The 53679-nt window shown below is 68.4% G+C and carries 56 protein-coding genes (2 of these 56 running past the window's edge); 15 read left to right on the plus strand and 41 right to left on the minus strand.

What is annotated here, in order from left to right:
* The 4 genes from sucD to AC1ROD_RS01375 form a co-directional block, all read right to left on the minus strand.
* Positions 1-241 carry the beginning of a succinate--CoA ligase subunit alpha gene (gene sucD / locus AC1ROD_RS01360; protein ID WP_492034655.1) on the minus strand. It extends 662 nt beyond the left edge of the window, so only the first 241 of its 903 coding nucleotides appear in the window; its start codon is at positions 239-241; its stop codon lies beyond the left edge, outside the window.
* A 56-nt stretch (positions 242-297) separates the two neighbouring features.
* Positions 298-1488: an ADP-forming succinate--CoA ligase subunit beta gene (gene sucC, locus AC1ROD_RS01365; RefSeq protein ID WP_492946470.1), complete on the minus strand. Its 1191-nt coding sequence runs from the start codon at positions 1486-1488 to the stop codon at positions 298-300.
* 149 nt (positions 1489-1637) lie between these two features.
* Entirely contained in the window at positions 1638-3149 is a 1512-nt protein-coding gene (locus AC1ROD_RS01370; RefSeq protein ID WP_492946471.1) for a spinster family MFS transporter, read from the minus strand.
* A 124-nt stretch (positions 3150-3273) separates the two neighbouring features.
* Positions 3274-5481 (minus strand): TonB-dependent receptor, encoded by a 2208-nt coding sequence (locus tag AC1ROD_RS01375; protein WP_492946472.1) that lies wholly within the window; start codon positions 5479-5481, stop codon positions 3274-3276.
* Between the two features lie 180 nt (positions 5482-5661).
* Here AC1ROD_RS01375 and AC1ROD_RS01380 point away from each other — a divergent pair, with 180 nt between their 5' ends.
* Positions 5662-6372, plus strand: coding sequence for a TetR/AcrR family transcriptional regulator (locus tag AC1ROD_RS01380; RefSeq protein ID WP_492946473.1), 711 nt, complete (start codon positions 5662-5664; stop codon positions 6370-6372).
* Between the two features lie 53 nt (positions 6373-6425).
* Here the strand turns inward: AC1ROD_RS01380 and AC1ROD_RS01385 are convergent, their stop codons facing one another.
* Both AC1ROD_RS01385 and AC1ROD_RS01390 read right to left on the minus strand, forming a co-directional pair.
* A complete protein-coding gene (locus tag AC1ROD_RS01385) occupies positions 6426-6947 on the minus strand; it encodes a DUF2306 domain-containing protein (protein ID WP_492946474.1) in 522 nt (173 codons plus the stop codon).
* A gap of 112 nt (positions 6948-7059) precedes the next feature.
* The gene (locus AC1ROD_RS01390; RefSeq protein WP_492946475.1) at positions 7060-7725 is read right to left on the minus strand and encodes a DUF2141 domain-containing protein; all 666 of its coding nucleotides are present in this window, start codon (positions 7723-7725) and stop codon (positions 7060-7062) included.
* 69 nt (positions 7726-7794) lie between these two features.
* Between AC1ROD_RS01390 and AC1ROD_RS01395 the strand changes: the two genes are divergently transcribed.
* On the plus strand, positions 7795-8601 hold the full coding sequence (locus AC1ROD_RS01395; RefSeq protein ID WP_492946476.1) for a LytTR family DNA-binding domain-containing protein: 807 nt from the start codon (positions 7795-7797) through the stop codon (positions 8599-8601).
* A gap of 3 nt (positions 8602-8604) precedes the next feature.
* On the opposite strand, the gene AC1ROD_RS01400 is transcribed toward AC1ROD_RS01395, so the two are convergent.
* From AC1ROD_RS01400 to AC1ROD_RS01410, 3 genes are all read right to left on the minus strand, one after another.
* Positions 8605-10071, minus strand: coding sequence for a carotenoid oxygenase family protein (locus AC1ROD_RS01400; protein ID WP_492946477.1), 1467 nt, complete (start codon positions 10069-10071; stop codon positions 8605-8607).
* Positions 10072-10213: 142 nt separating this feature from the next.
* Entirely contained in the window at positions 10214-10630 is a 417-nt protein-coding gene (locus AC1ROD_RS01405) for a DUF2141 domain-containing protein (protein WP_492946478.1), read from the minus strand.
* Positions 10631-10955: 325 nt separating this feature from the next.
* Positions 10956-11378 (minus strand): metallopeptidase family protein, encoded by a 423-nt coding sequence (locus tag AC1ROD_RS01410; RefSeq protein WP_492946479.1) that lies wholly within the window; start codon positions 11376-11378, stop codon positions 10956-10958.
* A 175-nt stretch (positions 11379-11553) separates the two neighbouring features.
* Between AC1ROD_RS01410 and AC1ROD_RS01415 the strand changes: the two genes are divergently transcribed.
* Positions 11554-13887 carry a sensor histidine kinase gene (locus tag AC1ROD_RS01415; RefSeq protein WP_492946480.1) on the plus strand — a complete coding sequence of 778 codons (2334 nt, stop codon included), beginning with the start codon at positions 11554-11556 and terminating at the stop codon, positions 13885-13887.
* Positions 13888-13927: 40 nt separating this feature from the next.
* Positions 13928-14785, plus strand: coding sequence for an HAD family hydrolase (locus tag AC1ROD_RS01420; RefSeq protein ID WP_492946481.1), 858 nt, complete (start codon positions 13928-13930; stop codon positions 14783-14785).
* Between the two features lie 3 nt (positions 14786-14788).
* Here the strand turns inward: AC1ROD_RS01420 and AC1ROD_RS01425 are convergent, their stop codons facing one another.
* The 4 genes from AC1ROD_RS01425 to AC1ROD_RS01440 all read right to left on the minus strand — a co-directional run bounded on the left by AC1ROD_RS01425 (position 14789) and on the right by AC1ROD_RS01440 (position 17834).
* On the minus strand, positions 14789-15691 hold the full coding sequence (locus tag AC1ROD_RS01425; RefSeq protein ID WP_492946482.1) for a dienelactone hydrolase family protein: 903 nt from the start codon (positions 15689-15691) through the stop codon (positions 14789-14791).
* A 70-nt stretch (positions 15692-15761) separates the two neighbouring features.
* The gene (locus AC1ROD_RS01430; protein WP_492946483.1) at positions 15762-16379 is read right to left on the minus strand and encodes an alpha-ketoglutarate-dependent dioxygenase AlkB family protein; all 618 of its coding nucleotides are present in this window, start codon (positions 16377-16379) and stop codon (positions 15762-15764) included.
* Positions 16380-16460: 81 nt separating this feature from the next.
* A complete protein-coding gene (locus tag AC1ROD_RS01435) occupies positions 16461-17339 on the minus strand; it encodes a hypothetical protein (RefSeq protein ID WP_492946484.1) in 879 nt (292 codons plus the stop codon).
* An 81-nt stretch (positions 17340-17420) separates the two neighbouring features.
* The gene (locus AC1ROD_RS01440) at positions 17421-17834 is read right to left on the minus strand and encodes a hypothetical protein (protein ID WP_492946485.1); all 414 of its coding nucleotides are present in this window, start codon (positions 17832-17834) and stop codon (positions 17421-17423) included.
* A gap of 380 nt (positions 17835-18214) precedes the next feature.
* Between AC1ROD_RS01440 and dnaK the strand changes: the two genes are divergently transcribed.
* The 3 genes from dnaK to dapB all read left to right on the plus strand — a co-directional run bounded on the left by dnaK (position 18215) and on the right by dapB (position 22283).
* Positions 18215-20122 carry a molecular chaperone DnaK gene (dnaK, locus tag AC1ROD_RS01445; protein WP_492946486.1) on the plus strand — a complete coding sequence of 636 codons (1908 nt, stop codon included), beginning with the start codon at positions 18215-18217 and terminating at the stop codon, positions 20120-20122.
* A gap of 183 nt (positions 20123-20305) precedes the next feature.
* The gene (dnaJ, locus tag AC1ROD_RS01450; protein ID WP_492946487.1) at positions 20306-21508 is read left to right on the plus strand and encodes a molecular chaperone DnaJ; all 1203 of its coding nucleotides are present in this window, start codon (positions 20306-20308) and stop codon (positions 21506-21508) included.
* A 25-nt stretch (positions 21509-21533) separates the two neighbouring features.
* Positions 21534-22283: a 4-hydroxy-tetrahydrodipicolinate reductase gene (gene dapB, locus AC1ROD_RS01455; protein ID WP_492034687.1), complete on the plus strand. Its 750-nt coding sequence runs from the start codon at positions 21534-21536 to the stop codon at positions 22281-22283.
* A 168-nt stretch (positions 22284-22451) separates the two neighbouring features.
* Here dapB and AC1ROD_RS01460 read toward each other — a convergent pair whose 3' ends face one another.
* On the minus strand, positions 22452-22820 hold the full coding sequence (locus tag AC1ROD_RS01460) for a hypothetical protein (protein WP_492946488.1): 369 nt from the start codon (positions 22818-22820) through the stop codon (positions 22452-22454).
* Positions 22821-22987: 167 nt separating this feature from the next.
* On the opposite strand from AC1ROD_RS01460, the gene AC1ROD_RS01465 reads away from it, so the two are divergent.
* A complete protein-coding gene (locus tag AC1ROD_RS01465) occupies positions 22988-23914 on the plus strand; it encodes a DMT family transporter (RefSeq protein WP_492946489.1) in 927 nt (308 codons plus the stop codon).
* Positions 23915-23938: 24 nt separating this feature from the next.
* On the opposite strand, the gene AC1ROD_RS01470 is transcribed toward AC1ROD_RS01465, so the two are convergent.
* From AC1ROD_RS01470 to coaBC, 3 genes are read right to left on the minus strand one after another with little or no spacing between them, the layout of a single operon-like run.
* Entirely contained in the window at positions 23939-24181 is a 243-nt protein-coding gene (locus AC1ROD_RS01470) for a hypothetical protein (RefSeq protein ID WP_492946490.1), read from the minus strand.
* Positions 24182-24193: 12 nt separating this feature from the next.
* Positions 24194-24643: a dUTP diphosphatase gene (gene dut, locus AC1ROD_RS01475; protein ID WP_492946491.1), complete on the minus strand. Its 450-nt coding sequence runs from the start codon at positions 24641-24643 to the stop codon at positions 24194-24196.
* Positions 24644-25879 (minus strand): bifunctional phosphopantothenoylcysteine decarboxylase/phosphopantothenate--cysteine ligase CoaBC, encoded by a 1236-nt coding sequence (coaBC, locus tag AC1ROD_RS01480; protein ID WP_492946492.1) that lies wholly within the window; start codon positions 25877-25879, stop codon positions 24644-24646.
* Positions 25880-26018: 139 nt separating this feature from the next.
* Here coaBC and AC1ROD_RS01485 point away from each other — a divergent pair, with 139 nt between their 5' ends.
* Entirely contained in the window at positions 26019-26573 is a 555-nt protein-coding gene (locus AC1ROD_RS01485; protein ID WP_492946493.1) for an S-type pyocin family protein, read from the plus strand.
* A gap of 64 nt (positions 26574-26637) precedes the next feature.
* Here the strand turns inward: AC1ROD_RS01485 and AC1ROD_RS01490 are convergent, their stop codons facing one another.
* The 13 genes from AC1ROD_RS01490 to thpR all read right to left on the minus strand — a co-directional run bounded on the left by AC1ROD_RS01490 (position 26638) and on the right by thpR (position 36589).
* Complete coding sequence (locus AC1ROD_RS01490; protein ID WP_207869348.1) at positions 26638-27051, minus strand: helix-turn-helix domain-containing protein; 414 nt, start codon at positions 27049-27051, stop codon at positions 26638-26640.
* 196 nt (positions 27052-27247) lie between these two features.
* A complete protein-coding gene (locus AC1ROD_RS01495) occupies positions 27248-27781 on the minus strand; it encodes a helix-turn-helix domain-containing protein (protein ID WP_492946494.1) in 534 nt (177 codons plus the stop codon).
* On the minus strand, positions 27778-29424 hold the full coding sequence (gene lnt / locus AC1ROD_RS01500) for an apolipoprotein N-acyltransferase (RefSeq protein ID WP_492946495.1): 1647 nt from the start codon (positions 29422-29424) through the stop codon (positions 27778-27780). Before lnt ends, AC1ROD_RS01495 begins: the two co-directional genes overlap by 4 nt.
* 24 nt (positions 29425-29448) lie before the next feature.
* Positions 29449-29910 carry an rRNA maturation RNase YbeY gene (ybeY, locus tag AC1ROD_RS01505; protein WP_492946496.1) on the minus strand — a complete coding sequence of 154 codons (462 nt, stop codon included), beginning with the start codon at positions 29908-29910 and terminating at the stop codon, positions 29449-29451.
* Between the two features lie 2 nt (positions 29911-29912).
* Positions 29913-30902 carry a PhoH family protein gene (locus tag AC1ROD_RS01510; protein ID WP_492946497.1) on the minus strand — a complete coding sequence of 330 codons (990 nt, stop codon included), beginning with the start codon at positions 30900-30902 and terminating at the stop codon, positions 29913-29915.
* A gap of 1 nt (position 30903) precedes the next feature.
* Positions 30904-32331 carry a tRNA (N6-isopentenyl adenosine(37)-C2)-methylthiotransferase MiaB gene (gene miaB / locus AC1ROD_RS01515; protein ID WP_492947718.1) on the minus strand — a complete coding sequence of 476 codons (1428 nt, stop codon included), beginning with the start codon at positions 32329-32331 and terminating at the stop codon, positions 30904-30906.
* Positions 32332-32455: 124 nt separating this feature from the next.
* Positions 32456-32923, minus strand: a complete 468-nt coding sequence (locus tag AC1ROD_RS01520) for a Fur family transcriptional regulator (protein ID WP_207869338.1) — start codon at positions 32921-32923, stop codon at positions 32456-32458.
* 23 nt (positions 32924-32946) lie between these two features.
* Entirely contained in the window at positions 32947-33429 is a 483-nt protein-coding gene (gene rimI / locus AC1ROD_RS01525; RefSeq protein ID WP_492946498.1) for a ribosomal protein S18-alanine N-acetyltransferase, read from the minus strand.
* Complete coding sequence (tsaB, locus tag AC1ROD_RS01530; protein WP_492946499.1) at positions 33426-34169, minus strand: tRNA (adenosine(37)-N6)-threonylcarbamoyltransferase complex dimerization subunit type 1 TsaB; 744 nt, start codon at positions 34167-34169, stop codon at positions 33426-33428. The genes rimI and tsaB overlap by 4 nt, the downstream gene beginning before the upstream one ends.
* Before the next feature lie 52 nt (positions 34170-34221).
* Entirely contained in the window at positions 34222-34641 is a 420-nt protein-coding gene (locus AC1ROD_RS01535) for a helix-turn-helix domain-containing protein (RefSeq protein ID WP_492946500.1), read from the minus strand.
* An 84-nt stretch (positions 34642-34725) separates the two neighbouring features.
* Positions 34726-35337 carry a helix-turn-helix domain-containing protein gene (locus tag AC1ROD_RS01540; protein WP_492946501.1) on the minus strand — a complete coding sequence of 204 codons (612 nt, stop codon included), beginning with the start codon at positions 35335-35337 and terminating at the stop codon, positions 34726-34728.
* A 114-nt stretch (positions 35338-35451) separates the two neighbouring features.
* Positions 35452-36021: a NifU family protein gene (locus tag AC1ROD_RS01545; RefSeq protein WP_492946502.1), complete on the minus strand. Its 570-nt coding sequence runs from the start codon at positions 36019-36021 to the stop codon at positions 35452-35454.
* A gap of 31 nt (positions 36022-36052) precedes the next feature.
* On the minus strand, positions 36053-36589 hold the full coding sequence (gene thpR, locus AC1ROD_RS01550; RefSeq protein ID WP_492946503.1) for an RNA 2',3'-cyclic phosphodiesterase: 537 nt from the start codon (positions 36587-36589) through the stop codon (positions 36053-36055).
* A 128-nt stretch (positions 36590-36717) separates the two neighbouring features.
* On the opposite strand from thpR, the gene AC1ROD_RS01555 reads away from it, so the two are divergent.
* A complete protein-coding gene (locus AC1ROD_RS01555) occupies positions 36718-37464 on the plus strand; it encodes a Bax inhibitor-1/YccA family protein (protein ID WP_492946504.1) in 747 nt (248 codons plus the stop codon).
* Positions 37465-37558: 94 nt separating this feature from the next.
* Here the strand turns inward: AC1ROD_RS01555 and AC1ROD_RS01560 are convergent, their stop codons facing one another.
* From AC1ROD_RS01560 to AC1ROD_RS01580, 5 genes are all read right to left on the minus strand, one after another.
* Entirely contained in the window at positions 37559-37906 is a 348-nt protein-coding gene (locus AC1ROD_RS01560; protein WP_492946505.1) for a DUF2794 domain-containing protein, read from the minus strand.
* A gap of 336 nt (positions 37907-38242) precedes the next feature.
* The gene (locus AC1ROD_RS01565) at positions 38243-39724 is read right to left on the minus strand and encodes a trypsin-like peptidase domain-containing protein (protein WP_492946506.1); all 1482 of its coding nucleotides are present in this window, start codon (positions 39722-39724) and stop codon (positions 38243-38245) included.
* A gap of 51 nt (positions 39725-39775) precedes the next feature.
* Positions 39776-41221, minus strand: coding sequence for a sensor histidine kinase (locus AC1ROD_RS01570; protein ID WP_492946507.1), 1446 nt, complete (start codon positions 41219-41221; stop codon positions 39776-39778).
* Positions 41218-42018 carry a response regulator transcription factor gene (locus AC1ROD_RS01575; protein ID WP_492947719.1) on the minus strand — a complete coding sequence of 267 codons (801 nt, stop codon included), beginning with the start codon at positions 42016-42018 and terminating at the stop codon, positions 41218-41220. The genes AC1ROD_RS01570 and AC1ROD_RS01575 overlap by 4 nt, the downstream gene beginning before the upstream one ends.
* A gap of 225 nt (positions 42019-42243) precedes the next feature.
* Positions 42244-43434 (minus strand): acyl-CoA dehydrogenase, encoded by a 1191-nt coding sequence (locus tag AC1ROD_RS01580; protein WP_492946508.1) that lies wholly within the window; start codon positions 43432-43434, stop codon positions 42244-42246.
* Positions 43435-43578: 144 nt separating this feature from the next.
* On the opposite strand from AC1ROD_RS01580, the gene AC1ROD_RS01585 reads away from it, so the two are divergent.
* The 3 genes from AC1ROD_RS01585 (at position 43579) to AC1ROD_RS01595 (ending at position 46058) form a co-directional block, all read left to right on the plus strand.
* Positions 43579-43845 (plus strand): DUF6356 family protein, encoded by a 267-nt coding sequence (locus AC1ROD_RS01585; protein WP_492946509.1) that lies wholly within the window; start codon positions 43579-43581, stop codon positions 43843-43845.
* Between the two features lie 108 nt (positions 43846-43953).
* Positions 43954-44772 (plus strand): putative outer membrane beta-barrel protein, encoded by an 819-nt coding sequence (locus AC1ROD_RS01590; RefSeq protein ID WP_492946510.1) that lies wholly within the window; start codon positions 43954-43956, stop codon positions 44770-44772.
* Positions 44773-44828: 56 nt separating this feature from the next.
* Positions 44829-46058 (plus strand): CaiB/BaiF CoA transferase family protein, encoded by a 1230-nt coding sequence (locus AC1ROD_RS01595; RefSeq protein ID WP_492946511.1) that lies wholly within the window; start codon positions 44829-44831, stop codon positions 46056-46058.
* On the opposite strand, the gene AC1ROD_RS01600 is transcribed toward AC1ROD_RS01595, so the two are convergent.
* The 6 genes from AC1ROD_RS01600 to nepR form a co-directional block, all read right to left on the minus strand.
* Positions 46051-47505 (minus strand): NAD-dependent succinate-semialdehyde dehydrogenase, encoded by a 1455-nt coding sequence (locus AC1ROD_RS01600; protein WP_492946512.1) that lies wholly within the window; start codon positions 47503-47505, stop codon positions 46051-46053. The two genes, AC1ROD_RS01595 and AC1ROD_RS01600, sit on opposite strands and share 8 nt — an antisense overlap.
* A 72-nt stretch (positions 47506-47577) precedes the next feature.
* On the minus strand, positions 47578-49239 hold the full coding sequence (locus AC1ROD_RS01605; protein ID WP_492946513.1) for an MFS transporter: 1662 nt from the start codon (positions 49237-49239) through the stop codon (positions 47578-47580).
* Between the two features lie 190 nt (positions 49240-49429).
* Positions 49430-49570: an entericidin A/B family lipoprotein gene (locus tag AC1ROD_RS01610; protein ID WP_492946514.1), complete on the minus strand. Its 141-nt coding sequence runs from the start codon at positions 49568-49570 to the stop codon at positions 49430-49432.
* A gap of 50 nt (positions 49571-49620) precedes the next feature.
* The gene (phyK, locus tag AC1ROD_RS01615) at positions 49621-51420 is read right to left on the minus strand and encodes a sensor histidine kinase PhyK (protein ID WP_492946515.1); all 1800 of its coding nucleotides are present in this window, start codon (positions 51418-51420) and stop codon (positions 49621-49623) included.
* A 7-nt stretch (positions 51421-51427) separates the two neighbouring features.
* Positions 51428-52048, minus strand: coding sequence for a sigma-70 family RNA polymerase sigma factor (locus AC1ROD_RS01620; RefSeq protein ID WP_492946516.1), 621 nt, complete (start codon positions 52046-52048; stop codon positions 51428-51430).
* Entirely contained in the window at positions 52045-52248 is a 204-nt protein-coding gene (nepR, locus tag AC1ROD_RS01625) for an anti-sigma T factor NepR (protein WP_207869305.1), read from the minus strand. Before nepR ends, AC1ROD_RS01620 begins: the two co-directional genes overlap by 4 nt.
* A 246-nt stretch (positions 52249-52494) precedes the next feature.
* Between nepR and phyR the strand changes: the two genes are divergently transcribed.
* Complete coding sequence (gene phyR / locus AC1ROD_RS01630) at positions 52495-53289, plus strand: anti-anti sigma factor/receiver protein PhyR (RefSeq protein ID WP_492034716.1); 795 nt, start codon at positions 52495-52497, stop codon at positions 53287-53289.
* Between the two features lie 342 nt (positions 53290-53631).
* On the plus strand, positions 53632-53679 hold the 5' end (the start) of the coding sequence (locus AC1ROD_RS01635) for an NADP-dependent oxidoreductase (RefSeq protein WP_492946517.1). The gene runs 981 nt beyond the window's last position; only the first 48 of its 1029 coding nucleotides appear in the window; it begins with the start codon at positions 53632-53634; its stop codon lies off the right edge, out of view.

A 53679-nucleotide genomic window follows, 5' to 3' on the forward strand; every position in this document is an offset into this window, starting at 1 on the left:
GCGGGACATAGATGACCGAGGCGTCGGCGCCGGTCGCTTCCTTGGCTTCGGCGACCGAGGCGTAGATCGGCAGGGTCTCGCCGTGCGAGCCCGTCCAGTTGGTGCCGCCCTTCGACGGGTGGACGCCGGCGACCATCTGGGTGCCGTGATAGGCCAGGGCCTGTTCGGTGTGGAAGCCGCCGGTCTTGCCGGTCAGGCCCTGGACGATGATTTTCGTGTTCTTGTCGACGAGGATGGACATGGGTCTATCGATCTCTGGATGTGTCTGTCAGGGGCGGTAGGGGCTGAGCACGAGGCTCAGCCGACCGCCGCGACGATCTTCTGGGCGGCGTCGTCGAGGTCGTCGGCGGCCTGGATGGTCAGGCCGGATTCGTTCAGAATCTTCTTGCCCAGCTCGGCGTTGGTGCCTTCGAGGCGGACGACCAGCGGCACCTTCAGGCCCACTTCCTTGACCGCCGCGACCACGCCCTCGGCGATGACATCGCACTTCATGATGCCGCCGAAGATGTTGACCAGGATGCCCTGCACGTTCGGGTCAGCGGTGATGATCTTGAAGGCCGCGGCGACCTTCTCCTTGCCGGCGCCGCCGCCGACGTCACAGAAGTTGGCCGGCTCCTTGCCGTACAGCTTGATGATGTCCATCGTCGCCATGGCGAGGCCGGCGCCGTTGACCATGCAGCCGATGTTGCCGTCGAGCGAGACATAGGCGAGGTCCCACTTGGAGGCCTCGATCTCCTTGGCGTCTTCTTCCGTTTCGTCGCGCAGGGCGCGCATGTCGTCGTGGCGGAACAGGGCGTTGCCGTCGAACGAGACCTTGGCGTCCAAGACGCGCAGGTGGCCGTTCTCCATGACGATCAGCGGGTTCACCTCCAGCATGTCCATGTCCTTCTCGACGAAGGCCTTGTACAGGGCGGGGAACAGCGACTTGCCGTCTTCGGCGGCGTCGCCGGTCAGGCCGTAGGCGGCGTTGATCTTCGCCACGTCGGCTTCGGTCACGCCCGTGTCGGGGTCGATGACGATGTTCTGGATCTTCTCGGGGGTGTCGTGGGCGACAGCCTCGATGTCCATGCCGCCTTCGGTCGAGACGACGAAGGCGATGCGGCCGTACTGACGGTCGACCAGCAGCGAGCAATAGAGCTCGCGGGCGATGTCGGCGCCGTCTTCGATGTAGAGACGGTTGACCTGCTTGCCGGCTTCACCGGTCTGGGCGGTCACCAGGGTGTTGCCCAGCATTTCCTTGGCGTTCTTGACCACGTCCTCGATCGAGAAGGCGAGGCGGACGCCGCCCTTGGCGTCGGCGGGCAGTTCCTTGAACTTGCCCTTGCCGCGGCCGCCGGCGTGGATCTGCGATTTCACGACATAGAGCGGACCGGGCAGCTGCTTGGCGGCGGCTTCGGCCTCGTCAGCCGAGGTGATGGGAACGCCCGCGGCGACCGGAGCGCCGAAGCCCTTCAGGACCTGCTTGGCCTGATACTCGTGAATGTTCATGGATCCGACGTCCTGTGGCGGTGGCCTGGGGAAGAAAGTTGGCCGCGCTTATAGGCGTCGCTTGTTCGCAGGTGCAACCGTCTGTGATCACCCGTTACGCTATCGATCGGTTCAGGCCCGGTATGGAAGGGCCTTATCAGGGACTGTCCCTAGTCGACCCAGTCCTTCTTCAGCGTCCGCGAGGCGCCGAACAGCAGGATCGAGGCCAGGACGTAGAAGCCGACGCCGGTGTAGATGGCCCAGCGCAGGCTTTCCTCGCCGAAGGTCGGGGCCAGAAGGTCGCTCATCCAGCCGAAGTAGAAGAAGCCGACGGCCAGACCCAGCAGGTTGTTGATCAGCAGGAACAGGGCGGAGGCGGTCGAACGCATCGGGGCCGGGACCAGATGCTGGACCGCCGCCGTGACCGGGCCCAGCCAGGCCAGGTTCAGGCCGGTGGGGATCAGGAAGATCAGGAAGGCGATGGTCAGGGACAGGCCCTGTGACCCGCCACCGGGGATGATCTGCTGGATCAGCCAGGCCGAGTTCATGGCGAGGATGAAGCAGGGGCCGGAGATCAGGAAGGCCACGGCCGGGGTCAGGGGATAGGCGCCCTTGCCCCGCTTCGCCAGCTTGTCGGCGATCATCCCGCCCAGCCAGATGCCCGCCAGACCGCCGATCAGGGCGATGCCGGAATAGTACCAGGAGGTCTGTTTCAGGGTCAGGTCGAAGCTGCGCATGAAGAAGAGCGGCAGCCAGCCCGCGACACCGTAGCCGCAGACCGAGGAGGAGGCGGCGCCGAGTGCCAGCAGCCAGAAGCTGGGCTTCCTGACCACGACCGAGGCCGTGGCTTTGGCGATCATCAGCGAAATGCCGATGACGAGGGCGAGGCCGCCGCCGAAGGCCCAGACCAGGGGGTTGCCGAGGGCGACGCCCGCGAACTTGCCGAGGGCGGCGAGGATCATGCAGCCGGCGCCGAGACCCAGCATGATCAGGGCGGCGACGCGGCCGGGGCCGGTCGGGCCGGCGACGGCCGGAGCCGGCGCGGCGGTGGGGGCTGCGGCGACATCGCTGCCGCCGCGTTTCGGGTCGCGAATGGTCAGGCGAAGCAGGGGCGCCAGAAGCAGGCCGATCAGGCCCACGGCGATGAAGGCGGTGCGCCAGCCATAGGTCGCGGCCAGCAGGCCGCCGACCAGGGTCCCGGCCGCGGTGCCCAGAGGAATGCCGAAGGCGAAGGCGGCGAGGGCCCGGGCCCGATGCTGGGGCGGGAAATAGTCGGCGATCATGGAATAGGCAGGGGCCACGCCGCCCGCCTCGCCGACCCCGACGCCCATCCGGCACAGGAACAGCTGGCCGAACGAGCCCGCCATGCCGCACAGGGCGGTGAAGCCGGACCAGACGGCCAGGGCCCCGGTCATGATCCAGACGCGCGAGAAGCGGTCGGCCAGCCAGGCGAGGGGAATGGCGAGCGTCGAATAGACCGAGGCGAAGGCGATGCCGCCGAGCAGGCCGAACTGGCTGTCCGACATCTTGAACTCGGCCTTCAGAGGGGCCGCGAGAATCCCGATGATCTGGCGGTCCAGAAAATTGAGCATGTAGACGAGGACCAGAACCGCCAGGACGTAATAGCGGTATCCGCCCCGTTGTGCGGGGGCCTGCGGGGCGGTCGTGTCGGTCGTCGCCATGTCGCTTCCTCGGATTTTCTGGTTTTCGGTATGGTAACGGTCAGGCTGTGGACCGCAACGAAAAAGGGCGGCGGCCCTGCGTCGCAGGAGAACCGCCGCCCTTCTCTCGGGGGTTAGCGACCGACTATCGGCGCCAGGTCAGGCGGGCCGTGACGGTGCGCGGCGGGCCGTAGAAGGCGTCGATGGAGTTGTTGTAGGTGGCGCCGGCGAAGTTGTAGCCGCCGACCTTGTAGCGTTCGTCGGTCAGGTTCTTGCCGAACAGGCCCAGCTCCCAGGCGCCCGAGGGCGAGATCCAGGTCGCCGACAGATCGATCAGCGTATAGGCCTTCTGGTCGAGCACCGGATCCGGGGCGTCGAACAGGTGGTAGTCCGACCGGTAGGAGGCCGAGGGGGTGATGCGCAGTTCGCCGCCCGCCACCTGATCCGACCAGGTCAGGCCGAGATAGCCCGACCATTCCGGCGAGTTCTGCGGCTGGCGGGTGCTGGAGACGTCGACCGGCGTGCCGGTGGCCAGCGAGATGAATTTCTCGAACTCGTTCTTCAGATAGCCGACCGAGAAGTTGGCGGTGAAGTGGTCGTTGAAGAAGGCGGCGCCTTCCAGCTCGGCGCCGTAGATATGCGAGGCGCCGACGTTGTCGACCACCGAGGCGATGCCGACGGCCGGGGCCGTGGCGACCTGCTGGGTGGTGATCTGCTGGTCCTTGTAGTCGGCGTAGAAGATGGCCGAGGAGAAGCTCAGGAACCGGTCGAAGGCCGACCCCTTCAGGCCCAGCTCATAGTTGGTGACCGTTTCCGGCTCATAGCCGTTGACCGTCTGGGGCACGAGGGCCGCGTCGCCGCGCATGTCCCAGCCGCCGGACTTGAAGCCCTGGCTGACCGAGGCGTAGCCGGTCACGTCGTCCGAGAAGTCGTAGGAGACGCTGACGCGCGGGGTGAATTTTTCGAACGTCTTGGAGGCCGTGTAGTTGGTGCGGGTCGCGGCGATGGGGCGATCCACGCCGCCGGTGAACGGCGAGCGGGTGGCGCCGAGGTAGAACAGGCGAAGAACCTGGCCATCCTTGTCGTCGCGCGTGTAGCGGCCGCCGGCCGACAGGTGCAGGCGGTCGGTCAGGTCGTAGCTGAAGTCGGCGAAGGCCGAATAGGACTTGGTGTCGACCGAACCGGCGGCCGCGATCGACAGGCCGAGGTTTCCGGCGATGGTGTCGAAGGCGCCCGAGGCGGTGGCGTCCATGAAGAACAGGCCGGCGACGCCCGAGAGCCGCTCGCCCGTATAGAGCATCTGGAACTCCTGGGTGAAGGAGTGGTCCGAATAGAGGGCCGGGATGTCCAGGGTCGGCAGCGGCGTTTCATCGAAGTCGATGACGGTCTTGGTGTCGCCCGTCAGATAGGCGGTGATCGACTTCAGGGTAATCTTGTCGTTGAGCGTATATTCGCCGGTCAGGGAGACGCCGTCGGTCATCACCGACTGGTCGCCGGTCAGACCCGCCTGTGTGTCATAGACATCGGCCGGCGGCAGATAGCCGCCGACGGTCGAGGGCACTTCGCGGTGGCCGTGGCGCGGGGCCGAGTCGTCGTCGACGCGGTTGTAGGCCAGACGGAAGAACAGGTCGTCCGTCGGGGTCCATTCCGCGCTGAGGCGGTAGGCGGTGACGTCCTTGTTATAGTGCTCCTGACCGGTGGTCAGGTTGGTGCCGTAGCCGTCGCGGGTATAGCGGGCCACCGCGCCGCCGATGGCGAAGCTGTCGCCGAGCGGCACCGTCAGCGAGCCGAGGGCGTTGATCTCGCGATAGGAGCCCAGGTCGGCGCGCAGCATGGCCTCGGGCTCGTCGCCCAGGCGTTTGGTGACGTATTTGATCGCGCCGCCGATGGTGTTGCGGCCGTAGAGGGTGCCCTGCGGCCCGCGCAGGACCTCGATGCGCTGAATGTCGAAGATGTCCAGCACCGCGCCCTGGGGACGGGCGACATAGACGTCGTCGATATAGAGGCCGACGCCGGGCTCGAAGCCCCAGAGCGGATCCTGCTGGCCGACGCCGCGGATGAAGCTGATCAGGGTGGAGTTGGAGCCGCGGGCGATCTGGACCGTGGCGTTGGGTGTCTGCTGCTGCAGGACGGTGATGTCGGTGGCGCCCGTCTGTTCCAGGCGGGCGGCGCTCAGGGCCGTGACCGCGATCGGCACGTCCTTCAGCTGTTCATCGCGGCGACGGGCCGTGACCACGACGTCCTCGACCGAGGCCGTGTCGTCCTGCGGCGCCGCCGTCTGGGCGAAAGCTCCGGTCGAAATCGCACTCCACGCAGCGCCGGCCAGCAGCGCGCTCTTCACGAGTCTGTTCATTGGGGTCGTCCCGTTCCTGTTGTTTCCAGCCCATCGACGCCTTTATTCAGCGTTCAATGATTTTCTTGAACCTGACCCCGTTTCCGCGTTCTGTCAAACGGCCCAGCTTGAGCGAGGGTGACGTGGCGTCAGGCTGTGGCGCCGTTGCACCGGCGCCGGTCACAGGTCTAGCCTAGCGAAATGACCCAGCCTGCCCCTTCGCCGGCCCGTCGCGGCCGCCCGCCCAAGGCCGCCGGCGCCCCCGCCACCGACACCCGCGCCACCATTCTCGACGCGGCCGAGGACCTGTTCTCGAAACACGGCTTCTATGGCGTGACCATCCGCGAGGTGGCGCGCGAGGCCGGGGTCGATACGGCCCTGGTCCACTATTATTTCGGGGCCAAGCGCGAACTGTTCGACGCGGTCTTCATCCGCCGGGCCGAGGTCTGGAACAACGACCGCGTCGACGCCATCAACCGCTATGTCGAGACGGCAGGGGCCGCGGCGACTCTGGAAGGGCTGCTGGAAGCCTTCCTCAGGCCGCCGTTCGAATGGTCGCTGAAGGGCGGGCCGGGCTGGAAACACTATGCCGCCCTGGTGGCCCAGACCAACGCCAACCCGACCTTCGGCGGCGAGACCATGGCCCGCTATTTCGACCCGGCCATCCATCGGCTGATCGAGCTGATCCGGGGGCTGATCCCCGGGTCGAAGGACGTCGACCTCTACTGGGCCTATCACAATCTGTCGGGAGCCCTGACCCTGACGCTCGGCGAGACCGGGCGTCTGGACCGGCTGTCGGACGGCCTGTGCCGGTCGGGCGATCTGGAGAGCGCCTGCGACTATATGGTCCGGTTTGCGGCGGCGGGGATACGCGCGGTCTGCGGGCCGACGGTTGTGCCCCAGCAGGGTTGATTGCTGGAGCCTGATCTCGTCGGAAAACCGCTGACACTTTTCCGGATCAGGCTCTAGCCGAAGAACACCGCCCACATCAGCCGGCCGGGCAGAAAGGTGAAGCCGCCGGCGATCACCAGCCCGCCTATGAAAAGCGCGCCCATGGTGCGGCCGTGGGCGCGGATGCGGCCCGAGCGGACGTGCCAGATCCCCATCGGCAGGGCGATCAGGGTCCAGCCCGAGAGCAGGTGGATCAGGCTCAGGGCGCCGGGGTTCATGACCCGGATGAAGAAGGAGCTGATCGCCACCGTGGCCATGGCGATCACCCAGCTCCAGCCGATGACCCGGTGCGCCGCCGTCCCCTTGACCCCGATCATCTGGGCGGTCCCGAGCGCCAGGGCCGTCAGGGCAGCGACGATGTGAAGCTTGAGCACCCAGCCCTGGCGCAGGAGCAGGTCCCAGTCAGGAGCGTGACCGAACCGCCGCGAGATCAGGACCGCGCCCGCTCCGGCGGCGAGGGTCACCGCGGCCAGCAACAGCAGGCGGCGGGGCGTCCAGGTGGGGGCCGGAGGGGTTGCTGGGGCCGTGGCGGTCATGGGGAGGTCCTCGGTTGAGGTCCCCAACATGGCGGGATTTCAGGGTCGCCCAAACCGCCGCTTCGCCGATGACCGCCGCCGCTTCGTGAACGGACAGGCGGTGGAGTTCAGATCAGAAGACGCCGCGCAGGACGATGCGCTGGGTGGCGCCCGCCGGGGTCAGGTCGAAGGCGGCGGCTTCGAACGGCGGCATGCCGAACCGGGCGCGGGCCGCGTTCGAGAAGCCGAAGGGCTCGCGCGGAATGCCGATGCGGTTCTTGCTCAGCTTGCCGTCGCCATCCGTGTCCTGGAAGGCGGCGATGACGTAGCGGCCGGGCGGCATGTTGGAGACGAAGGCGCGAGTCACGTCGCCCGTGCGCTGCAGCGTCAGGGTCCGCACCGGGTTCTGGCTGCGACGATAGGAGTCCTCGTCACGATAGATGGCCACGGCGATCCGGCCGTTGGTCTGGGCGGTCTCGATCTCGACCAGCAGGGTGGCCTGGGTCGTGCTGCGCGTCGGGCGGCCTTGTGTCGGGGGGACGATAGGACGCGAAGGGGCCACGACCGGCGGCGGCGCGACCGTCGTGGTTGATGCCTCCGGAACCTCCGCCGTGGCGGCGGAAGAACCCGCGGCCGGGCTTGCGGATGAGGCCGACGGGGTCGTGGTCCCGGGCGCGACGGGAACGACATTGGCGGTGCGCGGCGGCGGCGCCATGGGCACCATGCCGGCCTGCTGGGCCACCACGGCATGCGCCGGGGCCATGACAAACAGGGTCGCGATGGCGAGGATGATCTTCATTCCAGGTGCGTTTCGTGGTCTCACAGCGTTATCGCCCCCGACCATGACGGCGAACAGCCGTCGAATGCAATGAGTCCCATCCTGAATTCCCCCAATCCGTCAAACGCATCGGTCGACAGAAGGCCCCCCTCCAAGCCTCTGACGCTAGGTCTGGTTCGCGGCATTGTCGTGGCGGCGGCGGCGGGCGGGGTCTTCGCCTTCATGGGCGCGTTCGGCACGGGCGAGGCGCCGTTCGGCCTGCGTCTGGCCTATTGGGTCCCGGTCATGCTGGCCGGCGCCTTCTGGGGCCATCTGTGTTCGCGGCTGATCGAGCGCTGGGTCGATCTGGACGAACGCCCCTGGCTGACGGTCGCGGCCCTGACCGCCGCCATCACCGGACCGGTCTCGGTTCTGGTCTGGGCCGTGACGGGGCTGATCTTCGAGGGCCATGTCTATGCCCTGTCAGCCCTGCCCTACATGCTGGTCCCGGTCGGGGTGGTGACGGCGACCCTGTCGGCCATCAATGTCTTCCTGTCGAAAGCTCAGCCGGTTCAGACCCATGCCGCCGAGGTCGGGGCGCCGGCCGCCCGCTTTCCTGACCGCCTGCCGCTCAAGCTGAGGGGCGCCGCCATCCGCGCGGTTCAGGCCGAAGACCATTATCTGCGCATCCACACCGATCGGGGTTCGGACCTGATCCTGATGCGGCTGTCCGATGCGCTGGAGGAGCTGGAAGGGCTGGAAGGCGCCCAGACCCACCGCAGCTGGTGGGTGGCGAAGGACGCCGTCCGCGACGTGGCCCGCGGCGACGGTCGCGCCACCCTGTCGCTTGAGGGCGGCCTGACCGCCCCCGTCAGCCGGCGCTACGCCGGGGCGTTGAGAGATGCGGGCTGGTATTAGGGTCTAACCTTTCCACGCTCCGTGGAAGCCTGCCGGCAGGGCGACGTCGGCCGTCCAGCTGGCGACGGGGCCGTCCGCCACATGGGCGGCCTCGAAGACGTGCAGCTCGGTCACGCCCTGACGCAGGTTGATGGCCGGGCCGACCAGCCAGGCGTCGCGCTCGGTTCGGGCGCCGGGCTTGGGCACGAAGACCGTCTCCTCGACGATATGGCTGATGCCGAACTCGAAGCTGTCGGACTTGCCCGAGGCCCAGTCCTGCACCGCCAGACCGGTCGGCAGGGGGCGGTCCGGGGTCTCGCCCGCCGTATGGGCGGTCAAGGTGCGTTTGAGGCCGGCGAAGCGCGGATTGGCCTTGGGGAACTCCCCGATCACGCCGCTGGAGACCATGTCGGCGTGGCCGTCGGCGTGGAGGGTGACCAGTTTGAGCACGGCGGGCTCGCCGGGGACGCGACCGCGCTGCTGGACCAGAACCCGGGCGCCCTCGACCGCGAACTGGACATCCTTGCCCGCCGCGACGTCGAACCGGATCGTGCCGTCCCGGTCCGCCCAGGCGTCGCCGAGATGGAAGAAGGAGAAGGTCGGCAGTTCGAAGATCCGGCTCTGCGTCAGGTCGGCCTTGTCCAGCACCAGGACCTGGGTTCCCAGCTCCGGCTTCCAGGCGAACTGGCTGGCGAAGGGCATGGCCCGGTGGTCGAACACCCAGGGCTGGAGCACGATCACCAGATGCCGGTCGGTGGCGGTGAAGTCGTGGAAATAGCTGTTGCGCGGCAGGCGCACGACCGAGGCGTCGATCAGGCCCCCGTCGGCCCTCAGATGCCAGACGATCATCTGGTCGCCGCTGGTCCCGACGTTCCAGACCGTGCCGTCGGGCGCATAGCGGGGGTGGGCCTGGAAGGGCATGCCCTTGAGGTCGTCGCGCAGGGTGACGAAGCTTCCGGTGGCGAGGCTGGCCGGGTCCATGGCCAGCGGGGAGCCACCCTCCCACAGAGCCCAGACCTTGTCGCCCGCGACCATGACCGAGGTGTTGGCGACATTGGCCGCGTCGTTGGAATCCACCCGGGCGCGGCGGTCGCCGGCCGTTCCGAAGCCGGGGGTGACGATGGCGTCGAGTTCCGTCTCATAGCGGCGCTTGGGTGTGTCGGCGAAGCGGGCCTGCAGCGTGGCCCGGCCGTCGCGGATGTCGAATGACCGCATCAGGCCGTCGCCGTCGAACCAGTGGGTCGCCGAGCCCCCCGGACGACGGAACTTGGCCGGCCCGTTCCTGAACAGCGTCCCCTCCAGCCCCGCCGGCGCCCGGCCGTGGGTCAGCCGCAGGGTCTGGGGCGCGACGTCGCCTTCGAGGTCGCGGGTGGCCAGAGCCCAGTCGGCGGTCGCGTCGAGCGCGGCGGCGGCGCGCACCATCTCGGGCGTGGCGACGGCGGCGGACAGGGCGGCGGCGCCCATCAGGAAGTTGCGGCGGGTGGGGGTCATGATCGCACTCGGCAGAAGGAGATTTGGAGAGGCGGGGGTTTGGGGGCTCAAGCAGCGCAAGGCGCGTTAGCCCCCAAGGAAGAAGCCGGGGGTCCGGGGGCTCAAGCAGCGCGAAGCGCGTTAGCCCCCAGAAGGAATGCGATCAGCGCAAGCTGATCGTCTGGGCCGTATCGCCCGTGACGGTGAAGTGGGCCTGGGCCCAGGTCGCCGGGCCCATATTGCCGCGGGCATTGTTGGAGAAGGCGTAGGGCTCGGTCGGCATGCCGAAGGGGTTGGTGTTCATCCGGCCGTCGCCGTTGACGTCGTGGAACGACTTCACCGCATAGTCGCCGGCGGGGACGGTGAAGGTCGCCGTGTGCTGGCCGGCGGCGACATCGATCATGGCCTGGGCGACCGGGGCGCCCTGACCGCCGTAGGCGGCCTCGCTCCCGAACAGGACGACCATGATCTCGCCCGTCGTGGCGGCGGTGTCGAAAGTCAGGGTGACGGTGGGCTCGTCCGCCGCGAAGGCGGGAGCGGCGACGAGGAGGGCGGCGAGGGTAAGGGCGGCGATCTTCATGGCGGCGATCCTGAGAGGAGAACCCGACGGCCGGGCTCCGATGTCCCGACCGTGCCGCCGCCCCTCTCGCCTCGCCACCGACTCTACGGCTGCGACCGTCCTCCGTTCGCGAACGACCACGCGCGTGCGTTCACGAAGCGCGGATGAACATGTCCTCACCATGCGCAGCGTGGGGAGGGGGACCGCCCGCCGCTTGGCGGGTGGTGGAGTGGGTTCTTCGCCAGCTACAGATCCGCTGTCCTGAAGGCAGGAAAGAGCCCCCTCCGTCACGCCGCCGAAGAGGCGCCGCGCCACCTCCCATCGCAAGCGCGATGGGAGGAGACTGTCAGTCCGCCTCTTCCTCGATGGCGTGGATCTGGTCGTCGTCGAGGCCGAAGTGGTGACCGATCTCGTGGATCAGGACGTGGGTGATGATCTCGGCCAGGCCCACGTCGCCGCGCTCGCACCATTCGTCGAGGATGGGGCGGCGATAGAGGAAGATGCGCGAGGGCTCGATCGCCGGTCCCATGGAGTCGCGCCGGCCGATGTCGACGCCGTGATACAGGCCGCTGAGCTCGAACGGGTCCTCGATGCCGAAGCTCGCCAGGGTCTCGTCGTCGGCGAAGTCGTCGATGCGGAACACCACCTCGCCCGCCGCCGCGCGGAATTCCTGCGGCAGGTCGGCGAAGGCCTGTTCGGCCAGCCGCGCGAAGTCGTCGAGCGAGGGGGCGAGCTGGTCGGTCCAGAGGGAGATCGGGGCGTCGGTCATGGAGTGCGGCCGGGAGTTTGTGATCGGTGAGGACGACGGATGTGGCGATGATCGGCGTCGATGGCCACGCGTCCGGATGGCGCAACCTGCGTCTGTCCGGCTCCGTATCACCAACGCCCATGCAAATCGCACGTCTTAAGCTATGGTGAATCATCGAATCGGCGGGTGAGGATTGATGGCGGAAGCCGAAATCGCCTTTGTGGCGGCGGCAGGCGCGGCGGGTCTGGCGTTGGCGGTCAGCGCCTGGGCCTGGCGGCTGCGCGGTCGGCTGGCCGCGCGCGAAGCCGAGGTCGAGGCCTGGGAGGCGGAACGGTCCGCCGCCCTGTCCGAACGCGACGGCGCCCTGACCGCGTTCGAGGACCTGCGTATCGGCCTGACCTCCGACGGCGGGGTGAACAGTCTGTTGGGGCCGACCGAAGCCGTGGTCGCGGCGCGCGCCGCCCTGTGTCCCGAGGATGAGGGCGCCGACGACGCCGTGGTTCTGGCCACCGCCGTCCACGCCGCCTGGCCCGGCCAGATCCGCGCCCTGGTCGAACAGGGCGACGCCTGCGACCTGCGCATCGACACCACGACCGGCAGCTGGGCCGTCGAGGGGCGGCTGTCGGGCGGGATCGCCTGGCTGAGACTCTATCCGATCCGGGCCATGGTCTCGGGCGTCGAGGCCAGCCTCGGCCTGCTGACCGACGCCTCGCCCGCCCCGACCTGGGTGATCGACGCCGAGGGCCGGCTGTTGTGGGCCAACCGCGCCTGGCTGGGCGAGGTGGATGCGGCCTCGCTGGAAGAGGCGCGCGACCGGGGGCTGGTCTTCGACCGCGGCGCCGAGGGGTTGCTGACCGAGGCCGGACGCATCGGGGTCCGGCAGGAGGGCTTCCGCTGGACGGCGGGCGGCGGGCGTCGTCGCGCCTGGCGGATCGTCGCCGAGCCTCTGGCCCGGACCGGAGCCCTGGCGGGCGCCGTTCTTGCCTTCGCCATCGACATGACCGAGGCCGAGGAGACGCGCGACACCCTGCGCCGTCACGTCGAGGCCCATGATGAGACCCTGAACCACCTGGCCGACGCCGTGGCCATCTTCGGCCCGTCCAAGCGGCTGGCCTTCCACAACGTCGCCTTCCAGCAGCTGTTCAACATCGACCCGGCCTGGCTGGACGAGCGGCCGACCCATGCCGAGCTGCTGGACCGGCTGCGCCAGAAGCGCCAGCTGCCCGAGGTCGTCGACTATGCGGGCTGGAAGGCCGGGGAGCTGGACTTCTACGGCGCGTCCGAGGCGGCGCCGGACGACAGCTGGTCCCTGCCCGACGGGCGGACGCTGCGTGTCGTGCGCCAGCCGCACCCGCTGGGCGGCATCCTGCTGCTGTTCTCGGACATCACCGACGAGCTGCAGCTGCGCAGTCGCTACAACGCCCAGATCCAGGTCCAGACCGCGACCCTGGACAAGCTGAACGACGCCGTCGCCGTGTTCGGTTCGGACGGGCGGCTGAGGTTGCACAATGAGGCGTTCGAGACCTTCTGGGACCTGTCGGCCGAACGTCTCGCCGAGGCCCTGGACTTCGACGCCGTCGCCGAACTGGCCAAACACACCCTGCCCGATCCGGCCCTTTGGCTGGGATTGAAGGCGCGGGTCGCAGATCCTGATCCCGAAAGCCGCGTGCCGATCTCGGGCGAGGGCCGCACTGCCGACGGCCGCATCGCCGCCTGGCAAACCCGCCCCCTGCCGGACGGCGCCACCCTGGTCGCCTTCTCCGACGTCACCGCCCGGCGCGAGCTGGAACAGGCCCTGGCCGCCAAGGCCGCGGCGCTCGAGGAAAGCCAGGCCCTGAAGCGGGAGTTCGTCGGCTCGGTCAGCTATGAGCTACGTACGCCCCTGACGACCATCGTCGGTTATTCCGAGCTTCTGGAGACGCTCGGCAATCTGAACGAGCGCAACCGCCAGCACGCCGGCGCGATCCGCGTCGCCGCCAGCCAGCTGGCCCGTTCGATCGACGACGTTCTGGACATGGCCCAGATCGACGCCGGGGAGATGGAGCTGGCGCTGGGCGACGTGCGCATCGACGACATGTTCGCCGCCGCCGCCGAACGCTATCGTCCGCGCATCGAGGGCCGCGGCGCCCGGCTGATCGTCCATCCGGTGGAAACAACCAGCGCCATTCGCGGCGACGCCCGCCGCATCGCCCAGGCCCTGGATCATCTGCTGGAGAACGCCACCCGCTCGGTCGCCGAGGACGGGGTGGTGACCCTGCGCGCCGAGGGCAATCCGTCGGAGGTCCGCATCCGCGTCGAGGACACCGGCCGGGGTATTCCCTATCACCTGCAGGCCCATGTCTTCGACCGCTTCGTGCGTCGCGATCGGGGCGGGCCTGGCGTCGGACTGGCCCTGGTCAAGGCGCTGGTGGAACTGCACGGGGGCTGGGCCGAGGTCGAAAGCGAGCCTGGCAAGGGCGCGGCCTTCATCCTGCACCTGCCCGTCGACGCCCAGAGCGACGCGGCGGCGCCGGAGCTGCAGCTGGGCTGACCGGATTTCAAAGCCCGAAGGAACGGGATAGAGGAGCCGGATGACCGAGCTTCTCAAGACCGCCATCATCTACGACTTCGACGGCACCCTCGCGCGGGGGAATATGCAGGAAGTGACCTTCATCCCGTCGCTGGGCATGGGGATCGGCGACTTCTGGGGCGAGGCGGACCGGCTGACCAAGTCGAACGACGCCGACAACATCCTGATGTACATGCAGCTGATGCTGCAGCGGGCGCGCGAGCACGGCGCCCCGATCACCCGCAAGCTGCTGGCCGGCCACGGCGAGGACGTGAAGCTGTTCGACGGGCTGAAGTCGGACCTGACCGGCAAGGGCTGGTTCGAGCGGATCAATGAGATCGGAGCGCGATACGGCCTCGATATCGAGCACTACATCATCTCGGCGGGGCTGGAGGAGATGATCGACGGCTGTCCGATCCGCGACGCCTTCCACCACGTCTTCGCGTCGAAATTCGCCTATGACGACACGGGCACGGCGATCTGGCCGGCGGTCGGCGTCAACTACACGACCAAGACCCAGTATCTGTTCCGCATCAACAAGGGCGTGCTGAACCACTGGGACCACGAGCGGATCAACAAATTCGTCGCCGACGACGACCGGCCCGTGCCGTTCGAGCGGATGATCTTCCTCGGCGATGGGGACACCGACGTCCCCACCATGAAGATGATGCATACCAAGGGCGGCTTCTCGATCGCCGTCTATGACCCGCAGAACACCGCCCGCGACCAGAAGAAGGTCTACAGCCTGATCTCCGAGGACCGGGTCAATTTCGTCGCCGCGGCCGACTATCGCGAGGGCCAGCCGCTGGACCTGATCGTCAAGGGGCTGATCGGCCGGATCGCCATCACCGCCGGGGTTATGCCGGCCAGCGAGGCCTGAAGCCTACTTCAGCTTCGCCTCGAAGACCTTGAGCAGCTTGCCCCAGCCGTCGGCGGCGGCGTCGGCCTTGTAGCTGGCGCGGTAGTCGGCGTGGAAGCCGTGCTGGGCGCCCGGATAGACGACGATCTCGCTGGTGGTGTTCCCGGCGCTGCGCAGGGCCGCGCGCATGGCCTCGACGGCGGTCTGGGGGATGCCCTGATCCAGCTCGCCGTAGAGGCCGAGCACCGGGCATTTCAGATCGTCGGCCAGATCGACGGGCCAGGGCGTGCCCGCCGAGGCCTGTTCGGGGGTGGCGGTCGCCGAGGGGGCCAGCTGGCCGTACCAGGCGACGCCCTGGTCGAGAACGGGGAAGCGGGCGCAGGCCTGCCAGACGACCTTGCCGCCCCAGCAGTAGCCGGTGATCCCGACCTTGTCGCCATTGGCCCAGAGCTGGCCGCTGGCCCAGTCCAGCGTCGCCGAGACGTCGCCCATGACCTGTTCGTATTTGGCCGCGCCGACGATCTGGCGGATGCGGGTCATGTCGGACAGGGGCGCCGGGTCCTCGACGCGGACGAAGAAGGCCGGGGCGATGGCCGCATAGCCCTGCTTGGCCAGCCGACGGCAGATGTCCTGGATATAGGCGTGGACGCCGAAGATCTCCGACACCACGATCACCACGGGGAAGGGACCGTCACCCTCGGGCCGGGCCACATAGGCGGGGAGGGCGAAGCCGTCGGGGGCCGGATAGGTCACGTCGGCGGTGGTCAGATCGTGGGAATCCGTGACGACGGGCTCGGCCGACTGGGCCAGGGCCGCGACCGCATACTGGCTGAAGAAGAGGCCGCCGACGGTCGCCGCGCCGAGCGTCCGGCGCGAGAATTTCAGGTCTTCGGCGGTCTGGCCTTCGGGACGGATCAGGACGGTCATGCGGCGCTCCGGAACAGGTCGATTGAATGCGGTCCGGACCTTGATCCCGGTTCGGGCGACCGTCGAGTCCCTAAAGCGCCCGGCGCAGTGTCAGATTGAGGCGCCCCCCGCCGGGGATCAGCCGTGACGACCCCTCCAGCACCCGGTCGATCCCGTGCCGCGCCAGCCTTGCAGGCCCGGTCAGGGCGCAGACGTCGCCGGAGGTCAGGCGGAAGGTCCGCGTGGGGCCGCCCCCGGCCGGGCCGATGCGGAAGCTCGCCGTGTCGCCGAGCGAGACCGACAGGACGGGCGCGGCATGGTCCTGTTCGTCGCGATCCTGATGCAGGCCCATCTTCGCCCTCTCGCGGTAGAGGTTGACCAGACAGGCATCCGGCGGCGTCGGCCAGCCGGTCAACTGGTCCCAGAGGTCGAGCAGTATGGGCGGGATCGGCGGCCATGCGGCGCCCGTCTCGGGGTGGGTCGGCTGATAGCGATAGCCGTTCCGGTCCGAGACCCAGCCCAGCGGGCCGAGGTTGGTCATCCGCACCGAGAAAGGCCGACCGCCGGGCGTGACGGGCCGGTAGAGGGGCGCGGCCTCCATGGCGGCGAAGACCTGATCAACGAGCGCGGCCTGTTCCGCGTCGGTCAGGGCGGCGGGCCACAGGCGGAAGCCGGGCAGGCCGGTGGGGATTTCGGAGGGCGGGGTCACGGTGACAGTCTATCCGGCGCGAGCCCCCTCAGTCTCCTCGCAAGAGCTCGGAGCCACCTCCCCCGATGGGGGAGGATCGGGTCAGGCGTAGAGGGCCACGAACATCCCGGCGGCGGGGGAGGAGTTGCGGATGTCGCGGTCCATCTTTTCCAGCGCCTTGTCGATGTCCTTGAGGCCCTCCTCGGTCTCCTTGAAGGCCTTCTTGGTCTCATCATCGGGGCCCTTGAGGGCGGTCTGGATCCTGGCCTTGGTCAGGAGGTCGCGGATGACCTTGCCGACACCGCGCACCAGTTTGACGAAGTCCATATCGCCGGCGGCCTCCGAGCCGCTGACCTCGTCGCGCATCTTCTCGTAGATGTTGCGGGGGTCGACGATGGCGGCTGTGGCGGCGGGAGTGGCCCTTGCATCGGACGGGACAGCCGCGTCCGCGGCCGCTTCGGCGTCCTGTGTTTCGGCAGGGGCGGCAGCGGCTTCCCCTTCAGCTCCCTCAGCGGCGGAGGCCTTTTCCGACGGCTCTTCGGCGGGATCGGAAGCGGCGGCGGGCGTGGGGGCGGTCCCGGAAGCGCCGCCGAGGTCGCGGGCGGCGCCGCCCGCGTCGGCATAGGCCTTGATGGCTGATTTCAGGTCTTTGGTGATGGCGGCCAGCTGTTTGGCCATGACCTGGGGATTGTCGGAGGCGAACTGTTTCAGGGTCCGGATGCGTTCGATCAGGGCCATGACCTGGGCCTTCGCCTGGGCCTTGAGCGATGAACGTCGCTCCTTCTGCATATCCTCGAGCGCGGTCGCGGCGGTGCGGGCGGCCTCGGTCTTTTCGGAGGCCTTGTCGGCGGCCTTTGACGATGCAGCGGAGTCCGCCTTCAGGAGCGCAGCGAGGGTCGTGGCGGGCTTTTCGGCCGCCGCCTTCAGGTCTGTTTTGAAACCCATGGCCGGTCGGGCGAGGGTCAGTGTGGCGAGCGTCATCGGATCCGAGCTTTCTGCTGGAAGCCCGGATCCTGACACAGAGAGACTAAGCGGGGCTTTACGCGCCGCGTCGGTATTCAGTTACCGCGTGTAATAGTAGTCCGCGATCTGGCAGACGTTGATGCCGCGGCGTTCGAGGACCTGGCCGTTGGTGAACTCGGCGCGGAAATCGTAGATGCAGGCGCCCGAGCCGTCGTCGATGTTGACGGTCCAGTTGCGGCCCGAATCCAGGGTGTCGCGGCCCAGGATGTCTTCTTCCCAACTGTCGGTGCGGGCGTCCGACGCATAGAAGCGCAGCATGGTCCAGCCGGTCTGGTTGTGGATGGTGACGCGGCGGTTATAGCCGTCGCGCGACTGGGCGACCTTGAGCACCGCCAGCGGTTTGGCGACGAGGGTCGCCTGACCCGGCTCTGCGGCGATGGCCGCCGTCGAACCGGCGCCGATCAGGGCGAGGCCGATCAGGGCGTTGCGGGCGATGGAAGCGAAACTGGTCATGGCGTGATCCTTTCCCCGGACGGCAGGCCGTGGCGGCGTCCGTCGATGAGGAAACCTATCGCTGTTCCGCCAGAAGGGCTCCTGACGGGGTCTGACGACGGCTGACGGAGCCTGACTCGGGGCCTGATTTCCGGGTCTGAAAGGGCAAAGAGTCCTCGGGTTGAATCCCGACGTTGCACATCAAGGCCTTGCGGGGCATGAGGGCTTTCCCATATCCGCACCAGCCGGAGAGGCCCCGAAATCACCGGGGGCTTTCCAACGGAAAACCATCCACCGTCCCTTTCGCGAGGGACATCACGACCAACCGGGGACGGTCACGCGCGGCGCTTAGCTTGAAAAGGCCGCCGCACCGCCCGCCAGACGGAGAGACAATAGAGCCCATGGGCAAGATTATCGGTATCGACCTCGGCACGACCAACTCGTGCGTCGCGGTCATGGAAGGCAAGAACCCCAAGGTCGTCGAGAACGCCGAGGGCAACCGCACGACCCCGTCGGTCGTCGCCATCCAGGACGCGGGCGAGACCCTGGTCGGCCAGCCGGCCAAGCGCCAGGCGGTCACCAACCCGACCAACACCTTCTTCGCCATCAAGCGCCTGATCGGCCGCAACTTTGATGACCCCGTCGTGGCGAAGGACAAGGGGATGGTCCCCTATGAGATCGTCAAAGGTCCGAACGGCGACGCCTGGGTGCGCGCCAACGGCAAGGACTATTCGCCCCAGCAGATCTCGGCCTTCACCCTGATCAAGATGAAGGAGGCCGCCGAGGCCTTCCTCGGCGAGAAGGTGACGCAAGCCGTCATCACTGTGCCCGCCTACTTCAACGACAGCCAGCGTCAGGCGACCAAGGACGCCGGCAAGATCGCCGGCCTGGAAGTGCTGCGCATCATCAACGAGCCGACCGCGGCGGCCCTGGCCTATGGCCTGGACAAGAACGACGGCCAGAAGATCGCCGTCTACGACCTGGGCGGCGGCACCTTCGACGTCTCGGTTCTGGAAATCGGCGACGGCGTCTTCGAGGTGAAGGCGACCAACGGCGACACCTTCCTGGGCGGCGAGGACTTCGACCTGCGTCTGGTCGACTATCTGGCCGACGAGTTCAAGAAGGAGCAGGGCGTCGACCTGCGCTCGGACAAGCTGGCCCTGCAGCGCCTGAAGGAAGAGGCTGAAAAGGCCAAGAAGGAGCTGTCGTCCACGACCTCCTACGAGGTCAATCTGCCGTTCATCACCATGAACGCCTCGGGCCCGCTGCACCTGAACATCAAGCTGTCGCGCGCCAAGCTGGAAGCCCTGGTCGAAGACCTGATCGCCCGCACCATCGAGCCCTGCAAGAAGGCCCTGGCCGACGCCGGCCTGAAGGCTTCGGACATCGATGAAGTTGTCCTGGTCGGCGGTATGACCCGCATGCCCGCCGTGCAGGAAGCGGTGAAGAAATTCTTCGGCAAGGAACCCCACAAGGGCGTGAACCCTGACGAAGTCGTGGCCCTGGGCGCCGCCGTTCAGGCCGGCGTTCTGCAAGGCGACGTCAAGGACGTGCTGCTGCTGGACGTGACCCCGCTGACCCTGGGCATCGAAACCCTGGGCGGCGTCTTCACCCCGCTGATCGAACGCAACACGACGATCCCGACCAAGAAGAGCCAGGTCTTCTCGACCGCCGACGACAACCAGTCGGCCGTGACGATCCGGGTCTTCCAGGGCGAACGCCCGATGGCGGCGGACAACAAGGTCCTGGGTCAGTTCGACCTGATGGGCATTCCGCCGGCGCCGCGCGGCCTGCCGCAGATCGAGGTCGCCTTCGACATCGACGCCAACGGCATCGTCCACGTCACCGCCAAGGACAAGGCGACCAACAAGGAACAGTCGATCCGCATCCAGGCGAACGGCGGCCTGTCGGACGCCGACATCGACAAGATGGTCAAGGAAGCCGAGGCCAACGCCACGGCCGACAAGGCCAAGAAGGATCTGGTCGAGGCGAACAACGCCGCCGAAAGCCTGATCCACTCGACCGAGAAGGCCCTGGCCGAGCACGGCGACAAGGTCGGCGCCGACGAGAAGGGCGCGATCGAAACCGCCCTGGCCGATCTGAAGGCGGCCAAGGAAGCCGGTACGGACCCGGAAGACATCCGCGCGAAGACCAACACTCTGGTCCAGGCCTCGATGAAGCTGGGTGAGGCCATGTACGCCCAGTCGGCCGGTTCGGGCGACGACGCCACGGCCACCGCCGACGACGGCGTGGTCGATGCCGAGTTCGAGGAAGTCGACGGCGACGACGACGAGAAGAAGAGCGCGTAAACAACACGCTCTGTAAATGTGAGGGCCCCGCTTGTCAGACGGCAGCGGGGCCTTCTTTTATGAAGGTTGCATCACACGGCCCGCTTACCATGTGTCTGACAGGCACTGACTGGGTCACGGACCGCGCCGATCGCCCGCAGAGGCGACGCCGGACCGACAAGGGATAGAGGACGAGTTCGCCCGATGGCGCGTGACTATTACGAGATTCTGGAGGTCGAGCGGACTATCGACGCCGCCGGTCTGAAATCCAGCTATCGCAAACTGGCCATGATCCACCATCCGGACCGCAACGGCGGCTCCGAAGAATCCATGGCGAAGTTCAAGGAAATCTCCGAGGCCTATACCGTCCTGTCGGACGAGCAGAAGCGCGCCGCCTATGACCGCTACGGCCATGCGGGCGTGAACGGCGGCGGGGGCGGCGGCTTCGGCGGGGGCCAGCAGGGCTTCCACGACGTCAACGACATCTTCTCCCAGGTCTTCGGCGACGCGTTCGGGGACGTCTTCGGCGGACGCGGCGGCGGTCGGCAGAACAACGGCCCGCGTCGCGGCTCGGACCTGCGCTACGACCTCGAGATCACCCTGGAGCAGGCCTACAAGGGCGCCGAGGTCGAGATCTCGGTCCCCTCGACCCTGACCTGCGAAACCTGCGAGGGCACGGGCGCCAAAAAGGGCTCCAAGCCGACCACCTGTTCGACCTGCGCCGGTCAGGGCCGGGTGCGTCAGGCCAACGGCTTCTTCCAGGTGGAGCGCACCTGCCCGAGCTGCGGCGGCGCCGGCCAGAAGATTTCGCAGGCCGATGTCTGCACGACCTGTCACGGCCACGGTCAGGTCCGCAAGACCCGCACCCTGAACCTGAAGGTTCCGGCGGGGGTGGACGACGGCTCGCGCATTCGCCTCACGGGCGAGGGCGACGCCGGCCAGCGGGGCGGTCCGCGCGGCGACCTCTATGTCTTCCTGTCGGTGCAGCCGCACGAGCTGTTCGAGCGCGACAACCTCGACCTCCTGTGCACCGTGCCGGTGCCGATGACGGTCGCGGCCCTGGGCGGCGAGATCGAGGCGCCCTGCCTGGTCTCCGAAGCCTGCGACGGCCAGTGCAAGGCCCCGGTGGTCGTTCCCGCCGGCGCCCAGACCGGCAAGACCGTCCGCATCAAGGGCAAGGGCATGCCCCACCTGAACGGCCGCCAGCGCGGCGATCTGGTGGTCGAGCTGTTCGTCGAGACCCCGACCGACCTGACCCCGCGCCAGAAGGAGCTGATGCAGGAACTGGCCCAGTCGTTCGGCGAGAGCCAGAACCCGCGCAACACCTCCTTCGCCGGCAAGGCCAAGCGCTTCTGGGCCGATATTCTCGGTTCCGAGCCGGATCCCTCGAAAGAGACTGCGGCGTAAGCCGGTTCGTGCTTAGAGTGCGTCGATGAGCGGAATCTTTCATGCCGGTATCTCCGGCGCACGCGGCCGGATGGGCCGTGCGGTCGATCAGGTCCTGGACGAGCGCGACGATGTCATGGTCGCGGTGCGGTTCGACTGGGGCGAGACCCCCGACCTGAGCCTGTGTGACGTAGTCATCGACTTCTCGACGGCCGAGGCCTCGACGGCGCTCGCCGAACTGGCGGCCGAACGCGGCGGCCCGGCCCTGGTCATCGGCTCGACCGGCTTTTCGCCCGAACAGGACGCCCGCATCGTCAAGGCGGCAGAAAAGGTCGCCATCGTGCGCAGCGGCAACTATTCGCTGGGCGTCAACATCCTGATCGGTCTGGTCGAGCACGCCGCCCTGCGGCTGGACGCGCGCGACTGGGACATCGAGGTGATCGAGGCCCATCACCGGCTCAAGGTCGACGCCCCCTCGGGCACGGCCCTGATGCTGGGCGAGGCGGCGGCCAACGGGCGCGGCCACGACCTCGAGGAGGTCCGTCAGAAGCCCTATGACGGCATCACCGGCGAGCGTGAGCCGGGCAAGATCGGTTTCGCCTCCATCCGCGGCGGCGGCATCGTCGGCGAACACACTGTGCTGTTCGCCTCCAAGGACGAGACCCTGACGCTGAGCCACTCGGCCATCGATCGCAGCCTGTTCGCCAAGGGCGCGGTGGCTGCGGCCGCCTGGGTCCGCACGCGCCGCCCCGGCCTCTACGACATGCAGGACGTGCTTGGCTTCAGACAGGCGTAGCCTGTCTGATCCTTGTTTGGGTCGCTGAGCGACGCGCTACGTTCGCGACTCGGTCGCTCACTGCTTGAGCGCGGCTTCCCTCACCTTTGACGGCAATGGGCTGCCGATTGCGCTCAAGTAGCGAGACTCCGCGAGCCGAGCGTAGCGCGCCGCGTTAGCGGCCCAATATCAATGAGCGTGCGCGCGATGCGACCGGAAGGCTGATCCCGTAAGAATGGTCTTCAGGAAGAAGAAGATCGCGATCACGATCGCATAGCCGAGGAACAGCGCGAGCGCCGTCATCCAGAAGCCCATGGTCATGATGTCGGGCAGGGCGATCTGGCCACCGTCCAGGGCCGGACGCAGCATGACCACCAGACGGTCGACGATGACGGCGCCGAGCGCCGTGCCCCACAGGCTGCGCCAGGCCGGCATCACCAGGGCCGCGATCAGGGCGATGATCAGCCCCACCACCTGATTGACGCCGTCAAACCCGCCCTGGGCCAGGGCGAACAGGCCGCTCAGAAGCGAACCGATCTGATCGAGGAAGTTTTCCATCACGCACCGCTCCTGTTTGGGGGCCTGCCGGAAACGCAGCTTGGCCGCATGAAGCAGGGTTAACGCCAGTCTTGCGGATTCGCTCCCGCCATGAGGGCGCGATTTCAACCGGACAGCGGCGCACGGCTCCGCTAGAGAGCCCGGATGAACGGCAAGGCCTTGAAAGCATGAGCGGGACCGCTGCGGCGCACACCGACCGGATTGCGTTCGGCATCGCCCTGAGGATCGCCTCGGCGGGCTTCTTCTCGATCATGTCGGCGGTGCTCAAGCTGGCGACGACCCATGGGGTCAATGCGCCCGAGATGCTGTTCTATCGCGCCCTGTTCGGCCTGCCGGTGGTGCTGGTCTGGGTCCTGACCATGCACGGCGGGGTGAAGGTGCTGGGGACGGAGCGGCCCTGGGCGCATCTCTTCCGCAGCGCGCTGGGCATCGCCTCGATCCTGTGCACCTTCCAGGCCCTGACCCTGCTGACCCTGCCCGACGCGGCGACGCTCGGCTTCACCGCCCCGATCTTCGCCACCATTCTGGCTGCCCTGGTCCTGAAGGAGGTCATCGGGCGGCATCGCTGGGTGGCGGTGCTGGTGGGCTTCATCGGCGTCGCCGTGGTTCTGAGGCCCGGAACGGGCCACGCGCCGCCGCCGATCGGGGTGGTCTTCGGCCTGCTGGCCGCGCTCGGCACGGCCGGGGTGACCGTGACCCTGCGCCAGCTCAAGGACACCGAACATGTGGCGGCGATCGTCTTCTGGTTCTTCTCGGCCTCGGTGGTCGTGGGCGGGCTGATGCTGCCGTTCTTCGGCCGCTGGCACGACCTGACCACCTATGGGCTGCTGGCCGCGGGCGGCTTCGCCGGGGCCCTGGCCCAGCTGGCCTCGGCCGCCTCGCTCAAGGCCGCGCCGGTCGCGACGGTGGCGCCGTTCGACTATCTGCAGATCGTGGGGGCGGTGATCTTCGGCTGGTGGCTGATGAACAGCCCGCCCAGCCTGAACACCCTGGTCGGCGGCGTCCTGATCGCCGCCAGCGGTCTCTACACCGTCTGGCGCGAGCACAGGCGCAGCAAGGACCGGATGATCCAGACGACGTCCGCGCCGGTCTAGGGGCGCCGGTTCAGGGGCGCCGCCCTAAGGCCTGAGGTCTTCGCCAGCGGTATAGGCCGGCAGCAGTCGGACCGCCGTCTCGAACGCGGTCCTGATCTCGGTTTCGCTGAACCCCTGATCCCAAAGCTCCGTGGCGAGCGCCGTTATGGCCTCGTCGAGCACGGTCTGCTCCGGCCAGGGATTGGATTTGTGGAGGCCCTTCAGCTCGCCGCCCAAAGCATGGACGAGGTCGAAAAGGCGGCTCTGCCAGAGATCGGCGGCGTCCATCGAATACCCCGTCTAGCGCCCCGTCGAGCCGAAGCCGCCTGCGCCGCGCGCGGTTTCGTCCAGGCTGTCGACCTCGGCGATCAGGGCCTGGGCATGGGCCGCAATGACCATTTGCGCGATGCGTTCGCCGCGCTGGATCACGAAGGGCTCGGCGCCGTGGTTGATCAGGATCACCCCCACCTCGCCACGATAGTCGCTGTCGATGGTTCCGGGGGAGTTCAGGCAGGTGATCCCGTGCTTGAGCGCCAGACCCGAGCGCGGGCGCACCTGGGCCTCCCAGCCGGGCTCCAGGGCGATCTTGAGGCCCGTGGGCACCAGCGCCCGGGCGCCGGGGACCAGCGTCAGGGGCGCATCGGCGGGCACGGCGGCGCGCAAATCCATCCCGGCCGAACCGGTCGTCTCATAGGCCGGCAGCGCCAGCCCTTCGGAATGGGGCAGGCGCTGGATCCGCAGGGTGGTCATTCAGGCATTTCCGTCGATTTGGAAGTGGTCGGCGATCCGGGCGGCGAGGGCTCGGGCGATGGCGGTCTTGGGCTGGCGCGGCCAGCCTTCGGTCCCCTCGCGGGTGACCAGAAGCACGGCGTTGCCGTCCGAGCCGAAGACGTCGTCGGAGACGTCGTTGCCGACGATCCAGTCGCAGCCCTTCCTCGACAGCTTGGCGCGGGCGTTGGCCTCCAGATCCGCGGTCTCGGCGGCGAAGCCGATGACCAGGGCGGGGCGGTTGGGACCGGGGGCGGCGACGCCCGCCAGGATGTCGGGGTTCTCGATCAGGGCCAGGGTCGGCGGGCCGCCCGGACCCTTCTTGATCTTGCCGCCGGCAATGGTGTCGATGCGCCAGTCGGCGACGGCGGCCGAGAGGACGGCGATGTCGGCGGGGAGCGCCGCTTCCGTCGCGGCCTTCATCTCCAGCGCGCTCTCGACATCGACGCGGGTCACGCCGACCGGAACCGGCAGGCCCGTCGGGCCGGACACAAGCGTCACCTCGGCGCCGAGGCCAGCCAGGGCCGAGGCGATGGCGTAGCCCTGTTTGCCGCTGGAGCGGTTGGTCAGGCCGCGCACGGGGTCGATGGCCTCGAAGGTCGGACCGGCCGTCACGACGGCCCTGCGGCCCATCAGAGGCCTGCCGTCCGGACCGGTCAGCAGATCGAGGATTTTGTCTAGGATGGCGGCGGACTCGGCCATCCGGCCCGGCCCGTATTCGCCACAGGCCATCTCCCCGTCGTCGGGACCGACCACAGCCATGCCGTGGAAGCCTTCGAAGCCCTTCAGCCGGGCGACATTGGCCTGAACCGCCGGGTGCAGCCACATGCGCACATTCATGGCCGGGGCCAGAAGGGTCTTCTTGTCCGTGGCGATCAATGTGGTCGAGGCCAGGTCGTCGGCCAGACCGTTGGCGGCCTTGGCGATCAGGCCGGCCGTGGCGGGGGCGACGACGACCAGATCGGCCCAGCGCGACAGCTCGATATGGCCCATGGCCGTCTCGTCCTCGGGCGCGAACAGGGTCTGGCGCACGGGATGGCCGGTCAGGGCCGCGAGGGACAGGGGGGTGACGAACTCGGCGCCCGAGGCGGTCAGGATGGTCTGGACCTCGCCCCCGGCCTTTCTGATCAGCCGGACCAGCTCCAGCGCCTTGTAGGCGGCGATTCCGCCGCCGACGATCAGCAGGATCTTGCGGGACTGGAGAGCGCCTGTGGTCATGGGCCTTCTCTAGCCGGACCGCCCTTCGCCGTCGAGGCGGGGTCGGGGAGGGGGTACAACCGCAAAAAAGAACATTGCGGGAACATGCAACCTATGCATAACTGCGTTCAGCGATGCAAGGGAGGGTTGGATGGACAGAATGATCATCAGGACCGGGGCGGCGCTGGTCGTCGGCGCGGGTCTTCTGCTGGCGGGCGGGTGCGACAACGGGCCGTCAGCGGTTCAGACGCGGGATCGGGCCGGAGAGGCGGGGGCGGTTCTTACCGCGGCGGCGCTCGGCGGCCCGGCCCAGGCCGAGACGGTGGGCGCAGAACCGGCTGGCGGGGCGGCGGAAAAGGGGGCGGTCACCGCCAACCGGCGCGAGACGGCGGACGCCAAGATCGTCCGGCTCTATGAACGCAACGGCGCCGCCTTCGGGGCGCGGTCGGCCGAGGACTATGCGGCGCGGATGAAGGCCTTCGCCGACAATCCGCCGGCGGGGGCGGACACCGCGAAGCGCCCGAACGGCGACACCCTCTACTATCAGGCCTCAACCAACACCTTCGCCGTGGTCGCTCGGGATGGTACGCCGCGGACCATGTTCAAGCCGGACGACGGTCCCGCCTACTGGGCCCAGCAGAAGGAACGGGCGCCCAACTTCGGCGTGCGCCGGAACGCAGGGACAAGCACAGGCTCCGGCGCGGCGTCGAATTAGCGACGGCGGCGACCGGAGGCGGAGGGACCGGCGGCCCGCAACGGGGCCGGGCCGGTGAGGCGGATCAGGCCTCTTCCTCGGGGCGGTCGGTCATTTCGCGGATCAGGTCGAGCGCGAGCTTCTGCTGCCGGTTCGACAGCTGCGGCGCCAGACGCGAGATCTCGATCGAATAGCGGGTCGAGGGGAAATCATGATCGAAGGCGGCGGCGCCGTCTTCGGCCATGCCCGGCTGTCCCTGGGCCAGGCCCTGGAAGAAATAGCCGATGTCGACCTTGAAGAAGCGGGCGATGTCCCAGAGCTTGGACGCCGAGATGCGGTTGGCGCCCTTCTCGTACTTCTGGATCTGCTGGAAGGTCAGACCCAGGGCCCGTCCCAGATCGCTCTGATTGTACCCCAGGCTAATACGCTTTTCGCATACTCGTCTGCCCACGTGACGGTCGACGGGATGAGGTCCGTCTTCGCCTGCGCCTCTAGCCATTTTTCTCTCGCCGTATCCGCGTACTAACGCGACAGTTTTGATGCGCCGCGTTTCGGCGGCTGTCACCCAATAATATACATACGGCGGCGCTTCACATCCGGTTGCAACCTTTAGGCATCATTTTTCGCGGATTCCGCGCTGCCAGCCGCGAATGGGTATCAGGTACGAAACGTACCATATGCAAAAACGAGAAAGTTCAGAGGCTTTTCGCCTTATGCGAGCGAATCCCCCGTAGGGCGGCGAGGGCCAGATTTCGTTCCAGAGGGCTCAGCGCGGCGGCGACTTCGGCGATGGCGCGCAGGGACTGTTCGTCGGACATCGGATCGCGCGGGTTTCCGGACACGTTTCCGGACGGCGCCTCGAACGCCGTCCCGTCTTCCGCCATGCCCGGGGCGAAGCCGGCCGCGGGCTCTTGCGTCGCAGCGGTCGCACGGGCTCCGCCAGCGCCATCGCTCCCGGCCTTCGCCACGGGGCCGATGGTGAAGGGCAGTCCGGCGTAAACCTCGGAAACGTCCAGCCCGTATCGGCGGCAGAACTGCCAGATGCGCGAGGCGGGAATCCGCTGGCCGTTTTCGTAGCCCTGCCAGCGGCCCTCGGAGGCGCCCATGTCGGCGGCGACCTGGCGGCGGGTCAGGCCCAAGGCCTCGCGCAGTTCGCGGAAGCGGCGGCTGACGGCCGCATCGACATGACGCGTCCGCTCGGTCTCCTGCCGCTCCCCTGTTCCCTTCATGGCGCCGCCTTCGCGTCGCCGGGCGAGCCCAGCCGGCGCCAGGGCAGGCAGATCGCCAGACTGGCCAGGACCGTCAGCCAGAAGAAGAGGTCGCCGACGCGGCCATAGAGGGTGGCGGGCGCCGGACGCGGCAGGAAGGCGTCGATGACCCCGCTCTCGCCCGGGTCCAGCCGTTTGCCGGGAACCAGTCGACCCCAGCCGTCGATCATCGCCGAGACCCCGGTCGGGGTGGCGCGCACCACGGGAAGGCCCGTCTCGATGGCGCGGTAGCTGGCGAGATTCAGATGCTGCAGCGGCCCGGACGTGCGCCCGAACCAGGCGTCGTTGGAGACATTGGCGATCCACGACGGCCGCTTCGCGCCGCCCGGAGTAAAGCCCGGATAGAGGCTCTCGTAGCAGATCAGGGGCTGGACGCGCGGGGCGTTGGGCAGGTCGATGGGCGCCGGCTTCGGACCCGCGCTGAAGTCCGACGGCATATGCACCAGGCTGCGAATGCCCAGCGCCCCCATCAGATCGCCCAGCGGCAGATATTCGCCGAAGGGCACCAGCCGGTATTTGTCATAGATGCCGGTGACCCTGAGGCCCGGTCCGTCGCCCTCGTCATGCAGGGCGAACAGGCTGTTGAAATAGCGGTCGGGCGCCCCCGGCTTCGGCGAGGGCTCGCCGCGGGCGAGGCCCATCAGCAGGGTCTGGCCGGGCTGCAGGGCGCGGGCGATGGCGGTGGCCTCGGGCGCGCCGTCGGCGAAGACCTGATTGGCGCTGGCGGGCAGGGCGCCCTCGGGCCAGACGACCACGTCGGGCAGGCCGCCTTCACCCGGTCGGGCGGTCAGGTTCAGATAGCGGTCGACGATCCCCTGATAGGCCTCCGAGGTCCATTTCGATTCCTGGGCCACATCGGCCTGAACGATGCGGATGAGCGTCGGCGACAGCTCGACCTTTGCGCCATGCAGCCGGATCATCCCGCCGATCACGAGAGCCAGAAGCACGCCGGCGCCGATCAGGGCCGAGGCGGCTCGGCGCTCGCGCGTACCCGGCCCCAGCAGTGGGGCGAAGGCCGAGACGGCGGCGACGGTGACGAAGCCCAGACCATAGACCCCGACGACGGAGGCGAATTGCGACCCGGCCGACCCGGCCTTCCAGCTGGCGCCCGCCGGGTTCCACGGGAAGCCGGTCAGGACATGGCCGCGCAGCCATTCCAGCAGGCAGAACAGGGCGGCGAAGACGAGGACGCGGACGACGCCTGCGGGCGCGAACCGGCGATACAGCGCCAGCGCCGTGCCCCAGAACAGGCCGAGGCCGGCGGGCAGCAAGCTCGCTGCAAATGGCGCCATCCAGGCCTGGGACGGATCGACCTGGAAGGCCTCCGCGACCCACCAGCAGGAGATGAAGAAATAGGCGAAGCCGCCCAGCCAGCCCATCCAGAAGGCGCCGCGTTTCGTCTCCGACCTTTCGGCCAGCAGCATCAGCAGCGGATAGCCGAGCAGGCCCGGCAGGACCCCGAACGGCGGATGGGCCAGCGCCGCCCCGACCCCGGCCAGAAGCGCCAGGCCGATGCGGCCCAGACGCAGGATCAGCCGACGCCGTTTCTCGCTCCCGGCGGCGAGGTCGTGGACGGGCAGGTCGGCCAGGGGTTCGGAGGTCATGCGGCCCGTTTTACTGGAGGCGATTCAGAGGTCGTCAGGCAGGATGTATGGGTCCGCCACGCCCAGGCTGGCAAGCAGGGTGCGCTCTTCGGCCTCCATCGCCTCGGCCTCGGCCTCGTCTTCATGGTCGCGTCCGAGAACGTGCAGGGTCCCGTGGATGACAAGATGGGTCAGATGGTTGGCGAGGCTTTTCCCCTGTGCCTGCGCCTCGTCGCGGCAGACGCCGAAGGCCAGGACGATGTCGCCCAGATGCGGCGGCTCCCCGGGCATCGGCATGTCCCCGCCCGGGAAGGACAGGACATTGGTCGGCCGGTCCTTGTCGCGGAACTGGGCGTTGAGCAGTTGAACCGCGCCGTTGTCGGTCAGCAGGACGACGAGGCCGCCCTCGGTATCCCCCAGCGCAGCGGTCGCGGCCCGTTCGACGACGGCTTCGGCCTCCGGCAGGGCGTCGGTCCAGTCGTCGACCTCGATCTCGACCTCGATCACGATCAGGCCGCCGGATCTTCGAGGTCAGCCTTGGGACGGCTGCCCGCCGCATCGGCGTCATAGGCGCGCACGATCCGCTCGACCATGGCGTGGCGGACCACGTCGCGGGCCTCGAACTCCAGCACCCCGACCCCCTTCACATCGCGCAGGATGCGGAGCGCATGGGCCAGGCCCGAATCGCGGGGATTGAGAAGGTCGATCTGGCTCGGGTCGCCGGTGACCACCATCCGCGCGCCTTCGCCGAGACGGGTCAGGACCATCTTCATCTGCAGCCGCGAGGTGTTCTGGGCCTCGTCGACGATGATGAAGGCGTGGCTGAGGGTGCGGCCGCGCATGAAGGCGATGGGGGCGGCCTCGATCTCGCCCTTGTCGCGGCGGCGCTGGACGTCCTCGGCCCCGAGGATGTCGTTCAGCGCCTCCCAGATCGGGGCCAGATAGGGGTCGACCTTTTCGTTGAGGTCGCCGGGCAGGAAGCCCAGCTTCTCACCCGCCTCGACCGCCGGGCGGGTGATGACCAGCCGGTCCACCTGTCCCCGCCGCAGCAGGGAGGCGCCGTAGGCGGCGGCGAGGAAGGTCTTGCCGGTGCCCGCCGGGCCGACGCCGAAGCTCAGTTCGTGATTGGCCAGCACGTCCAGATAGCGGGCCTGGGCGTCGGTCTTGGGCACGATGGCGCCGCGTCGGCCGATGGGCAGGGCCAGAGGATCGACGCGACGGCCGCCGCCGGACACGCCGGTGCGGGCCACGCCGATGGCGGCGCGGACGTCGGCCTCATTGACCTCGGCGCGCTGGGCGATCCGGCCGGCCAAGGTCTCGATGACCTGTTTGGCGTTGGCCCGGTCGCGGGCGCCGCCGTTGATCGACACCCCGCCGCCGGGCGCCTCGATCAGCACCTTGAACGCGTCCTCGATCAGGGCGACGTGACGGCTGTTGGGCCCGATGACGGCGTGCAGGGCGTCGTCGTCCAGCTCCAGGAACTCACTCTCTCTCGCCATTCTAGATCGGCCTGTCGGCCGAGGGCGCTACCGCGCGCGACGCGGTCGCTTGCTGCTTGAGCGCTGCTTCGTTGGTCAAAAGTCTACCCGTCAAACTGTTCTGTTGCCCGCTGATGATTTCGACCGGAACGATCTGGCCGAGCAGATGATCCGCGTCGTCGACGTGGACCGATTGGAGCCAAGGCGAGCGGCCGATGGCCTGATGTCCGTGGCGGCCCTTCTTCTCGAACAGGACGTCGGAGGTCATACCCGCACGCGAGGCGTTGAAGGCGGTCTGCTGTTCGAACAGCAGGGTCTGGAGCGCCTGCAGCCGCTCGCGCGCCACGGCGTCCGGCACCTGGGCCCCCATGCCGGCGGCGGGGGTGCCGGGACGCGGCGAATACATGAAGGAGAAGGCCGAGGCGTAATTCACCTGACGGACCAGATCCATCGTGTCCTCGAAATCCTTGTCCGTCTCGCCCGGGAAGCCGACGATGAAATCGCCGGACAGGGCCAGGTCCGGCTGGGCCCCGCGGATGCGGGCGATCAGGTCGATGTATTTCTGGCGTCCGTGCTTGCGGTTCATCAGCCGCAGGATCCGGTCCGAGCCCGCCTGAACCGGAAGGTGCAGCCAGGGCATCAGGGCGGGCAGGTCGGCATGGGCGGCGATCAGGTCGTCGGACATGTCGTTGGGATGGCTGGTCGTATAGCGAATGCGGTCGATGCCGGGGATTTCGGCCAGGGCCCAGGCCAGCTTCGCCAGGGTCCAGGCGCCATCCGCGCCCTCGCCGTCATAGGCATTGACGTTCTGGCCCAGCAGGGTGACCTCGCGCACCCCCTTGTCGGCCAGACCGCGCGCCTCGGCGAGGATGTCGGCGACCGGGCGCGACCATTCGGCGCCGCGCGTATAGGGCACCACGCAGAAGGTGCAGAACTTGTCGCAGCCCTCCTGCACGGTCAGGAAGGCGGTCGGGCCCTTGACCCCGCGCGCGGCGGCGCCCTCGGCCGACAGGGCGTCAAACTTTTCATTGGGGGCGAAGTCGGCGCCGATGCGCTCGCCGCGCGCCCGGGCGTTGCGGGTCAGAAGCTCGGGCAGCTGGTGATAGGCCTGGGGCCCGACGACCAGATCGACGGCCGGCTGGCGGCGCATGATCTCCTCGCCCTCGGCCTGGGCGACGCAGCCGGCGACGGCGATGGTCATGCGGCCCTCGCCGCGGGCCAGCTTCTTGTCCCGCATCTCGCGCATCTTGCCGAGTTCGGAATAGACCTTCTCGGCCGCCTTCTCGCGGATGTGGCAGGTGTTCAGGATGACGAAGTCGGCGCCCTCGGCCGTATCCGTGGTCGCATAGCCGAGCGGGCGCAGGACGTCGGCCATGCGCTCGGAATCATAGACGTTCATCTGACAGCCGTAGGTCTTGATGAAGAGACGCTTGGGCGGCGTCTCTCCCATCCCGGCTTCAGGGGGCCCGGCTTCAGAGGGCGTGGCGCCGAGGGGCGCGACGAGGGTCTCGGTCATTTGTTCTTAATAAGGGGCTGTGGGGCTTTGCGCCACTCGCCCGAAAGAACCGGGCCGCTCAGTGGTCGTGGCGGGCGCCGTGACGAGTGAAGATCAGGCCTTCGCGCTTGGACGGCTCGGCGCCTTCGATGGCCGTGCCGTAGAGCTCGAGCTTGTGCCCGACCAGCTGGAAGCCGAGGCGTTCGGCGATCTCGGTCTTCAGCCGCTCGATCTCGGCGTCGAAGAATTCGATGACCTCGCCCGTGCGGGTGTCGATCAAATGATCGTGGTGGTCGTCGCCGGCCTCTTCATAGCGGCTGCGGCCGTCGCCGAAATCGTGCTTCTCGACCACGCCCGCTTCCTCGAACAGCCGCACGGTCCGGTAGACGGTGGCGATCGAGATATGGGGGTCGATGGCGGAGGCGCGGCGGTACAGCTCCTCGACGTCCGGATGATCCTCGGCGTTCGACAGCACCCGCGCGATGACGCGCCGCTGCTCGGTCATACGCATGCCGCGTTCGGCGCAAAGCTTTTCGATCCGGTCCATGGTTCGACAAGATAGAGGCAGCGTCACCGCGAGGGAAGTCGCTCCGGCCATGCAAGCGCAAGAAGAAGCGCGTCGACGCGGCCTCCGTCCGATTTTTCGTAATAGTTCCTGCGCCGGCCGGTCTGTTCGAACCCGAGCCGGGCGTAGAGGGCGCGGGCGGCTTCATTGTCCTCGGCGACCTCGAGGAACAGGCGTTCGGCGCCGGCGCGGGCGGCGAAGTCCGCTGCGGCCTGTGTCAGGCGGGCGCCGAGACCCGCGCGGCGGGCGGCCGGGCGGACGGCCAGGGTCAGGATTTCGGCCTCGTCCAGCACGACCCGGCACAGGATGAAGCCGTCCGGTGCGGTGACCGCAAAGACCCCGGCCTGACCGAGAAGGCTTTGAAAGGCGGCGTCGTCCCAAGGGGCGTGGAAGGCCTCGGCATGGAGGACGGCGAGGTCGGGCGCGACCTCCGGGCCGGAGGCGACGCTCAGGGCTTCGCCGGGAGTCGTGGAGGACGAATCAGTCACGACGGCTTCGCAGGCCGCGCCTGACCGGGCAGGCGGGTCGGCGGGGTCGCGTCGGGCGCGCGCAGATAGAGCGGCGTCGGCGGCGAGGTCGCCGGGTCGGCGGCGATGGTCAGGGCCGCGAGGGCGGCAGGCGTAGGGACGGTGATCAGGTCGGCGGCGCTCTCCGCCGCAAACCGCTCCCGTGCTTCCGGCGACGGAGCGGGCCAGGACGAGGGCGGGGCCATCAGGACCAAAGGGGCGCCGCTGCCGACAAAGGACCAGATGCCCTCGACCTCGCCGCCGAAGTTCGCGGCGGCCGCCTCTACGGCGAGGGCCTGGGGCGGAGAGGTTGGACCGCTCTCATCGAAGATCTGGAGGTAGACCTGGCCACGGCGAGCATCGATCGCGGCGGCGATGTGCGGGGGTTCGATATCCGTGGCACGCCACCAGTTCTGCTTCGACCGCGCCAGTCCCGCCAGCGTCGAGACGCCGACGACCGGCACGCCCAGCGCCGCGCCCAGCCCCTGGGCGAAGGCGAGGCCGACGCGCAGGCCGGTGAAGGAGCCGGGTCCGACGGTGACGCCGATGCGTTCGATGCCGTCGAAGCCGCCGGCTTCGGCGACGGCGTCGCGGACCAGGCCGCCGATCCGCTCCTGATGCCCCTTGGCCATGGGTTCGACGCGCACGCCCAGAGGCTTGTCGCCGTCGAAGACGGCGGCGGTGCAGGCGTTCAGCGCCGTATCGATGACGAGGACCTTCATGGGCGGACCTCTATCCGCGCGCGGCCGGGAAGGCGAGGGGGCTCCCCGACGCTTACCTCGACGCCAGCGCCTCCACGATGGTCGCGACCGCGCGCCGGGCGTCGCGGCTCTCGATCAGGCCGAAACCGGTCGCCACGGCCCGCCCCTCGGGGCTGGCGGTCAGGAAGCGCAGGCCCGTCAGCCATTCCGCCTCGGCGGCGTCCGCCCCGAGGGCTCCGCCCGGCGGTTCTTCCCGCCCCGGGTCGGGCGCGGGCGGTGGGAAAAAGCCGGCGGTCGTGGCGCCCAGGACGGTCGCGATCCGGTGCAGGCGCGAGACCGAGACCCGGTTGGTCCCGGCCTCATATTTCTGGATCTGCTGCGGACTGATGCCGAGCCGGTCGGCGAGCCCCTGCTGCGACAGGCCCAATGCCGCACGTCGCTGGGCGATGCGGGCCCCGACGAAGGCGTCCACCCGGTCCGGCGTTCTCGGCATCGACTGTCCCTCCCGCTCGATCCGAATGGGAGAGTTTCATGAAACGAAACCGGTTGCAACTTATTCGTTTCATCACTCCGATAATCAGGGATCGAGGCGGGCGATGACGGCGGCGACGCGGGCGGCGCGGGACCGGTCCAGCACGGTCTCGGCGTCCAGACCGCCGGGGCCGCCGCGCAGATAGAGACGGTCGGCGTCGGCGCGGTCGTAGAGGCGGATCAGGCGTGAGCCGTCGGTCAGGTCGATGACACAGCCCTGATCCCGGCGCGGCCAGCGGTCCGGATCGAATTCCAGCACCACGCCCGAGGCGGCCCACGGGGCAAGGTCGTCGTTGGAGAGTTGCAGGCGCTCGGTCGCGGAGGGCGGGGCGGGAAGTCGGATGTGGGGCGGTCCGGTCCAGCCGCGTCCGCCGCTTTCGACGCCCCTGCTCACCGGTGCGGCCGGCGCATCGGCGGTGATCCGGGCGGCGGCGAGGGCGAGGTCTTCGGGGCTGGCGTCGAGGGCGGCGGTCAGGCGGCGCTGGACGTCGGGACGGAACAGGCCGGGCCGTTTGCCGGCTTCATACAGGCCCCAGCCCTGGCTGGTCATGTCGAGCCGTGCGCCGGCCTCGGCCTGGCTCAGGCCCCGCTCGCGACGCAGGACGGCCAGGGCCTCGCCGAGGGCGCGCACGTCGCTGTCCTGTTCGAAGCGGGGCATGGCCGCACGATGACAGGCTTGCGGGCAGGCGGCCAGAACGAATTGGTTTCAATGAAACCCGCGCTCAAGCAGCGAGCCCCGGACCTGGTCCGGGGCGAGCGATAGCGCGCTTGCTTAGATCACCTGCTCGACCCGGGTCACTTCCGGGACGTAGTGTTTCATCATCTGCTCGACCCCGGCCTTGAGGGTGGCGGAGGAGGAGGGGCAGCCGGCGCAGGCGCCGCGCATGCGCAGCGAAAGCACGCCGCTGTCCTCGTCGAAGGAATCAAACAGGATGTCGCCGCCGTCCTGGGCCACGGCCGGACGGATGCGGCTGTCGAGCAGGGCCTTGATCTCGGCGACGATCTCGGTGTCCTCGCTGGTGTCGGCGACGGCTTCCTCGGTGCGGATCAGCGGGGCGCCCGAGGTGAAGTGGTCCATGATGGCGGCCAGGATCGGCGGCTTCATCTCCGACCAGTCCAGACCATGCGCGGCCTTGGTCACCGAGACATAGTCGGCGCCGAAGAAGACGCCGGCGACATCCTCGAGCTGGAACAGGGCCTCGGCCAGGGGCGAGGCGGCGGCCTGATCGACGGTCAGGAACTCGCGCGCGCCCAGCGGGGCCCCATCCTCAGCAAGAAGGGCGCGTCCCGGCAGAAACTTGAGCACATTGGGATTGGGCGTGGGTTCGGTCTGGATGAACATGGCCTGCAGATGCGCTCAGGCGCGCTCCTGTTCAAGACGGGTAGGACTGCTCCAGCTCATATTCGCTGCCGTGATCGGTCAGGGTGCTGGAGTAGAGGCCGAAGCGGTCGATGCGGATCGGCGGCGAGTGCAGCAGATTGTGGTTGGAGACCCAGGCGCCGATCCGGTCCGGATTGGTCTGGGTCTTGAGGTACGCCAGGGTCAGGTGGGGCTTGTAGACGCGGGGTTCCATGTGGATTCCGGCCCGTTCGGCCGCCGCCTTGCATCGACCCGCCAGGACATTGAGCTTCTCATTGGGCTCGACCCCGGCCCAGAGGGTGTCGGCGCGGTGGGCGTCGCCGAAGGACCCCACGCCTTTCAGCACGATTTCGAACGGATCGACCGGGATGCGCGACAACTCGCCCGCCAGATCGTCGGCCTGACGCTCCGGCACCTCGCCGTAGAAGGCCAGGGTGATGTGCAGGGCCTCTTCCGGCCGCCATTTCGCGCCCGGCAGGCCGGTCTGGCGCCGTTTCAGGGTTTCGACGACGTCCCAGGGGACGGGCAGGGCGGTGAACAGGCGAAGCATGCGACCCTTGGTAGCGGGGCGGATCGACGCGGGAAAGCGCACATTCCCTTGCATGGCGGGGTTCAGACCCCGATATTTCAGTCAAAGGCCGGGGGCTTGCTCCGGTCCAAGTGGAGATTGATCTCGCGATGAGCGACTTCAGAAACGGTTTCACCAATGTGGCGCCCGCCTCGGCCGACATGTCGGTCGACGCCGGACTGCGCAGCTTCATGCTGGGCGTCTATAACAAGCTGGCCCTCGGCCTCGTGGTCGCCGGCGTGCTGGCCTGGGTCACCGGCAATGTGCCGGAGGTGCAGCGTCTGCTGTTCGGCTATGGTCCCGACGGCCGGCTCGGCCTGACCATGCTGGGCATGATCGTCCAGTTCTCGCCTCTGGTCATGCTGTTCGGCTCGATGTTCTTCATGAAGAATCCGACCGCGGGCGGGGTGAACCTGCTGTACTGGGCCGTTGTCTCGACCATCGGCGCGGGCCTCGGCATCCTGTTCCTGCGCTACACCGGCCAGTCGCTGGCCTCGACCTTCCTGATCACGGCGGCGGCCTTCGGCGGCCTGAGCCTGTTCGGCTATGTGACCAAGCGCGACCTGTCGCCGATCGGGACCTTCCTGATCATGGGGGTGATCGGCCTGATCATCGCTTCGGTCGTGAACATCTTCCTGCAGTCGCAGACGATGTATCTGATCATCAGCGGCGTCGGCGTGCTGCTGTTCTCGGGTCTGATCGCCTTCGATACGCAGCGGCTGAAGATGACGTACTACCAGCTGGGCGGCGACCAGCAGGCGATGGGCGTGGCGACGGGCTTCGGCGCCCTGAACCTGTTCATCAACTTCATCAACCTGTTCCAGTTCCTGCTCGCCTTCACGGGCGGTCGTCGCTGAGGTCAGGCGGAAGCCGGACCATCGGGCTCAAGCAGCGCAAGGCGCGGTAGCCCAAACAGAATGAAGGCCCCGGCGGAAACGCCGGGGCCTTTTTCTATTCCACGATCTGGAATTTGCGGCTGTCGAAGACGCGCAGGACCTGGTCCAGCTCGCGGCCGCGTTTGAGCACCATTCCGCCCTCCCCGATGATGGCCCACTGGCCCTGCCGCGTCTGCAGCGCCGGACGTTTCTCGATCCGGTAGAGGGGGGCGTCGCCCGAGCGGCGGAAGATGGCGAACTCGGCGACGTCCTTGTGGCCGACCATGGCGTAGTCGCGCCATTCCCCGGCCGCGACCATCCGGCCGTAGACGCTCAGGATCAGGTCGAGCTCCTTCCGATGGAAGAAGACAGGCCCCGGTGAGGGCTGGCCGTCGGGACCGGTCGTGTTCGGATCGAAGCTCATCCTGATCAAGTTAGGCCGCTATCGTCCAAACGCCAGCGCTGAAGCGGAACAGTTCGTCCTGAAAATAATCGGCGGCGACACGAAATGGCCCCGTTTCGGTCCAGTCACGGCCCGCTTGCCCGGCGAAACAGCCAGTGTCGGCCAGACGGAGTTCGGAAGCGTCCCGGATCCTGAACAGCCCCCCCAGCCCCCCTGGATGTTTCCAGCAACGGGCTCCGTCGGGCCGACGCTTCCTCCAAGCGAGACGCCCGCTGCCGCCCCCCTCCCCCCTCCGGCGCAGCGGGCGTTTTGCTGTCCGGCGTCCGGGGTCGGGGTCGAGGAAAGCGTCGTCGGGGATCACTCTCCGACGTTGATCTCCACCGTTTCCTCGCCGCGCTTGACCGTCAGGGTCGTCATGCCCTGATCGGCTTCGAGGGCCGCGGCCAGGCCGGCCAGATCGGCGATCTCGACCTCGCCCACCTTCGTCACGATGTCGCCGGCCGCCAGCTTGTGCTGGGCCGCGTCGGAGCCGCCCTCGACTGAAACGACGAGCACACCCGTCTGCGGCGCGGTGTCATCCTTCGGTGTCTCTACCGGCGGGAGCGTCTGGAACTGGGCCCCGAAGGCCTCGATGGCGGTCTTGCCGACCGCGACCCGCACCGGCTCGGCGGTGGCGACCGTCAGGGCCGTGGTGTGCTCATGGCCGTCGCGTAGATAGACGATCGGCAGGCGGGTGCCCGGGGGGGCGATGCCGACCGTGGCCTGGACCGAGCCGGCGTTGGCCACCGGGCGGTTCTGGATGCGCGTGATGATGTCGTTCTTCTGCAGGCCGGCCGCCTCGGCCGGAGAGCCGGGCGCCACGTCCTCGACCACGGCGCCGCGCACAATGCCCAGACCGAAGGCCCGCGCCCGGGTGGCGGTCAGGGAGCCCATGACCGCCCCGATCTTGCCGCGCGTGACCTCGCCGTGTTCGCGGATCTGGCCGACGACGAACATCAGGATACGGGTCGGGACGGCGAAGGCGATGCCGTCATTGCCGCCGGTCGCCCCCATGCCCAGAGGGTCAGAGCCGCCCGACAGGATGGAGGTGTTGATGCCGATCAGACGCCCCCGGCTGTCCAGCAGCGGCCCGCCCGAGTTGCCCGAGTTCACCGCCGCATCGGTCTGGATATAGTCCTCGACCGCATCGCCGAGACCCGAACGGCCCAGACCCGAGATGACGCCCATGGTCAGGGTCTGGTCGAGGCCCAGCGGATAGCCGACCGCGAAGGCCAGGTCGCCGGTCCTCAGGGTGTCGGAATCGACGATCTCGACCTGCGACAGATGCGGAGCCTCGATCTTGAGCACCGCGACGTCGGTGGCCTTGTCGACCCCGACCAGGGTGGCGTCGAACAGCCGGCCGTCGGTCATGTCGACGGTGAATTTGGTGCCGCCGTCGACCACATGGTTGTTGGTGACGATGATGCCCTCTCGCGCGTCGATGATGACGCCGGAGCCGCTCTGCAGGGGCTTGGGCTCGTTTTCGCCGGTGGTCGGGCCGCGCGAGGACCCGAGCGTCGTCACCTGGACCACGGCGGGCAGGGACCGTTCCAGACCGGTGGCGAAGGTGAAGACCCCGCGACGCTCGTCATAGGGCAGGGGGAATTGCGGGGTCCGGCTGGCCGGCGCAGGGGCGGCCGCGGGGCGCGGCGCGCGGTAGGGCGTCGGCGGCGTCTGGGTCGGCGCCGGCGCGGTCGCGGCGGGGGGCGTTGGCTTGGGGGTTTGGGCCAGGCCCGCGCCGGGAAGGGTCAGCAGGACCAGAGCGACGGCCGAACCCGCCTTCAAAACCGAACGTGACATCAAGTCTTTCCCCCGGGCGCGACGCGTCCTCGCGGGCGGCCGGACCTCAACCTAGCGCGAGAATTGCGCCGTGACGATGGTCCCCGGCGCAGCGTCATCAATCGTCATTTCCGCCCCGTGACGGCGCAGGACGGCGGCGACGAAGGTCAGGCCCAGACCATGGCTTTCGCGCCCTCCGGCCTCGGCGGAGGCCACCCTCAGGGCCGGGTCGGACAGAAGTCGGGGATCGAGCCCCGGGCCCTGATCGCGCACCGACAGGGCAGGCTTCCCGGCCGTGATGAAAGCCCTCAGGGTCACGGTCCCGCCGTCGGGCGAGAACTTCACCGCATTGTCCGCCAGATTGGCCGCGGCCCGCTGCAGCAGGGAGCGGACGCCCAGGACCGTCACCGGCCCGCCGGGCCGTTCGACCCGAATGACCACGCCCCGGGCCTCGGCCAGGGGTTCGTAGAGTTCGGCGACCGCCTCGGCCAGTTCGTCCAGCCGCACTTCCTCGAACAGCCAGGCCTCGCCTTCGCGCAGGGCCATGGCCTCGTTCATCGCCCGGCTCAGGGCCTTGAGGTCATGGGCGGCCTCCAGCCCCAGACGGCTGCGTTCGTCGGCGTCCCTTGTCTCGGCCAGCCGCTCCATCCGGGCGGTGGCGCGCGCCAGCGGGGTGCGGAAGTCGTGGGCCAGCTGGTCGGCGGAATCCCGCAGCCAGCTCAGCAGCTCCTCCAGCCGGTCCAGGGTTCGGTTGGCCTGAACCGTCAACTCGGTCAGTTCGGGCGCGACCCCGACCTCGGGCGCGCGTACCGAGAAGTCGCCGACGGCGGCGCGGTCCAGGGCCTGGCTGACGCCGGTGATGGCCAGCGTCAGGCGGCGGCGGGCGAAGGCGGCGGCGGCCAGACCCGAAATCAGGATGACCGCCCCGGTCAGGGCTACGGCCAGCACCGCCCAGCCGAGCGCCCGACCGGTCGGATCGACGACCCGGCCGACGATGATGTTCAGCGACCCGACCGTACGGCGCACGACCACGGCCTCGACCGTCCGGCCCGGACAGAGTTCGCCGCGCGCCAGCTTCACCCGCCAGACATTGTCGCCGAGCCGCGGCAGGCGTTCGCGCGGCGCGGTCTCCAGCGCGGCCAGACCGGCGGGCTTGCCCACGGGCGCACGGATGTAGCGGACCCCGGCCCCGCCCCGGCCGGTGCGGCAGGTCTCTTCCAGGGACCCCGCGTCGCGGCCCGGGCCACTCTGGAAGGCGCCCAGCCAGGCCGACAGATAGGCGGCGTCCCCGGCGGTCAGTTCGGACGGGTTGAAGTCGGTCTCGACCCCCAGTTTGGAAACCATGGCGGCATAGTCGTCGAGCGCCGACAGGGCCGCCTGCTGACGCTGGTCCATACGCACCGCCTGCCCGGTCAGGACCAGAGACCCCGTCAGGGCGAGGGCCGCCAGCACCGCCAGGGCCGAGGCGAGCTGGGTCGAGGTACGTCGCGCCAGCCAGTCGCGAAGAGCGCGGATCAACGGTCGAGGTCGCGGAAGATCAGACTCTGGCTGCGCGCCGAGACGATCAGCGGATGCAGGTCCTCGCCGACCTCCGGCGCCTGTTCCTTGAGCCGACGCCTGAGGGCGCTGATGCGGGCGTCGATGATGTTGACGAAATTCTCGGGCAGGAATTTCCACTCCACCCAGCAGCGGTCCCACAGCATGGTCTTGGTCACGGGCTGGCCGCGCGCGGTCATCAGCTCCTGGACGATGGCGAACTCCAGCGGCGACAGGTCGATGAGGCGGGCGCCGGCGTCGGTCTCCAGCTTCAGCGTCCGCGCCCCGGGCGACAGGCGGAAGGGGCCGTTCAGGATGTCGGCCCCGGCGGGCCGGGCGTGACGGGCCGTGCGGCGGATCTGGCAGCCGATCCGCGCCAACAATTCCTCATCACCGACGGGCTTGGCCAGATAGTCGTCGGCGCCGCCCAGCAGCCCCTCGACCTTCTGCCGCTCGCCGCCCAGCGCCGTCAGCATAAGGGCGGGCGTGTCGGCGCAGGGGCCGCCCGAGGCGCGCAGCCGCTTGAGGGTCTCCAGCCCGTCGAGGCCCTTCGTCAGCCGGTCGAGGATCAGGACGTCATAGGCCCCGGATGCACAGGCCTGCAGCGCCGCCTCCCCGCTATCGACCCGGTCTACGGCTGCGAAGCCGGAGCGCAGCAGCCGGTCGGCGACGTGCTCGGACAGGTCCGGATCGTCCTCCAGCAGCAGGGCGCGACGGCCGTCGAACATGGCGGTCATGGCCGCGAAGGCCTGCTCCGCCGATTCCGTCTCGAGATCCATGGTCACGCCCGCACTCCCTCAGCGACCGACGATACGGCGTGGGGTGGGAATGACAATGGTCTGCGAGGTGACGGTTTCTGACCTCGATCCTCCCCCGATGGGGGAGGTGGCTTCGAGCGCTTGCGAGAAGACGGAGGGGGCTCGATCCGGGTGCGGCGTGCGCCGCTGGCCCCCTCCACCGCTTCGCGGTCCCCCTCCCCCGATGGGGGAGGATCGCGCCCCCGCTTAGAAAGCGCTCTCGCCCGTGATGGCCCGGCCCAAGATCAGGGCATGGACATCGTGGGCGCCTTCATAGGTGTTGACGGTCTCGAGGTTCATGGCGTGGCGCATGACGTGGAGTTCGCCGGTGATCCCGGCGCCGCCGTGCATGTCGCGGGCCTCGCGGGCGATCGCCAGGGCCTTGCCGCAGTTGTTGCGCTTCATCATCGAGATGGTCTCCGGCACCCAGGCACCGGTGTCGAGCAGACGGCCGAGGGCATAGGCGCCCTCGAAGCCGAGGAAGATCTCGGTCTGCATGTCGGCCAGCTTCTTCTGCACCAGCTGGCGCGAGGACAGGGGGCGGCCAAACAGCATCCGCTCGCCGACATAGTCGCGCGTGGCGTGGAAACAGAATTCGGCGGCGCCCATCGCCCCCCAGGCGATGCCGTAGCGGGCCTTGTTCAGGCAGCTGAACGGTCCGCGCAGACCCTTCACGCCCGGCAGCAGATTGGCCTCGGGCACGAAGACGTCGGTCAGGCCGATGTCGCCGGTGATCGAGGCGCGCAGGCTCAGCTTGTCGCCGATCTTGGTGGTGGTGAAGCCCTCAAACCCGCGCTCGACGATGAAGCCGCGGATCATGCCGTCGAGCTTTGCCCAGACCACGGCGAGGTCCGAGATGGGCGAGTTGGTGATCCAGTATTTGCCGCCATTCAGGCGATAGCCGCCCTCGACCGCCTCGGCCTTCGTCTTCATCGAGGCCGGGTCCGAACCGCCGTCGGCCTCGGTCAGGCCGAAACAGCCGACCAGCTCACCCGCCGCCATCCGGGGCAGGAAGCGCATCTTCTGTTCTTCGGAGCCGAAGGCGTAGATCGGATACATGGCCAGCGACGACTGGACGCTCATGGCCGAGCGATAGCCCGAATCAACCGCCTCGATCTCGCGCGCGATCAGGCCGTAGGCGACGTGGCTGACGCCCGAACCGCCGTACTGCTCCGGCAGGGTCGCGCCGAGGAAGCCCATCTGGCCCATCTCGGTCATGATTGACCGGTCGAAGGTCTCGTCACGGAAGGCGGCGACGACGCGGGGCAACAGCTTCTCGCGGGCATAGGACCGGGCCGCCTCCTGAATGGCGCGTTCGTCCTCGGTCAGCCGGCCGTTGAGATCGAACGGGTCGTCCCATTTGAAGGTCTGAGCTGCGGATGCGGCGCCGTCGGCCATGTGAATCGTCCCGGTCTCTATGTGTTTCAGGGCGTTCAGCGGATCGTGACGCGTCGTGACGATCCGGCCCCTGTTGTTGTTCGCGGTTTAGGGCAGAATGGCTGCGTCGGGTAGGGGCTGGCCCGACGTCCAGGAGGTCCTTTCATGATCCGCAGATTGAAGATCCTGTTCGCCGACCATCCGCGCGAGGTGGGCGAAACCTATCTGGAGCATTCGGCGACGGCCTTCGGCATGGGGATGCGGCTGGCCCGGCTGTCGGCGACCGCCTTCCTGCATGGACTGGTCCCGGGCGTGTGCAAGACCGCCGTCTCGGACGAGATCAGGGTCATGGCTCGCGACCTGGGCGGCCGCGCCGAGGAGGCGCGCGAATGCCGGATGCGCGACGCGGGGGTCTGGGACCCGGGCCTCTAGGCCCCGGCCTCTAGTCGGTAATCCACCTGATAGGCGCCTCAGGGCGTCGGGCACACTGTCCCGGCAAGCGGCGCCGCGATCCCCGGCTTCGACCGCCGAGGACTTTCGATGAAAAACATCGCCCTGCTCGCCGCCGCCGGCTTCCTGTCTCTGGCGGGCGCGACTTCCGCGAACGCCCAGGCTTTGGAAGACCGTTTCTGGTTCGAGGCCTCGGCCTTCAAGCCGAACATCGACACCCATGTGAAAGTCTCCTCGCCGAACGGCGCGGTCGGCACGGACATCAGTCTGGAATCCGACCTCAACCTCGCCGATCGCGAGACCTTGCCGGACATTTTCGTCGGCGCCCGGCTGGGCAGCCGGTGGACGGTGACCGGCGAATATTTCGCCCTCGACCGCGACGGAACCGTCGGGCTCTCGCGGGACATCGTGTTCGACGACGTTACCTATCCGACCGGGGTGTCCCTCTCCAGTTCGTTCGACACCAGCGTCTATCGGCTCAGCGTCGCATACTCCTTCATCCACAATGACCGGGCCGAAGTCGGGGTGTCGCTCGGCGCCCATGTGACGAGCTTCGACCTCCAGCTTTCGGGCGAGGGCCATATCGGTTCGGCCGCCATCCAGGCCGTGCGTCGCGAGAGAGACGCCCTGGCGCCCCTGCCGACGCTGGGCGTTTACGCCGGATACCGGATCACGCCGAAGCTGAGCATCGGCGGACGGTTCGACTATATGTCGCTGGGCGTCGGCGACTATGACGGCGAACTGACCAACGCCCAGGCGACCATCTCCTATCGCCTGTTCAGGAACGTCGGGGTGGGCGCCATGTATCGCTACGTCGACTACGGCCTGCAGATCGACAAGGACAAATGGAAGGGCGACATGTCCTACCAGTTCTCCGGCCCGGCGGTCTTCCTGCAGGTCGGCTTCTGACAGCAGCCTCGGCTCCCCGCCTTCTCCCCGGAGGAGAGACGGGCTAGGCAGGGGGCATGACCGGTTCCCAAGGCCCCCTTTCTGGCGTTCGCGTGCTCGACCTGTCGCGGGTGCTGGCGGGGCCGTGGGCGACGCAGGTGCTGGCCGATCTGGGCGCCGAGGTCATCAAGATCGAACGGCCAGGCGCCGGCGACGACACCCGAAGCTGGGGACCGCCCTTCCTCAAGACGACCGACGGCGGGCGCGGCGACGCGGCCTATTTCCTGTCGGCCAACCGGGGCAAGAGGTCGGTGACGCTGGACATCGCGAGCGAGGGGGGCGCCGCCATCGCGCGTGAGCTGGCCGCGACCTGCGACGTGGTCATCGAGAACTTCAAGACCGGCGGCCTGAAGAAATACGGCCTCGACCACGCCAGCCTGACGGCGGCCAACCCAAAGCTGGTCTACTGCTCCATCACCGGCTTCGGTCAGGACGGGCCGGACGCCGCCAGGCCCGGCTACGACTATATGATACAGGCCATGGGCGGGCTGATGTCGATCACCGGCCAGGCCGACGGGACGCCGGGCGCCGAGCCGATGAAGGTCGGGGTCGCGGTCGTCGATCTGTTCACCGGCATGTACGCGTCCAACGCCATCCTCGCGGCCCTGCTGCACGCCCGGGCGACGGGGGAGGGCCAGCATATCGACCTCGCCCTGTTCGACGTTCAGGCCGCCATGCTGGCCAATCAGGCGACCAACTTCTTTGCGTCCGGCAAGGCGCCGACACGAATGGGCAACGCCCACCCCAACCTCGCCCCCTACCAGCCCTTCCCGTGCAGCGACGGCATGATCGTGGTGGCGGTCGGCAATGACGGCCAGTTCCGCGCCTTCGCCAGGGCCTTGGGGGCGGAAGGCATGGGGACCGACCCGCGCTTCGTCTCCAATGCGCTGCGGATCGAGCATCGCGCCGTCCTGACGGCGGAGATTTGCGCCCTCACCGCCGGGCTGACGATGCGCGAACTGAGCGTGGCTCTAGACGCGGCGGGGGTGCCCTGCGGGCCGGTCAATACGATCGATCAGGTGTTCGAGGAGCCGCAGGCGGTCCATCGCGGCCTCGTCGTCGAACAAGCGCGCGCCGATCTGGAGGGGCCAGTGAAGACCGTGGCCTCGCCCATCCGCCTGTCGAAGACCCCGGTCGCCTATGACGCCGCCCCGCCCGCCCTGGGGCAGGATACGGACGCGGTGCTGGAGGCGCTCGGCATCGATGCGGGGCGGCTGGCCGCTCTGCGCGACAAGGGCGTTATTTGAGCGCCAACGTCACCTGTTTGATGTCGACATATTCGTCGATGCCGTGGATCGAGCCCTCGCGGCCGTAGCCGGACGACTTGACCCCGCCGAAGGGGGCGACGGCGGTGGAGATCAGGCCGGTGTTGATGCCGATCATCCCCGCCTCGATGTGCCGGCCGATGCGCATGGCCCGATCCAGATCCCTGGTGAACAGATAGGAGGCGAGGCCGAACTCACTGTCGTTGGCCATGGCCAGGACCTCTTCCTCGGTCTCGAACGGGAAGACGGGGATCAGGGGGCCGAAGGTCTCTTCGCGGCGGAACAACTCGTCCTTGCCGCCGAGTGTCACCGTCGGCTGGAAGAAGCGGCCGCCCAGTTCGTGACGCGCCCCGCCGGTCAGGACACGGCCGCCGTCGGCCTTCACATGCTCCAGATGGGCCTCGACCTTGGCGATGGCCTTGTCCTCGATCAGAGGGCCGACCTTGACCCCGTCCTCGAAGGCCGGGCCCACGGGGATTTTCGCCACCTCGGCGGCCAGTTTCGCAGCGTACTCCTCGGCGACCGAAGCCTCGACATAGACCCGATTGGGGCAGACGCAGGTCTGGCCGGCGTTGCGGAACTTGCCCTTGATGGTCTCGGCGACGGCCTGATCCAGATCGGCGTCGGCGAAGACGATCAGCGGCGCCGCGCCGCCCAGTTCCATCGACACCCGCTTCAGGGTGTCCGCCGACTGTTTGGCCAGCAGCCGCCCGATCGGGGTCGAACCGGTGAAGCTGAGCTTGCGGATCAGGGGCGAGGCGGTCAGGACGCCGCCGATGGTCGCCGCATCGCCGGTAATGACGCTGAGCGCCCCCTTGGGCAGGCCCGCCTCATAGGCCAGTTCGGCCAGGGCGATGGCGGTGAACGGGGTCTGAGAGGCCGGCTTGACCACGGCGGTGCAGCCGGCGGCGAAGGCGGGCCCGAGCTTCCTCGTCAGCATGGCCGCCGGAAAGTTCCAGGGGGTGATCAGGGCGCAGGGGCCGACCGCCTCACGGAAGGTCAGGATGACGTGACCCAGAGGGCTGTCCTGGGTCTCGCCGATGATGCGCTCGGCTTGTCCGGCGAACCATTTGATGAAGCCGTTGGCATAGGCGACCTCGCCCTTGGCCTCTTCGAACGGCTTGCCGTTCTCCAGCGCCATCAGGGCGCCGAGCCCCTCGGTGTTGGCGTCGATCAGGGTGGCCCAGTCGCGCAGGAATTTTGCCCGCTTGTGCGGATCGCTGCGCGACCAGTCGGGGAAGGCGTCGTGGGCGGCCTGGATGGCGCGCTCGGTCTCGGCGGCGCCCAGATCGGGGATATGGCCGATGACCTCGCCGGTCGCCGGGTCGTCGACGGGAATGCCACCCGAGCCGGCGGGAATGGCGTCCCCGGCGATCAGGGCGTGTTGGCGCAGCAGCTTCAGACCGGCGTCGCGGGCGGCGGTGTTCATGGCGGGACCCTCGTCGATGATGGACGATCTCTAACGCCGTGACGTCGCGTCAGGGCGCAAAAAAATCACCGATCAGTCGCCAATCGTGTCGAGGTCGCGCCCCTTCGTTTCCGGCAGGAAGATCAGGGCCGTGACGGCGGCGACGGCGGTAAAGCCCAGCGCATACCAGAGGCCGAAATAGATGTTCCCCGACCAGGCCACGAGGGCGAAGCTGGCGGCGGGCAGCAGGCCCCCGATCCAGCCGGTGCCGATGTTGTAGGGCACGCTCATGGCCGTGTAGCGGACCCGCGTCGGGAACAGCTCGACCAGGGCCGCCGCCTGCGGGCCGTAGACGGCGGTGGCGGCGACCATGAAGATCATCAGCACCCCGAACACGCCCCACCAGTTGAACCGGGCCGGATCGGCCTTCGCCGGATAGCCGGCCTCGACCAGCGCCGCCTTCAGCCGGGTTTCGACGTCGGTGCGCGCGGCCTTCAGATCGGCGCCCGAGAGTGCGCCCGCCTCGACCGAGGCGACTTCCGCGCCGCCGACGCGGACCACCGCGACCGACCCGGCCGGGGCGGCGACATTGGCGTAGTTGACCCCGGCGTTGGACAGCACCGACTTGGCGAGGTCGCACGAAGAGGTGAAGGCGGTCTTGCCGACCGGGTCGAACTGGACCGCGCAGGCGGCCGGATCGGCGACGACAGTGACGGGTGAGGCGGCCTGCGCCTCCGCCAGAGCCGGATTGGCAGCCCGGGTCAGGGCCTGGAAGCCGGGGAAGACCGCGATCAGGAACAGGATCATCCCGCCGATCATCACGGGCTTGCGCCCTATCTTGTCCGACAGCCGGCCGAACAGGACATAGAGCAGGGCCGAGGCGACGGTCAGGGCCAGGATCATGCCGTCGACGGTCGAGGCCTCGACCTTGAGCACGCGCTCCATGAAGAAGCGGGTGTAGAAATAGCTGGCGTACCAGACGGCCCCTTGCGCGAACATGATGCCGACGAGGGCGACCAGAACCCAGCGGGTGTTCTTCCAGCTGAGGAAGCTTTCGCGGAACGGGGCGTGACGGCCCTGGCTCTCGGCGGCCATCTTCACGAAGGCCGGGCTCTCGTGCAGCCGGACCCGGATCCAGAGGGAGACGATCAGCAGCAGGGCCGACAGGCAGAAGGGGATGCGCCAGCCCCATTCATCGAAGGCCTCGACCCCGAGGATCGTCCGGGTGGTCAGGATGACGACCAGAGCGAGGATCAGGCCAAGCGCGGCGGTGGTGTTGATGTAGGAGGTCATCAGGCCGCGGGTGTTTCGCGGGGCGTGTTCGGCGACATAGATGGCCGCGCCGCCGTATTCGCCGCCGAGCGCGAAGCCCTGCAGCATCCGCATCACCAGCAGCAGGATCGGGGCGGCCAGTCCGATGGCGCCGTAGTCCGGCAACAGGCCGATGGCCACCGTGGCCAGACCCATCATGGTGATGGTCACCAGGAAGGTGGTCTTGCGCCCGGTCTTGTCGCCGAACCAGCCGAAGGCCAGGGCGCCGGCGGGCCGCACCACGAAGCCGAGGCCGAAGGTCAGCAGCGCCAGGATGTAGGACACCGCCTCGCCGGCGTCGGCGAAGAAGTGGCGCGCGATGATGGTGGTCAGGGAGCCGAAGACGAAGAAGTCGTACCACTCGAAGGCCGTGCCGGCGGCCGACGCCGCGACCACGGTCTTCAGGCCGGGCTCGGCGCTCTTGTCGGTAGCGGCTGCGGTCATCTCGATCTCCCCGTTCGGCCTCTGACGGGCCGTCTTCACGGGAACCCTAGCGGGCGGGGTTCCCCGGGGGAAGCGCGGCGCTTGGGCGCGGCGCAGCAAAAACCCCGCCGGTGGGGCGACCGGCGGGGTTCTTTACAACGTCACCAGCTCTCTCCAACCGGCGACGAGACTTGAAATCGCCTGTCGGGGATTAGTTCCCCTTGGCTTCCTCGGCGGCGCCGGTGACCGCGTGGCCGGCGGCGGCGGTGTCGCGACCCACGCCCGAAACCGTGTTGCAGGCGGCGGTGGTCAGGGCGGCGGCGGCGGCGAACAGAACGAACATCTTGCGCATGGCGAATACTCCGGGAGGGGCGGCGCGCTCATCGCACCGGGTCTGCCGGATCAACGCGACGGCGGCTTGGCGGTTCCGACCAGATCGGCGGGATCGCTGGGCACGACGGCCTCGGGCGTGGCGAAGACCATACGGGCGATGGTGCCGCCGTCGGGACCGCGCAGGATCTCGGCCTCGCCCCTCAGCTGTTTGGCGAAGGCGCCCATCAGGGTGCGTCCCACCCCGGCGGTGACCGTGGCCTGATCCGGACCCGGGCCGTCGTCCTGAACCTCCAGCACGCTCGTGTCGCCATCGACCTTGAAGCGGACCTTCAGTTCGCCGCCGCGTCCGGCGAAGGCGTGCTTCTGGGCGTTCGAGACGGCCTCGACCAGCCACAGGGCGAGGGGCGCCAGCTTGTCGGGATCGACCACCAGACTGTCCGCCTCCACCGACGAGGACACCATCGGACCGCGCATGGCCTCTGCCGCGACCAGCTGGCCGACCAGTTCGTTCAGGAACTCGCGGGCGTCGGCATAGCGGATGTTCTCGGACTGGTAGAGGGTCCGGTAGATCAGGGCGAGGGCCGAGATCCGCTGGCGGGTGTCGCCCAGCGCCGCCTTGGCCGGGGCGTCGGTCAGGGCCCGCTGCTGCATCGACAGCAGGGACGAGATGATCTGCAGATTGTTCTTCACCCGGTGATGGATCTCGCGCATCAGCGCGTCCTTCTCCGACAGGCTCTCGGTCAGCATGCTGTCGCGGCTGGTGATGTTCTCGGCCAGTTCGTCCAGGGTCTGGGCCAGGAGGCGGATTTCCGACGGGGCGTTGGCGGCCTGGACCGGACGCACCGAGAACCGGCCGCGCGCATAGATGGCGGCGATCCGCTCCAGATAGTCCAGCCAGCGAATGACCACCCGTTCGGTCACCAGCATGACGGCGGCGAAGGCGGCCAGCCAGGCGGCGAAGGGCAGGAGGATCGAGCCGATCGGGTTCAGCTGGGCCCAGGACAACAGGCCCGGGGCCGGGGCCGAGAGCAGCACATAGACGTCGCGTCCGGCCAGGGCGGCGCCGGCATAGACCCGGTGCTGGCCGAGGCTGTCGTCCGCCTCGAAAAGGGCGGTGGCGTCGCTGCGGGCGCGCTCGACCCAGCCTTCCAGAGTCTGATCGCCCTTCAGGCGGAAAGCCCGCACGTCGGTGGCGGTCAGCACATGGCCTTCGGCGTCGGTCAGGGCCGCCTGGGCGCCCTTGGGCAAGGCCGGGTCGGTGACGTCGGGCTGCAGCCGGTCCAGCGGAATCAGGGCGACCATGCCACCGTCGAACCGGCCGAGCGGACGCTCGACGCGCGAGGCGACCAGCAGGCTGGCGCGGGGCGATACGCTCGAGTTGGACCGCATCACCACCATGGGCTCGCCGGCGGCGATCCGCTGGAACCACGGCCGGGCCCGGACCACGGCGGGCGTGCTGCTGGCCAGCGGCGGACGGGAGGAACAGACGATGTCGCCGGTTCCGGACATCCGGTACAGGGCCTCATAGTCGTCCAGCCGTTCGATCAGGGCGCCCAGGCGCGGACCGCAGTTCGGGCCGGTCGCCTCGGGGCCGAGGGCTTCGAGCAGGACGGCGGTGCTGTCCAGCCGGGCCTTGGTCGTGGCCGCGGTGCGGGCGGCGGCCAGCTGCAGGTCCGAGCGACGGTCGGCCGCCTGTTCGCGGAAGTCGGCCTGAGTCTGGATCGCGCCCAGCACGAGGATCGGCAGCAGGGCGATGGCCATGGCCACGCCCAGCCGGAAGCGGATGCTCTGGAACCTCTGCGAGCCCGCATGGGACTTGAGAGTGAAACGCCGTTTCAGATCGCGGCCCAGGGAGCGGCCGATACGCACCACCGGCTCAAACCTGCCTGGCGCCGCTCAGACGATCCGCATCGGCCAGGATGGACCGCATGGCGTCCCCGGCCGCCTTGCCGTCGCGGGCATAGCCGCCGCGCTCCAGCGTGGCCAGCAGGGCCCGGCGGGCGCGGCTGACGCGGCTCTTCACCGTCCCGACCGCGCATTGGCAGATCTCGGCTGCTTCTTCGTAGGCGAAGCCGCCGGCGCCGACGAGGATCAGGGCTTCGCGCTGTTCCTCGGGCAGGGTGTTGAGGGCCATGCGCAGCTCGTCCAGGGCGACGGGCGCCTCGGGATCGTCGACGGCGACCAGGGTCCGCTCGGCGGCTTCCTGGTCCAGCTGCGACTGGCGCCAGGACCGGCGCTTCTCGGAATAGAACTGGTTGCGCAGGATCATGAAGGTCCAGGCCTTCATATTCGTGCCCATCTGATAGCTGGCCCGGGCGTCCCAGGCCTTCATCATGGCGTCCTGGGCCAGGTCGTCAGCCGCGGTCGGATCGCCGGTCAGGGTCCGGGCGAAGGCGCGCAGATGCGGGATCAGGGTGACCAGTTCGCGTTTGAATCCGGCGTCATCGGCCGAAGGGGGCTTGGGCGGCGCGGGCGGCCGCGAGGAGGACACGCTCATTCGCCGCCCTTTTCGCCCGCGTTGTCGTCGGCGCGCCGCAGGATGGCGAGGAATTCGTCGGGGATGGGCTCATTGACCACCTCGTCGAACATATGGCGCAGCTTCACGCCGATGGCCTGCTGGCGCAGCCGGGCTTCTTCCAGCCCGGCCTCGCCTGTGGGTGCGGCCTTGCGCCGGGAGGAGTCAGGAGTATCGATCATGGACAATTAGGCCGCCACCCGTTGCACGCATTCAAGGACGCGCCGATCTTGGCGATCGACGTCATTATGGAACCGGACAACGTCGGCCAACGGACACGGTTCCGGTTGTTGATGCAAAAATATGGTCAAGGTTGTCGGCCGCGGATGGAACCGTGGCGGTGATGATACGTTTGGAGCTGGTCACGCGCCCGGGTCCGCCTTGGGGTCTTTGGCGTGTCACCTTGTTATGTCGGGGAATTTTCTGAGATGAGCCTTCTGGCCAGACTTGCGCCTCACCTGCCTTACGTCCGCCGTTACGCGCGCGCCCTGACCGGCGATCAGGCGACCGGCGACAACTATGTCCGCGTCGCCCTTGAGGCCCTGGCCGCCGGCGAACGCCAGCTGTCCACCGAAATGACCCCGCGGGTCGCCCTCTATCAGGTGTTCCACGCCATCTGGTCCTCGACCGGCGCCCAGCTGGAAGACCAGAGCGGCATTGAAGGCCGCGACGACGCCTCGCGCCGCCTGATGCGTATCGCCCCGCGCTCGCGTCAGGCCTTCCTCCTGACCGCGCTCGAAGGCTTCACTCCTTCGGAAGCCGCCCAGATCCTGTCGGCCGACGTCCATGACGTCGAGCGGCTGATCGGCGAGGCCCAGGCGGAGATCGACGCCGAACTGGCCACCGACGTGCTGATCATCGAGGACGAGGCCATCATCTCGGCCGACATCGAAAGCCTGGTCCGCGAACTGGGCCATAATGTCACCGCCACGGCGACGACCCACGATGAGGCCGTCGACGCCGTCGCCCGCCACCGTCCGGGTCTGGTCCTGGCCGACATCCAGCTGGCCGACGGCTCGTCGGGCATCGACGCGGTCAAGGACATCCTCAAGAGGTTCGACGTGCCGGTGATCTTCATCACCGCCTTCCCCGAGCGTCTGCTGACCGGCGAACGTCCGGAACCGACCTTCCTGATCACCAAGCCCTTCCAGCCGGAAACGGTGAAGGCGGCGATCAGTCAGGCCCTGTTCTTCCATCCTTCACGTCGCAAGGAAGCCGCGTAAGGGCCATTCGAACCGCTTTGAGAAGGGCCGTCGGCATTGTCCGGCGGCCCTTTTTCATGCGCCTGGAGTGACTGCACACGTGGCCGGAGAAAAAATTCGCGTCTCGCGGAACGGGTTTGAAGAGTCGCCGTTATCAAGATGCGGAGGCGGCGACGCCCCCCCGACTTGAGACCGGCGCCAGCCGGTCTGCCGCCTCCGCGCCTCATTCTCGATGATGCCACTATTCAGGGCGGACCGCAGGGTCCGCCCTTTTTCTTTGCGCGTGACGCCGGGTCCCCTCGACACCGCCGCCCGAGGGGCCAAGATGGGTCTGCAAAAGAAACCATCCCGGGAGAGCCTTCGATGCCGATGAATCGTCAGTGGGTCCTGCGTCAGCGGCCTCAGGGTCTG

The sequence above is a fragment of the Brevundimonas sp. GW821-FHT12E07 genome, assembly GCF_058807035.1.

What these genes read in the sequence shown, in the direction of transcription:
- sucC (WP_492946470.1), bottom strand. Translation starts at nt 1,488, where the DNA reads ATGAACATTCACGAGTATCAGGCCAAGCAGGTCCTGAAGGGCTTCGGC.
- AC1ROD_RS01370 (WP_492946471.1), bottom strand. Translation starts at nt 3,149, where the DNA reads ATGGCGACGACCGACACGACCGCCCCGCAGGCCCCCGCACAACGGGGC.
- AC1ROD_RS01375 (WP_492946472.1), bottom strand. Translation starts at nt 5,481, where the DNA reads ATGAACAGACTCGTGAAGAGCGCGCTGCTGGCCGGCGCTGCGTGGAGT.
- AC1ROD_RS01380 (WP_492946473.1), top strand. Translation starts at nt 5,662, where the DNA reads ATGACCCAGCCTGCCCCTTCGCCGGCCCGTCGCGGCCGCCCGCCCAAG.
- AC1ROD_RS01385 (WP_492946474.1), bottom strand. Translation starts at nt 6,947, where the DNA reads ATGACCGCCACGGCCCCAGCAACCCCTCCGGCCCCCACCTGGACGCCC.
- AC1ROD_RS01390 (WP_492946475.1), bottom strand. Translation starts at nt 7,725, where the DNA reads ATGAAGATCATCCTCGCCATCGCGACCCTGTTTGTCATGGCCCCGGCG.
- AC1ROD_RS01395 (WP_492946476.1), top strand. Translation starts at nt 7,795, where the DNA reads ATGAGTCCCATCCTGAATTCCCCCAATCCGTCAAACGCATCGGTCGAC.
- AC1ROD_RS01400 (WP_492946477.1), bottom strand. Translation starts at nt 10,071, where the DNA reads ATGACCCCCACCCGCCGCAACTTCCTGATGGGCGCCGCCGCCCTGTCC.
- AC1ROD_RS01405 (WP_492946478.1), bottom strand. Translation starts at nt 10,630, where the DNA reads ATGAAGATCGCCGCCCTTACCCTCGCCGCCCTCCTCGTCGCCGCTCCC.
- AC1ROD_RS01410 (WP_492946479.1), bottom strand. Translation starts at nt 11,378, where the DNA reads ATGACCGACGCCCCGATCTCCCTCTGGACCGACCAGCTCGCCCCCTCG.
- AC1ROD_RS01415 (WP_492946480.1), top strand. Translation starts at nt 11,554, where the DNA reads ATGGCGGAAGCCGAAATCGCCTTTGTGGCGGCGGCAGGCGCGGCGGGT.
- AC1ROD_RS01420 (WP_492946481.1), top strand. Translation starts at nt 13,928, where the DNA reads ATGACCGAGCTTCTCAAGACCGCCATCATCTACGACTTCGACGGCACC.
- AC1ROD_RS01425 (WP_492946482.1), bottom strand. Translation starts at nt 15,691, where the DNA reads ATGACCGTCCTGATCCGTCCCGAAGGCCAGACCGCCGAAGACCTGAAA.
- AC1ROD_RS01435 (WP_492946484.1), bottom strand. Translation starts at nt 17,339, where the DNA reads ATGACGCTCGCCACACTGACCCTCGCCCGACCGGCCATGGGTTTCAAA.
- AC1ROD_RS01440 (WP_492946485.1), bottom strand. Translation starts at nt 17,834, where the DNA reads ATGACCAGTTTCGCTTCCATCGCCCGCAACGCCCTGATCGGCCTCGCC.
- dnaK (WP_492946486.1), top strand. Translation starts at nt 18,215, where the DNA reads ATGGGCAAGATTATCGGTATCGACCTCGGCACGACCAACTCGTGCGTC.
- dnaJ (WP_492946487.1), top strand. Translation starts at nt 20,306, where the DNA reads ATGGCGCGTGACTATTACGAGATTCTGGAGGTCGAGCGGACTATCGAC.
- dapB (WP_492034687.1), top strand. Translation starts at nt 21,534, where the DNA reads ATGAGCGGAATCTTTCATGCCGGTATCTCCGGCGCACGCGGCCGGATG.
- AC1ROD_RS01460 (WP_492946488.1), bottom strand. Translation starts at nt 22,820, where the DNA reads ATGGAAAACTTCCTCGATCAGATCGGTTCGCTTCTGAGCGGCCTGTTC.
- AC1ROD_RS01465 (WP_492946489.1), top strand. Translation starts at nt 22,988, where the DNA reads ATGAGCGGGACCGCTGCGGCGCACACCGACCGGATTGCGTTCGGCATC.
- AC1ROD_RS01470 (WP_492946490.1), bottom strand. Translation starts at nt 24,181, where the DNA reads ATGGACGCCGCCGATCTCTGGCAGAGCCGCCTTTTCGACCTCGTCCAT.
- dut (WP_492946491.1), bottom strand. Translation starts at nt 24,643, where the DNA reads ATGACCACCCTGCGGATCCAGCGCCTGCCCCATTCCGAAGGGCTGGCG.
- coaBC (WP_492946492.1), bottom strand. Translation starts at nt 25,879, where the DNA reads ATGACCACAGGCGCTCTCCAGTCCCGCAAGATCCTGCTGATCGTCGGC.
- AC1ROD_RS01485 (WP_492946493.1), top strand. Translation starts at nt 26,019, where the DNA reads ATGATCATCAGGACCGGGGCGGCGCTGGTCGTCGGCGCGGGTCTTCTG.
- AC1ROD_RS01490 (WP_207869348.1), bottom strand. Translation starts at nt 27,051, where the DNA reads ATGGCTAGAGGCGCAGGCGAAGACGGACCTCATCCCGTCGACCGTCAC.
- AC1ROD_RS01495 (WP_492946494.1), bottom strand. Translation starts at nt 27,781, where the DNA reads ATGAAGGGAACAGGGGAGCGGCAGGAGACCGAGCGGACGCGTCATGTC.
- lnt (WP_492946495.1), bottom strand. Translation starts at nt 29,424, where the DNA reads ATGACCTCCGAACCCCTGGCCGACCTGCCCGTCCACGACCTCGCCGCC.
- AC1ROD_RS01510 (WP_492946497.1), bottom strand. Translation starts at nt 30,902, where the DNA reads ATGGCGAGAGAGAGTGAGTTCCTGGAGCTGGACGACGACGCCCTGCAC.
- miaB (WP_492947718.1), bottom strand. Translation starts at nt 32,331, where the DNA reads ATGGGAGAGACGCCGCCCAAGCGTCTCTTCATCAAGACCTACGGCTGT.
- AC1ROD_RS01520 (WP_207869338.1), bottom strand. Translation starts at nt 32,923, where the DNA reads ATGGACCGGATCGAAAAGCTTTGCGCCGAACGCGGCATGCGTATGACC.
- tsaB (WP_492946499.1), bottom strand. Translation starts at nt 34,169, where the DNA reads ATGAAGGTCCTCGTCATCGATACGGCGCTGAACGCCTGCACCGCCGCC.
- AC1ROD_RS01535 (WP_492946500.1), bottom strand. Translation starts at nt 34,641, where the DNA reads ATGCCGAGAACGCCGGACCGGGTGGACGCCTTCGTCGGGGCCCGCATC.
- AC1ROD_RS01540 (WP_492946501.1), bottom strand. Translation starts at nt 35,337, where the DNA reads ATGCCCCGCTTCGAACAGGACAGCGACGTGCGCGCCCTCGGCGAGGCC.
- AC1ROD_RS01545 (WP_492946502.1), bottom strand. Translation starts at nt 36,021, where the DNA reads ATGTTCATCCAGACCGAACCCACGCCCAATCCCAATGTGCTCAAGTTT.
- thpR (WP_492946503.1), bottom strand. Translation starts at nt 36,589, where the DNA reads ATGCTTCGCCTGTTCACCGCCCTGCCCGTCCCCTGGGACGTCGTCGAA.
- AC1ROD_RS01555 (WP_492946504.1), top strand. Translation starts at nt 36,718, where the DNA reads ATGAGCGACTTCAGAAACGGTTTCACCAATGTGGCGCCCGCCTCGGCC.
- AC1ROD_RS01560 (WP_492946505.1), bottom strand. Translation starts at nt 37,906, where the DNA reads ATGAGCTTCGATCCGAACACGACCGGTCCCGACGGCCAGCCCTCACCG.
- AC1ROD_RS01565 (WP_492946506.1), bottom strand. Translation starts at nt 39,724, where the DNA reads ATGTCACGTTCGGTTTTGAAGGCGGGTTCGGCCGTCGCTCTGGTCCTG.
- AC1ROD_RS01575 (WP_492947719.1), bottom strand. Translation starts at nt 42,018, where the DNA reads ATGGATCTCGAGACGGAATCGGCGGAGCAGGCCTTCGCGGCCATGACC.
- AC1ROD_RS01580 (WP_492946508.1), bottom strand. Translation starts at nt 43,434, where the DNA reads ATGGCCGACGGCGCCGCATCCGCAGCTCAGACCTTCAAATGGGACGAC.
- AC1ROD_RS01585 (WP_492946509.1), top strand. Translation starts at nt 43,579, where the DNA reads ATGATCCGCAGATTGAAGATCCTGTTCGCCGACCATCCGCGCGAGGTG.
- AC1ROD_RS01590 (WP_492946510.1), top strand. Translation starts at nt 43,954, where the DNA reads ATGAAAAACATCGCCCTGCTCGCCGCCGCCGGCTTCCTGTCTCTGGCG.
- AC1ROD_RS01595 (WP_492946511.1), top strand. Translation starts at nt 44,829, where the DNA reads ATGACCGGTTCCCAAGGCCCCCTTTCTGGCGTTCGCGTGCTCGACCTG.
- AC1ROD_RS01600 (WP_492946512.1), bottom strand. Translation starts at nt 47,505, where the DNA reads ATGAACACCGCCGCCCGCGACGCCGGTCTGAAGCTGCTGCGCCAACAC.
- AC1ROD_RS01605 (WP_492946513.1), bottom strand. Translation starts at nt 49,239, where the DNA reads ATGACCGCAGCCGCTACCGACAAGAGCGCCGAGCCCGGCCTGAAGACC.
- AC1ROD_RS01610 (WP_492946514.1), bottom strand. Translation starts at nt 49,570, where the DNA reads ATGCGCAAGATGTTCGTTCTGTTCGCCGCCGCCGCCGCCCTGACCACC.
- AC1ROD_RS01620 (WP_492946516.1), bottom strand. Translation starts at nt 52,048, where the DNA reads ATGAGCGTGTCCTCCTCGCGGCCGCCCGCGCCGCCCAAGCCCCCTTCG.
- nepR (WP_207869305.1), bottom strand. Translation starts at nt 52,248, where the DNA reads ATGATCGATACTCCTGACTCCTCCCGGCGCAAGGCCGCACCCACAGGC.
- phyR (WP_492034716.1), top strand. Translation starts at nt 52,495, where the DNA reads ATGAGCCTTCTGGCCAGACTTGCGCCTCACCTGCCTTACGTCCGCCGT.